Below are 57,671 nucleotides of genomic sequence, written 5' to 3'. Positions count from 1 at the left end.
AACAGCTCAAGCACACCGACCGAAGTGATGGTGACCGACGGGGTCATTACGGATATTTCGGTGATGGCCGGAATACCTACGGCAGTTCCGGAAGGAAGCTACATTCTTCGTACGCATGGCGCCGCAGCCGAGTTCGTGAAGAACAACCTGGCCGTAGGCCAGAGGTTAGAAGCGGATTATGCGCTCGTATCGAAAAAGACCGGTCAAAAGCTGGATCCTACGAATCTGCAGATGATGATTGGCGGACATACGATACTGGTGGATAACGGCAAAGCGACGTCTTTTTCAAGAAACGTGAATGATCTTGGAGGCAATCGTGCGCGTACGGCGGTGGGTTACTCCAAAGACGGACGTTACGCCTACCTGATCGCCACGGAGAGCAACGATAACAGCAAAGGCATGACGCTGCAGCAGCTCCAGGATTTCATGACGAAGGTTGGCGTTTGGAAGGGAATGAACCTCGACGGCGGCGGATCGACAACGATGGTCAACCGACCGTTAGCCGAGATGAATACCCAGCTGACCTTCAACACGGAGTACGGAACGACGCAGCGAAGCATCGTTAATGCACTCGGCGTGTTCTCGACGGCACCTCAAGGCAGCTTGAAGGGCTTGAAGGTAAGCGGCAGCAACACACTGCTGATTGGGCAAATCGGCACGTATGAACTCAAGGGCTATGATACCTACTATAATCCGATTGAGGCTGGCTCGATTAAACCGACCTGGAAATCCAGCAATGGCAACCTTGCGGTTAACGGTCAGAGCATAAAAGCGACAAAGCCGGGCACATCGACCCTGACGGCGGTAAGCGGCAGCACGAAAGCGACGATGCAAGTCAAGGTACTGGGTGCGGATGATCTCGTTGCCTTGACTACAGGCGTTTCCAGTGCACCGCTGCAGGCTGGAACGAGCGTTTCCGTACCGGTAACCGCCGTAACGAGCAGCGGCCAAAGCTTGGAGGTTCCAAGCAGTGCGCTGAAATGGGAGTTTGTCGGATTCAAAGGCAGCGTCAAAGACGGCCGCCTGACCGTATCCTCCGTGAACAGCAATACGAAAGTCGGTTATGCCATCGCACGATATGACGGATTTAGCACAGTCGTTATTTTGTCGGCAGCAGGCGAGAGTACGTGGGAGAACTTCGAGAATGTGAATTACCCGGTGAAGTTCACGACCAACGTGCCTGCAGTTACCGGGACGGCAGCGATCCAAAATGGCAGCGGAACAAAGGCAACCTCCAAAGTCTTGAACCTAACCTATGATATGACAGGCGGGCTGGGACAAAAAATGTACGCTTATGCCGAGCTGAATGGCACGACAGGCAAAACGATTCCTGCACAGGCAACGTCGATGACGATTGACGTGGAGGGAGATAACAGCCTGAACTGGCTGCGTGCGGAGCTCAAGGACAATAACGGGAAAACCGTGTACGTCGATCTGGCTAAGGCGATTGATTGGAGCGGCTGGAAGACGCTGAGCATCGATTTGAGCGGATATAACATTGCGTTCCCGGCTCAGATGAAGCGGCTTTATGTCGTGAACGTGGAAGAGGGTCAGGACGAGCGTGCATTGACTGGGGCCGTGTCTTTTGACGATATTCGCTTCACGATGCCGTCCCTGTCAGGAAATGAAGGACTTCCAACCGGTAAAGCGGTCATGACCATTGGGCAAAAATCGCTCATGCTGAATGGTTCGAAAGTGGCAATCGATTCCGCGCCAATCCTGAAAAACGGAACGACCTATGTTCCGATTAAGCATGTGCTCGACGCCTTCGGCGGGCAAGCGACCTGGAACCAATCCGCGCAGCGGGTAGGCGTCCTGAGAGGCGGCATGCTCATGGAATTGACGGTAGGCAAAAAGGAATTCATCCTCAACGGTAAACGCAGTTCGGCGGCTGTGGCACCTATGGTTCAAGGCGGTAGGACTTTGGTCCCTCTTCGTCTCGTTTCCGAGCAATTAGGCCTTAAAGTAAAATGGGACAAGAACACGAAGACCGTTACGATCGAATCATGATATGGTATGATATGTATATGAAACGTTAGAAATGGAGTAGAGTGCGTGGATTATCAAGCCGATGCCATCGACCGTGTCATAAAAAATGCCATCAAAGTGATGGAGGACAGCAAATACCAAATGTTCGAAATATTGGAGGCGTCGCGGCAGGAGCTCGCGTCTCTCAATCATGAACTGCAGCGGACATTAAAAGAAACGACGGAAACCTTAGAGAAGGTGGATCAGTTGGAGCTGAACTACCGCCGTTCCCGGATCCGGCTGACCGAGGTCAGCCGGGATTTCGTCCGGTACAAGGAAGAGGACATCAAGCAGGCGTATGAGAAAGCAACGCAGCTTCAGCTTGACCTCATGATCTACCGGGAGAAGGAAATGTATCTGAAGGCTAGACGAGACGAGCTGCAGAAGCGGGTTCGCAATGTCGAGAACTCGGTGGAGCGCGCAGAATCGATCGGATCTCAGATGGGCGTGGTGTTGGAATACTTGTCCGGCGAGCTGGGCCAGGTATCCCGAATCATCGAATCTGCGAAGAACAGGCAGGTCATTGGACTCAAAATTATTCTGGCGCAGGAAGAGGAACGAAAGCGCATATCCAGAGAGATTCATGATGGACCTGCGCAATTGCTGGCGAATCTGGTTCTTAGGACGGAAATTGTAGAAAGAATGCTTGCAAAGCAGGAATTTAAGATGGTGCAGGACGAAATAGTAGATTTGAAGGGCCAGGTGCGTTCGAGCCTGGAGGAAATGCGAAAAGTCATCTTCAATCTGCGTCCAATGGCACTCGATGATCTAGGATTAATCCCCACACTGCGTAAATATGTGCATGATTATGAAGAGAAATCGAAAATCCGCACGATCTTCGAGACACGGGGGAAAGAGCATCGTCTCTCTTCTGCGATGGAGGCGGCCATCTACCGGTTGGTGCAGGAAGCACTTTCGAATGCTGCAAAACATGCTTACCCGACTTATGTGCTTGTTGAAATCACGTACCAGGCGCAATTGGTCAAAATCGTGGTACAGGACAATGGCCTGGGATTCAATGTCGATTTGCTGGAGCAGAAAAGCAAGGACCACTTTGGGTTAATTGGCATGCGGGAGAGGGTTGAGCTGCTCGAAGGGAGAATGGAGATCGATTCAGCCGAGAATCAAGGAACCAAGATCGTGATTCATATCCCGACGAACGTAGAAAAGAGAAAGGAGTAATCGGATGGAACATTTGGAGAAAGAGAACACGATTATCAAAGTATTATTAGCGGATGACCACCAGCTGTTTAGGGAGGGTCTGAAACGCATACTGAATATGGAGGACGACATTGACGTGATCGGCGAATGCGGCGACGGCATTCAAGTGCTTGAGTTCTGCAACGAAGTGAAGCCGGATATCGTGCTGATGGACATCAACATGCCGACCGAAAACGGCGTTCAAGCGACCGAGAAACTACGTGAAATGTTTCCTGAGATCAAAGTTATTATTCTGTCGATTCATGACGACGAAAGTTATGTGTTTGAAACGCTCCGCAAGGGAGCGAACGGTTACCTCCTGAAGGATATGGAAGCCGAGTCACTGATTAATGCGATTCGTTCGGTACATGAGGGATATGCATTTATCCATCCGAAAGTAACGGGCAAGCTGATCCACCAGCTCCGCCGGATGACGTATGTAAACGAAGCAGGCGCGATGGCGGAGAGCGGTTCGCGTGAAGCTGGAGTCAAGTTTGTGGCAGGCGAGAACAACCCATTGACAAGGCGCGAAGCGGAAGTGCTTAGACTAATGGCCGAAGGCAAGAGCAACAAGATGATTGGGGAATACCTGTTCATTAGTGAAAAAACTGTAAAAAACCACGTCAGCAGCATCCTGCAGAAGATGGAAGTGGACGACCGTACGCAAGCGGTTATCAACTCGATCAAATATGGCTGGGTGACGTTGTAATCGCCGATCCGAATGCACGGACGCGTCTTACATAGGGAGGGAACTGCCAAGGGCGGTTCCTTTTTGTTATGATCATTAGGGATTTACAGCATGGCTGAACTCTTTCGGTAACTAGCATACATAATAAATAGCTGCTTATACCGCTGTCTTTTTTTGAATAAGTTCGAAGGCTTTCTTGATATCGCAAGAACGGCGGCCTAGCTTGTAGAGAGAATGTCGAAAAGTCTTCCTTATGGCAAATAAGCCGTTCCCGACAAGTTCCGTGTGGGCACCGGTTACATAACTGTCACCGTCCTTTCCTGGTCAGCATATATTGTTGATAAGAGAAGGAGGTGAGTCTCATGGTTGCCCAATTGCTGTGGATACTCGCGGTGTACGGGATCGCTGTTGCTCTGGTTCATATCGTGCATGCCCGTCATCTCCGAAGAGCTAGTGAAGGCACGGGGCGGCGCAGGCATTATGTGCTGATCACGTCCAACCATGAGCGGCAGGTGGAATGGTATTTGAGAGCCCTTTCCTGGTATGCCCTGCTGAGCGGGACGCGCGTGCGCGTCACCGTCCTTGATGACCAGTCGTATGATGATACGTTAAAGATTGTCAAGAGATTGACTCATTTGTCCGGAATTGAACTGGTATACGGGACTTGGAGATCCGGTGATCCGGCATCACAAGAAACGGATGTCGATCCGAATGAAGACGAAGTCATACGGGTCGATCTGAGAAACCCGATGGAGGCTGTTCAGATTCCATATGTACAGGGATAAACATCGGCAAGTTGTTTTGGTTCCCGGGATGATACTCATATTGTTGAAGGCGTGAAGCACACTCCGAGCGTATAGCGAGGGGTGTGCTTTTTGCGTTTATTGGCGTATTGGGGTGGAAGATGTAGAGATCAGATGCTAATAAATCATAGTTATGACAGTATTCGACAAAAGGCGTTGTGAAACGAAGCTGTTTTAAGTTGGGTGAGCTGAGCGTTGAGGAGAGAAACAAATACGAAATGGAAGTCACTGCAGTTAGATCAGAACGCTCGTGCATTTATATAGATTTGGAACTAACTCAAACTCTGGCTTGAGATTCTATCTTCTATTAGCAGGGCTGGCTAAAGGGTTGAAGTTGTGGAAGATGATGAAGATAGGTATTTGATATAGAAACCTAATTAAATAGTTATTCACGGAGCTCTAGCGAATCTTTCATCCAATGCTTCCCCGACTGGTATTAGATCCACCAGTTTTTTTATGAAAGGAGGATCTGAAAAGCAACTGAAGCATGTTGCAAACTACCAAGTTCCAGTACCCATAAATGATCTTTTGAGCTGTTTATACGTCTCAATATTGGAGTTGATGTCATGCAGATTGCCATTTATGCCATTCGAGAAGCAGAGAAATGGAATTGCTATCTCTCGCTGGATATGAGGGTGGATATTCAATGGTGGTGTGGAAGAATGAGTCAGGCGGATGAAAGGGCCGGTACACCGTTATTGGTGCTGCTGTCCTCTCGAGTACCACTGGGATGGGCCGTTGAAATCCAAGCGAGATTTCAGCCGATTCCAGACATGGATCGATGGGAGAGGCCAGATTGGCAGAGATATATGTATCAGGCATTAAGCTCGTTTTTACTGCAAGAGCCGGAGAGCAGTAGGTCGAAATGGAGCGCCTTGTTGCAGGAAATCCAATTGTTGGATGGGACTTATCTAAGTTCCCTGATCGAAAAGGGAGCCGTGCTAGTGGGCTGGGATGCCCTGGTGCAGCAGACGGAGCTGCTGATCGAGTGCATGGCAGGACGAGCCTTGCTTGCTGGCGAGGTCGAAGCATTGTTGGGGGAGGTTGCCGTGGGCACCGGCGACTGGCGCGCCGCGGCCCAGCTCGGCGTCCTGCTGGGCCGCCTGCGCTTGGAAGCGGGGCTGGCACAGCCCGCCCCGCGCAGAGGGCCCGGCTGGCTCCGCCGCCGGGCCATGGCCCCCCGCTGCCGGCGTTGCGGCAGCGAGGCCAAGAGCCGCACGGCATGCGCCGCGTGCGGCTCGGCGGCTTGCGCCTATTGCGAGGCTTGCCTCGCGATGGGGCGCAGCCGCGCTTGTGCCCTGCTGCTGCATGGCACAGCAGGGTCGGCCGTGCGGGGCACGGCCGGGGGTTCCCCCACCGCGGCCTTGGGCCGGTGGGGGCTTAGCGCAGCGCAGAGCGCCGCCGCTGGCGCTGCGCTGCGGTTTTTGGCGGAGCCGCCCGCAGGGGGCTCCGCGGTGGCCGCCGCCCGGTTTCTCATCTGGGCGGTGACCGGTGCCGGAAAGACCGAAATGATCTTTCCGCTGCTGCAGTCCATTTTGGATGCGGGCGGGTGCGTCTTGGTCGCCGCGCCAAGGCGGGATGTGGTGCTGGAGTTGGCACCTCGGTTATCGAAGGCTTATCCCGAGGAGACGGTGGTCACGTTATATGGCGGAAGTCCGGAGCGTTGGAAGCGGGGGAGCATCACGCTGGCAACGACGCATCAGCTGCTGCGATTCAGGGGAGCTTTTGATCTGGTCGTGATCGACGAGATTGATGCCTTTCCCTATCATAACGATCCGATGCTGGATTACGCGGCCAAGGGTGCTTGCAAACCAGGGGGGAAATATATCTATCTGTCAGCTACCCCGCCAACGCCTCTACAGCGCGAAGCAGCTGCTGGTCGGTTGCCACATGCGAAAGTTCCCGCACGCTTCCATGGTCATCCGTTACCCGTTCCTCAGAAACTGAAAATGTTTGCGGTGAGCCGCTGTCTTCAAGAAAAAAAGCTTTCCCCACTCCTGGTTCGCAGCCTGAGTGCCTCTCTGAGACGCGGAGCTCAAGTGTTCCTGTTCGTTTCCCGGATCAAGCATATTGATCCTATTCTGGAACTGCTCCGCAAGGCGATTGCCCATATGCCGATTGAAGGGACTTCATCCATCGACCCGGAGCGGGCGGGCAAAGTGATGTCCTTCCGAAACCGCGAGATTCGCTTGCTGGTGACAACAACCATTCTTGAACGCGGGGTAACGGTTCCCAAGAGCGATGTTTTTATTTTGGATGCAGATAGCGAGCTATTTGATGAAGCGGCCTTGATACAGATGGCCGGTCGTGCGGGCCGATCCAAGGATGATCCGGCAGGACGGGTAGTGTTTGCTGCGCCGCAATGGACCAGGTGCCAAAGCTCGGCAGTTCGGCAAATCAAGGCTATGAATCGAATCGCTGGTAAGGGTGGGTATTTACGACAAGTTCAAGAGGTGACGGGTAAATAGGGGGGGTGACTGGGAGCAAGCGTGTGGGCGATAATTATAGTTCTCGTACTTCTGATGTAATCTAGTCTATCCGCAGAGCCGCATTCTTTTTTCAATCTAACCAAGAAAGGAAGGTTTGTATTTGATATCCAACGTCTTAAGCCAACTCCTCGGGCACATGCATCGTTTGCTAAAACCGATGGACGAGATCTGCCTCACTTGCGGAAAAATAGGCTCATGTAACCAGGAACTTCCGGGGATATGCCATGCCTGTTATCGGCAGATCCCATGGATTTTCAAACCCCGATGCTTGCGATGCGGGCGGGGAATCGGTTGTCCCGACTGTACTCGATTAGGCGTGAACGATCGGAGCTTTGTTTCGAATCGGAGTGCGGTAACCTATGACGCGCAGATGAGGGAGTGGCTGGCCCAATATAAATATAGGGGGAATGAGCGGTACGCGCCTCTTTTGGTCGAGATGATGCTGAGAGCCTTTACGATGTTTCATCGAGAAGCGAACGTCCGTCTGGGTGATCATCGTTTGCGGAACGCGCATAGTGTACCCTGGAGCATACATGCGGTTACTTCGGTTCCGGTCAGCCAGGAAAGGCTGCGGGAGAGGGGCTTCAATCAAGCGGAAGTGCTGGCAAAGGGGCTTGCGGCTAGCATAAAAACTTCTTATGTTCCGCTGCTGGAACGTGACCGTCACACGAATAAACAGAGTTTTAAGAGCCGGATGGACCGGCTAAAGGATATGGAGGGTGTTTTTGGCGCGTTACAGCAAGCACCCGAAGTGTTGTGGTCTATAAGTAAGAGGGGCGCAGCGAATACCGGTTCTCCAGAGGAGATATTACCGATCATGGGGCCACTTCGTATATTACTCGTCGATGATATTTATACCACCGGGAGTACGATTAACGCTTGCGCCCAGGTTTTGCGAGGATACGAATCCTTTTTGGAAATGCCCATCGAGATTTATAGTTTAACCTGGGCGCGCTCATAAACAACCGAAATAGGAAAAATATGTGGATTCTCCTTTCGAATGATAGACGTAAGCCCTCAGATAATGTAATCTAGGGGTATCAAAGGTTCTATGTGGCATGGAGGTTGTTGAGCATGAATTTGGGGAATTGCCCTCGGTGCGGCAAGTTATATACGGTGAATATTCGGGAAATGTGTCCTGAATGCATGAAAGTGATTGAGAAGGAATATGAGAAATGCGCAACCTTCCTGCGTGAGCAAAAAGGCGCAACCATCCATGAGGTATCTGAGGCTACGGAAGTATCCGTGCGGCAGATTACGAAGTTTATCAAGGAAGGCCGGATCTCGATTGCGAACGCGCCGAACCTGGCGTATCCTTGCGAAGTGTGCGGAACGTTGATTCGCGAGAGCAATATGTGCGAGTCCTGCCGGACCCGATTAACGAGGGAGCTAAGGCAGGCGGCTGCCGGCGACCAGGAACATCAGCCTGGGTCCCGCAAAGACAGAGAGACTTATAGTGCAGTCGATAAACTGCGCAAATACTAACTTTTGAACTATTAACAATGTTTCATATCCGGCCGATAAACTTAGTAAAGCTTATCGGTCTTTTATTTTAAGTGAGGTGAATAGGGCGTGAAGATTAACGAATCGGGACGTGTGAACGGCATCAATTCGTATCAACGGAATATTGAATCTCGGGAGATGCAGCATATCGATAAGAAGAAACGCCGCAAGGATGAAGTATCAATCTCCCCGGAGGCGATGGAACTGAGTGCACAGAGTAAAGTACAGGATCCGGAACGCGCGGAGAAGATCCAGCGTTTAAAGGAAGCTGTAACCAACGGCACATATGAAGTGCCGGTTGATCGTTTGGCAGACAAATTACTCCCGTATTTTCAATCCTACAATAAATCAGGTGAGTCCAAGTGAGTGTACAGAATGTCATTTTAGCAATGACGAAGTTAAATGATGTCCATCTTGAAATGATAGACGTCGGTAAAGAGAAACAACAGGCAATCATTGATAATGATTCGTCGAACTTGACTCGGCTGATGACGATTGAAAATCGGTTGTTAAGACAGATGAACGAACTGGAACAGCAGCGCGTGGAGCAAGTGGATTTTTTCCTGCAGGAAAAGGGAATACGTTCCCAATTGAGTCTAAGCGTAACCGAGCTATCGCGGCTTGTATTCGATCCGAACGAAAAGCAAGAGCTTATGCAAATCCGTGATAGCTTGCTGAGTAACGCCATGATATTAAAAAGGCAGAATGAATTAACGACCCAGTTGCTTGAGCAGTCTCTGCATTTTATTGACTTCTCTTTAAATATAATCGTTGGTGTGGATGAGGAAATGATTTATAAGAAGCCTACGGACACTCCACCGGCTCTTTCGAATAAAAACAATTTTTTTGATGCCAAAGCGTAACGTGGCACGTATTAAGGAGAGAACACATGGTATCTACATTTCACGGGATTGAAACCGCGAAGCGCAGCCTCTTTGCTCAGATGGCAGGCATGAACACGACCGGTCATAACATAGCAAATGCCAGCACTCCGGGGTACTCACGGCAAGTTGTAGGCTTGATCGCTTCACGTCCTCTGGCTATGCCAGGGATGTATAATCAGATATCTCCTGGCCAGCTGGGCACAGGTGTCGAAGTTAATTATATCAAACGTGTAAGAGATCAGTTTTTGGATCAACAATACTGGAACGCCAATCGCTCTCTTGGTGATTGGGAAGTACAAGCAGGAACGCTCTCTAAACTGGAAACGATTTTTAACGAACCCTCTGAGTCTGGGTTGACAACGGTTATCGATAACTTTTGGAAGGCTTGGTCTGAATTCAGCAAAGACCCTGAGAACGTAACTTCAAGAAAGATCGTCAGGGAAAATGCCTTAGCGATGGCAGAGGCCTTTAACGAAACCAGCAAGAAAATAACCGACATGCAGGCGGATTTGACTCAGGGCATTAACGTAAATGCAGATCATATCAATACACTGACAACTCAAGTGGCGCAGCTGAATTATGAGATTAACCGCATTGAAGGCTTTCGTGATAATGCCAATGATCTTAGGGATCAACGCGACCTCATCATTGATGAATTATCCCGTATGGCTAATGTAACTGTGGTGGAAGAAGAAACAGGATACCGGGTTACTGTGGGCGGGCTTGAATTAGTCGCCGGAGACGCTGCTGTCCCTGTTACTCCAGCTCAACTTGAGACGGCCTATGCAAGCAACGGGCTAAATAGCGGGGAACTATTCGGCATCATTAAATCCAGGGATGGTATCGTAAAAGATTACTTGGACCAATTGAACGAGCTGGCCAATACGATAGCTAACGGGGATGTGAGCATTACGATTCCAGCAGGCTCGGTACTTCCTGAAGGAACGGTATTAAATGGTGTAACCTATAGCGGCACTACAAGAACATTAACCGCGGATACGACGGTAACTGTCAAAGGCTTGAATGGACTTCATAAACTTGGGTATCTATTTACTTCACCTGCTCAGGCTGCCGGAGACTTCTTTAGCTCGAAGGATGGTGGGCCTATCACGGCTGCCTCATTTAGCGTTAATAATGCCATTGTCCAGGATCCTAATAAAATTGCTTCCTCACTGCGAGTTGTAGCTGGCCCTAATGGGGATGAAGTAGTGAAAGGTAATAATACGCTTGCTTTATTGATGTCTCAGCTTAGAGAACGGCCGTTTACATTTAACTCCATAGCAAGTAACAATGGTATAACGACAGGTACCGTAGACGATTACTACCGGGCTGTTATGGGGCAATTAGGCGTACAGAGCCGGGAGGCCTTAAGACAACAAGATAATAACCAGCTGCTAGTAGATCAGGTTGATTCCAGAAGACAATCGGTAAGCGGAGTTTCTTTAGATGAAGAGATGTCGAATTTGATCAAGTTGCAGCACTCTTATGGAGCTGCTTCCCGTTTTATGACCACTGTGGATCAAAACCTGGATAAGATCATTAACAGCATGGGCGTTGTAGGTAGATAGAGGAGGCGATAGTTCATGGCTTTACGCGTTACACCAGGTATGATGAACCTGCAAATGATCCGAAATATTAATACGAATTTAGTGAGAATGGACGGCAATATGAATGTGCTTTCCACAGGTATGAAGCTAAATAAGCCGTCTGATGATCCTGTCGGGATTACATATTCATTAAGATATCGAAGCGAACTGTCGTTTAATGAGCAGTTTCAGAAAAATGCGGACACGGCACTTTCATGGCTGGAATATACAGACACGGTGATAGGTCAAGTCAATGAAATTTCTCAGCGTGCCAACGAATTGATTGTTCAAGCAGTCAATGGTACTAATCCGCAAGAGGCATTAAATGCTGTGAATACGGAATTGAACCAGATTTACGAACAACTCGTATCTTTGGGTAACAGCAAATTTAATGACAAACATATCTTTAACGGACAGTTAACCGATCAGGCGCCTTATGATGAAGCACTCGCTCCTACACAAGTGACGGATACACACGGGATTACTTATAAATTTACCGAGGGGGCTTCGCTTACCATTAACGTTACAGGCCAAGACGTTTTTGGCGAGCCTACGGATCCGGATAATTTATTTGCAGTTCTGAAGAGAGTCCAGACTGCACTGAATACAAATGATAAAGCTGCTGCCCAAGCAGAGCTGGGCAATTTCTCCAGCAGAATTGCTAAGCTGAATGAAGCAAGGTCCGAGATTGGAGCCAAAACCAACCGGGTGGAACTTATAAGCCAGCGTCTGGGTGATCTTGAAATGAACCTTACCTCCATGCAAGCTAAAGTCGAGGATGCGGACTATGCTGAGACTATTATGAAGTTAAAACAAGATGAGAGCGTGTATCAAGCCTCGTTGGCCACAAGCGCTAAGATTATGCAGATCAGTCTCCTGGATTACCTCAGATAGTTAAGGAGGGACAGATGAATCTACTGCGATTATCTATCCGGCAAACCTATGCTAATATAGGAATGGAATCTAGGCAGGGGCAGTTCCAAATGAAGTCCCCGCAGGGAGAGTTAAATGTTGAGACAACCCCTGCCGCGATGGAAGTACAAAGAGCACCTGCTGAATTGACTATTGATAGCTCAAAAGCATGGATGGCATTAGGCAAAGGAAATCATTTGGAGTGGTTGCAGATGGTTTACTCCCAAATGGATCAACAATTTCTGACGAATGTCTCTAGAATCGTGGACGAAGGTAACAGATTGGCTCAGTTTACTAAACCGGGAAATTCGATTGCAGATATAATGGCACAGAGAGTTCAGGAGAAACCGATCATAGAATACAATGGTACGGCTTCTAATGATAATGTTAGAGTTCAATATACACCTGTTGATCTACAAATGAGTTGGTCCTTGCATCAAACAAATGTAAATTATTCACCGCAACGTCCCGAGGTTGCTTATACCCCTGGTGGAGTAGACGTTTATATAAGAAATCAGAATAGCCTGAAAATTTGGGTTAGCGATTATGATCTATATGGTTGATAATGAGACTATAGCTTCTGAAGCTGTAGTCTTTTTTAGGAGGTTATTAGAATGTTGGAGAAGTTCCATAACATGCAAATTTCATTTCAAGGAAATATTCTAGGTTTTAATCATTTAAATAGTTTTCGACTAGAGTCGATCGAGGGCACCCCGTTTGCTTACTTAAAGAGTGAAGAGGACGAGGATATTTCCTTTTTGACGGTAACTCCATTTCAGTGGTATCCGAATTATTCCATACAGTTAAATGAATCTATGAGGAGCACATTGCATTTGGATCAGGCAGAAGACGCTCTAATTCTGTGCATTGTAACAATGAAGGGAACATTGGAGGAGTCTACATTAAATCTTGTGGCACCACTAATTGTAAATGTTTTAAATGGTAAAGGAACTCAGTATGTTGTTCAGGAGAACAATGGTTATCGAACGAATGCTCCTTTGATTACGGATAAGTCAGATAGAATGGAGTTGAAATGATGCTTGTACTGACAAGGAAGCGAGGGCAATCCATTCTCATTCAGAATGACATTGAGATTTATATCTCTTCTATAGAAGGAGATAGTGTGAAGATCGGTATTCGAGCGCCAGAAGATATTGTCATCTTAAGAAAGGAATTAGTGGAAGAAGTAAAAGCGAATAATATGGAAGCTACCAATGCCAAACTCGATCCTAGTCTTATAAAAAAAATAAAAAAATAAAAAATGCGAAATATAATATAAACTATTCTGATTTGATTCCGATATAGATAATGTAGGACGAAGAGCCTACTTCACAAGGATGTGAATTAAAAACTCAAGGAGGAATAATCAATGATTATCAACCACAATCTTAACGCGATGAACTCTCACCGCAACCTGTCTTTCAACAACATTCAACAAGGTAAATCTTCGGAGAAGCTATCTTCCGGTTACCGTGTAAACCGTGCTGCTGACGATGCTGCGGGCCTCTCGATTTCCGAGAAAATGCGTTCCCAAATCAAATCGATGAACCAGGGTATGCGTAACGCTCAAGACGGAGTTTCCCTTGTGCAAACTGCTGAGGGCGCTATGAACGAAATTTCTGACATGCTGACTCGCATGAAAGAACTGGCGACTCAAGGTTCTTCCAGCACGTACAATGCAAGTGACTTGGCAGCAATGGATGCCGAATATCAGGAACTGGCAACAGCAATCGGGGAAATCTCCACGAACGCTGAGTTCAACGGAATCAAGTTGCTAAGCAATACTGATACTCTAAACATCCAATTGGGTGGTACTGAAGCCGAGAAAGTTGAAATTGACATGAGTAAAGCAGACATCAGCGGACTTAATTTTGGTGGCCTGACTGATCAACCTACTGCTGTAGCTCAGCTTGCAGTAATTGATACAGCAATCGGAACTGTTAACGAAGCACGTTCCGCATTGGGTGCGTTCCAAAACCGTCTTGAGCACATGTACAACAACGTGGGTACAACTGCAGAGAATCTGCAAGCTGCGGAATCCCGTATCCGTGATACTGACATGGCTAAAGAAATGATGAACTACACGAAATTCAATATCTTGCAACAAGCTTCTACTGCTATGTTGGCTCAAGCTAACCAAGCCCCTCAAGGTGTACTGCAATTGTTGCGTTAATTGGATTAGCTTCAAGTCCAGTAGGAGTCCACTGATTCAGTGGACTCCTTTCTTATAGGAGAGAACCATGAGAATATCGATATGCATGATCGTCAAAAATGAAGAACAATACATCGGTTCTTGTCTGCAGAGTCTTCCAGGCGACATTGAAATTGTTATCGTGGATACAGGTTCCACAGATCGAACAACCGGAATTGCCGAATCATATAGTAACGTTCGTTTATACCACTATACATGGGAAGAAGACTTTGCAAAGGCAAGAAATTACTGTCTCTCTAAGGCAACTGGCTCTCATATATTTGTGTTGGATGCGGATGAACGTTTTCAAAGGGGATCATACGAACAAATATTGAATTATGTGAAACAAAACTCACAAAAACCGGCTGCTATTATGATTCGGAATATCGACGACTCTCACGAGTTTACCCGAGTTCATCGTATGGTTCGGTTATTTCCTAATCATGAGAAATATAGATTCCATGGTCCTGTTCATGAAGTGTTATATAATGGTCAGTCGATGGCTTCATTTGAAATGGCCGAAATTATGATTGATCATTACGGTTACAATCGGTCAAACTATAAAGAGAAAAAATATGAATTGTATCTTTCGTTGTACCAAACGCAACTTCGGAAGAATTCAACAAACGGCTACATGTGGTACCAGCTGGGTAAGTTGCATGCTTCTGTCGACGAACTTGAAGGAGCATGTGAGGCATTTATTCAAGCCGTTAACTTCATGACTGCTCCAACTTTATCCCATGCTGCTATGGTTGTTGAATTCGCTAAAGTACTGCGTAAAGCCCAATTAATTGAGGATGCCATCCAACTGTTAGAAATCAACCAAAATCATTATTCCGATTACGCGGAATTATGGTTTCAGCTTGGTTTGCTATATATGGACGTTGGCCGAATGGAACTTATCCCGATTGCCTTTAAGCAGGCGATTCAAATTGGGGAGACTGGGAAATATGCGACAATCGAAGGTGCAGGTTCATTTCTTGCAGCCTATAACTTGGGCGTGTTTTACGAAGTAACCGGGAAAACAGAGGAAGCCTTAGTGTACTACAATATAGCTAAACCTTATGAGCCTGCGGTTCTTCGAGCTGATATTGTCAGTAGAGGAGTGATCGAATGACTATTCGTATATCTGGGATGTCTTCCGGCATGGATATCGACCAATTAGTAGCCGATTTAATGAAAGCGGAAAGAATCCCGCTGACAAAAAAGACCCAAAAGAAGACTACCACTCAGTATAAAATGGATCTCTATAGGGATGTAAATGCTAAATTAATGGCCCTTCGGGATAATCTTAATAAAATGCGTTTTAGCGCCGACTTTTCCGGAGTCAAGGCAACTTCATCTAACGAAAATGCCGTGAAGGTAAGCGGAAGCAATCCGGGGAAAGTGACAACGACGATTGAAGTCAAAAATTTGGCGACTCAGGCGACTAAGAAGAGCACAGAAAAAATCACAAACGGCAGCGCTCTTGATTTAAGCAAATCTTTGGAGAATAATGCTGGGAATTTTCAAACTACCCCGACTCTGGACCCTTCATCTGGTGCTTCAAGCTTAGCGATGTCGATAAATGGTGTAGAAATCACATACAGCAAGGATGATACGCTTCAGAGCATCATTAATAAAATCAACCAATCGAGTGCCGGAGTTGCTTTGAGTTACGATTCTGCTGCAGACCAATTTGTTTTCCTATCCAGGGAAACCGGCAAGGCAGCTAAGATTGACGCACAGGATACGGAAGGGAATTTTCTGGCGGCCATCAAGATGGACAACAATGTCAGCGAAGGAAAGGATGCTAAGGTCGTAATCAACGGAATAGAATCTGACCGTTCAAGTAATTCGTTCACCCAAGATGGAGTTACTTATACCCTTTTACAGCAGACGTCATCAGCAGTTACAATTACGAATAATAGCGATACAGACGCAATAATCAACAAGATTAAGGAATTTGTCGGTATCTACAACGAGGCAATGACGTTAATCCAAAAATTAACCGATGAAAAAATCGCAAGGGGTTACGATCCATTAACAAGTGACCAGAAGAAGGAAATGAGCGAAGATGACATCAAGAATTGGGAGGTTATGGCTAAGCGAGGGCTGCTTAGAAATGACTCCCTACTGGAACCATTTGCTCGGACAATGCGTTCTTTTTTGTCCCAGGCTATTCCTGTCGACGGAACGACCAAAATTTCTCCAATGGATATCGGATTAGGAACAACAGCTTATGCAGGGAATGCAAAGGATTTTGCAGCTTCAGGTGGGAAAATCGTGTTGGATGAGGCTAAGTTAAGAAAAGCGATTGAAGCAAACCCTAACCAAGTAGAGACGATGTTCACACTGGCTTCCCCAACTGGTGGTGAAGAAGGATTATTCCAAAAAATGTATAAGCAGTTAAATGCGACGATTGGTGAAATCACCAAAAAGTCCGGCAGCATTGGTGGTTCTTATAACGATATCAGTTCAGAATTGGGTAAGCAATCCAGTAAAATGGAGCTGGAAATCAAAAGACTTGAAGATAAGCTTCTTAAGAAGGAAGACAATTATTACAAACAATTTGCAGCTATGGAAAAAGCAATGGCATACAGCAATAGCCAATTAAATTTCCTGATGCAAAATATGGGATAATAAAGTCGAGGAGGGTCTCAGATGCAGGTTCCTAACTTACCATCAACTTCCTTGTCTCACAGCAATGCACAGGTTAAAGAACCATCATTTACCCCTAGCTATGTAGGGACTAGTTATCAGGATCTTCAGACGAAGAACAAGGTACAACCGTTGTCAGTTAGTGAGAAGGCAGTGCTGGATGCGATTAACAAAGTAAACAGAACTCTTGAAGGCACGCCACAACGGTATGAGTTTAAATTGCATGCATCAACTGGAGATCTGATTATCAAAATTTATAACAAAGAAACCAATGAAATCATCCGCGAGCTTCCTCCGGAGAAAATGATTGAATTGGTAGAGAAACTTCAGCAAATAGTAGTAGGCGCAATAATTGACGAAAAGAGGTAATCGGCCATGCAGCAAGCAGTGAACCGATATTATGAGACACAAATAAAAACTGCTACACCCGAAGAACTGACGTTGATGCTTTATAACAGCTGTATTCGGTTTTTAAAGCAAGCGTATAATAGCGTGGAGAATAGAGACTATCAGAGTAAAAATTCATACGTCACAAAGGCAATTAACATTATTGATGAGCTGCATGCGACACTTAATATGAACTATGACATCTCTAAAAGTCTCGCTTCGTTGTACGAATATTTTAAGCAACGTTTAGTCCATGCAAGTATGCGGTTGGACTTGGAAGTTTTCCAGGAAATTATTGACTTGGTTACAGATCTCCGTGATACATGGCATGAGGCAATTAAGACGGTGAAGCAAAAATGATGGACTCTCATAATTTGGTGGATACTGCCCAAGCATTGGTAGACTTCACAAAACAATATCTGATAGAGATTCAGTCTAATGAAGATTGGTCGTCTAAGTCAGACGAATTTATCTCCATACAGTCAAAGCTGGTCAAAGATTTTCATGATGCAGATTTCAATAGCCTGCCCGTACAAGAAAAAAAACAGGTTCAGGAATTATTCCGTGTCTGTTACCAGTTAGAATTGCAAATAAACCATGAGATTGCTAGGCAACATGGGATTGTCTCAAATCAGATCAGTCAATTGCGCAAAGGGAATAATTTCAAAAGTAAATATGAGGTATCTTCTCTCGGTTCAGGTATCATGTTTGATACTTACAAATAATAAGGAGGATTTGCATGCGTATTAAACAAAGGATCGCTGCAATATTAGTGATTATATTAACCATTTGCGGTCTTGGTGGCTTTGCTGCTCCAGCGGCAGCAGCTGATTACATTCAGGTTTCTCGACAAGTTACACCGGCAGAAATCACCACTGAAGAAGAGGCAACGGTTGAACTTACGATTCAAGGGACCCCACCTGTATCCGTTGTAAGACCGAATGATGTTATTCTGATTATCGATAAATCAGGCAGTATGGCAGGCGATAAGATTGTTGCCGCTAGAGACTCTGCTAAGGGTTTTATTGATCTGATGGATTTAAATGTCCATCGTGTAGGCATTGTGGATTATAGTTCGCAAAATAATGTGAAGACGTTTCCGCTGACAACGGATGCTAACACAGCCAAAACGTACGTTGATACGATTCAGGCGAGTGGCGGAACCGGAACAGGGTATGCCATTGATGCTGCTATTAATGAGTTAACAAAGGCACCGCGAGAAGGAGCACAGCCAGTTATTGTATTAATGACGGATGGAGATGCGACCGAACCAAGCGGTAATGCCTACCAATATGCTCTGGATAGAGCGACAGCCGCCAAAGACCAGGGGATCGTATTCTATACGATTGCATTATTAAATACGAATGATAATCCTGATACAAGCGGTCCCAATCAGCTTCTGACCAAAATGGCAACCACTTCATCTCATCATCACTTCGTGTTAGGTTCTGTCGGTCTAAGCGACATTTATGCGGCTATTGTAAAAGAAATCGGAATAGCAAGTGCTTATAATGTAAAAGTAACCGACTATGTGAACGACCAATTTGAAATTGTCCCTGACTCTTATCTACATAATATCCCGCAACCGACAGTATCAGGGAACGAGATCAGCTGGAGTTTCCTGGAACTCAAAAACAATACTTTGAAATTCACTTACAAAATTCGCCCGAAAGTACAACAGACTGGTAGCTTCTATGTATCAACCAATGCAGCCAACATAACCTACCAAGATTATGCCGGTGCCAACCGGAATAAGCTTATTCCGAATAAGTTGCTCAAAGTTAAGCTTCCTGCTCCAGTGATTACTTCCATTGTTGAACCGTCGGGTCATCCAACAGGTGGAAATGAAATTCAAATCAATGGAGATAAATTTGTAAGCGGCGCTAGAGTATTTTTTAATAGCACTGAGATAAAAGATGTAACATTTGTGGATACACAAAGTCTCAAGTTAATCGTTCCGGCAGGTAAGCAAGGAGAAGTAACCGTTAAAGTAATGAATCCGGATAGTCAATTTGCAACAAGCAGTTATCGGTATATTGCGAACCCTGAAGTAAAGAGTTATAGCCCTGTGGAAGGACCTGTCGAGGGAGGCACCAACGTTGTATTTAGCGGGAACTATTTCCTTTCCGGCGTTGTTGTTAATTTCGGGGATCAACCTGGTGTTGTCTCAACACAACGGACTGACTATTTAGTTGCTAAGACTCCGTCTGCAACGCAGGCTGGAGCCGTTGATATTACAATTACTAATCCGGATGGAACCACCCTGACAATTCCTTCTGGTTTTACTTACAAAGAAGCGGAGAAGCCAAAACTTCAAATTACAGCCGTTACTCCAAATACAGGTCTTCCAGCTGGTGGAGAAGCCATTTATATTAATGGTAAATTGATAGACCCATCTGTAAAGGTGTATTTTGGAGCAAATGAGGCAGTCGTAAAATCTTTCATTTCTGCGGACCGGATTCAGGTTGAGGCGCCTGCAGGGCAAGAAGGAACGGTAGATGTAAAAATCGTGAATCCGGATGGCCAGGAGGCTGTATTATCTCAGGCGTATACCTATGCCAAGCCTCAATACCCGGCTCCCGTTGTGAGTGGAATTACACCTAGTTCCGGTGAAACAACGGGTGGTAATACTGCTTACATTTCGGGTAGCGGATTCGTAAAAGGTGTACGAGTTTTGGTGAATAATGTTGAGGCAGTGGTTACTTCTACTACGGCCATTCGCTTGGCTGTTACAATTCCGGCTTCTTCTATAGAAGGTGCAGTTGATGTTAAGGTAGTAAATCCGGACGATAAAGAGGCGATCTTGCCATTAAGCTATACTTATATCTTACCTCCACCTCCTCCGGCACCGGTGTTAAATACAATTACACCAAACAGCGGTCCTTTAACAGGGAATACGACAGTGGTACTAAATGGTGAAAACTTTGTTAAGGATGCAGTGGTACTCTTTGATGACATTGAAATCCCGAGTACCTTTGTAAGCAATAAGCAATTGAAGATAGTTACCCCGACCTGGGCTCAAGCTGCCACTGTTCAAGTAAAAGTGAAGAATCCTAGTGGTCAGTTAACGAATGAAGATGTTACTTATTCTTATATTGAGCCTCAGCCTGAGCCTGTTGAAATCACAGTAGTAAATCCTAACTCAGGTCTAACAACAGGTGGTAATGTAGTATATCTGACAGGAACGAACTTTAAAAGAGGAATTGAGGTATTTTTTGGAGATTCTCCAGCTCAGGTCTATTCTTTTACAAGTGCAACCCGAATAAGCGTTTATGCGCCTGCGGCTTCATCGGTAGGGCAAGTGGATATAAAAGTCATAAACCCGGATAAAGGTACGTTTACTCTACCAGGAGCATACACATACACATTGGTTCAACCTACGATCACAAGCTTGACACCTGCAAACGGGCCAAAAGCAGGGGGAACTCATCTATACATTAATGGTGCCAATTTTGAGCCTTCAATGACTGTCACCATTGATGGAGCTGTAGTGCCGATTGATACGTATGTGAGCAACTCAAGAGTTAAGGTAATTACTCCGCCAAGTCCAACAGCAGGCACAGTACCACTTGTTGTTACATTAACTAATGGCGAAAGTGCTTCATCTACATTCACTTATGAAGAGCCGCCATTGGCTCCTGCACCAATTATTAAATCTTTGAACATTACCAGCGGTTCAGCTGCAGGAGGAAATACGGTTTATTTAAGTGGATCGAATTTCGTAAAAGGTGCCAAGGTTTACTTTAATGGAGTTGAATCAACTAAAGTAACCTTTACCTCTGCAATTCGTATGTCCGCTGTAGTTCCGGCAGGTACAGGGGTAGTCCAAGTTAAAGTAGTAAACCCTGATGGACAGGAAAGCAACACGCTCGATTACACATATAATTAATAGGTTAGTTATCATAACCATGACGGCTGTCTCTAAAGTCAAGCAATTGGCTTTTAAGAGGCAGCTTTTTTTCTAGAAGGCTCCAATTGTTCAGATTACGGACGTCTCTAACATTTAAAGGATTTATACCGATGAATTATATATAGCTAGAGAAGTCGTACTAGTTCAATATTAAATCAGCAGATTACAGTGTTCTCTAGGAGGAGCCATGTTAACAAGTATAGTCATATTGACCTATAATCAAATGGAATACACAAAGGAATGTATAGAAAGCATTCGGTCATACACAAATCCTGACAGCTATGAAATTATCATTGTCGATAATGCATCTGAAGATTCTACAAGAGAGTGGCTTCAAGGACAAAAAGATATTAGAACGATCTTAAATGAAGAGAATTTGGGATTTCCCAGGGGATGTAATCAGGGGATAGAAGCAGCAAGTGGGGACAACATCCTTTTACTAAATAATGATGTGGTAGTTACAAAAAACTGGTTGGAGAATATGCTCTCTGCTCTGTATAGTGAGGAGACTATCGGAGCTGTAAGTTGTGTAACAAATAGGTGTTCATACAATCAGACCGTACCGACAAATTACAGTACAATTAATGAAATGCAAAAATACGCAAGGAACTTCAACTCTCTGAATCCGGTGAAATGGGAAGAAAGATTAAAGTTGGTCGGTTTTTGCCTTTTAATACGGAGCAGTGTAATTCAAAAAGTGGGGCTTCTTGATGAACTCTTTACTCCAGGGAATTACGAAGATGACGATTACTCCATTAGAATTCGCCAAGCAGGATATAAGTTGTTGTTATGCAAAGATACATTTATTCACCATTATGGCAGTGTTTCATTTAAAGGCCGTGGTCAAGATCTAAGATATCAACAACTTCTAAATAAGAATAAGCAAAAGTTTCAAAAAAAGTGGGGGTTTGACGCCACCTATTCTCAGCATGTCAGAACTGAATTGTTAGATATGATTAAGGATCCAGTTGACACTTCTCTTCGCGTTTTAGAAGTAGGCTGCGCATGTGGAGGGACATTGTTAGGTATAAAGAATGTATATAAAAACAGCAGATTATATGGAATAGAGCTAAATAAATATAGTGCCGAAATAGCATCTTTAATTGCGGAAATGGTTGAGGCCGATGTGGAAAAGGATAGCTTGCCGTATCCTGAAGAATATTTCGATTACGTTATTTTTGCGGACGTCTTGGAGCATATGAGCGATCCCTGGGCAGCGTTAAAGAACATAAGAAGGCACTTGAAACCAGAAGGGAGAATTCTAATGAGTCTCCCTAATATCATGCACTATAGTGTAATCAGTAAGTTGATTATGGGGACTTGGGAGTATGAGGAATCCGGAATTTTAGATAAAACGCATTTAAGATTTTTTACAATGAAAGAAATTTACAAAATGGCTATCATGACAGGTTACGAGATTAGAAATATGAGTGGATCAACTCTGACAGAAACAAAGGAATCAGAAATCATCGTTAATCAATTTGCCGCAATGGGAAGCGAGGAAAGAAGAGAGCAATTCAAAACCTATCAATATATTGCTATATTGGAAAAGGACCCCATGCATGATGTATTAGAAAAATTGCTTGATCACCAGAATGAGCCACAAGTTATATTTGAGAAAGTTAAATGTTTTACATCAGAGAAACTGATCGAGAAAATCTCATTCATTTCAGATATTGCCCTTAAAGTTGAATTGTTGAATACTCTTGGTGTGGTTCAATTTCAAATGGGAAATTATGAAGAAGTACTTCCGTTTCTAGATAAAGCATATCAGATTGATTTAGCGAATATAGAAGTTGTATATAACATTGCTTACTTCCTTGAATATATCGGTGAAAAAGAGGAGGCTGTTCCTTTTAAAGAGATTTTGAAGAAATTAGCCCCAAGATCTACACTGACATGATAGACGCTATGGATAATTGATGGATTAATAAGCTACGTTACATGATGAGGGGACATTATGAAAAAGAGTATTGTCACATTGAAGCCACAATATATGAATGAGTTTCAATGTATTGGTAATGCATGTTCGGATACCTGTTGTTCAGGATGGAAAGTGAATATTGATAAGCAAACATACAAAAAATATAAAAAAATAAAAGATAGAGAAGTTGCCACTAAGATTGCAAATTATATTAAGAAAGAGAATACACTATCGACTGACAATGTTGCCTGTATCCAAACTAATGCAGGGGCTTGCGTCTTTCTTCATGATGGATTGTGTGAGATTCAACTTAAATATGGAGAGGAGTACTTATCAAAAACCTGCTTAACATATCCGAGGGTATTTAATATTGTGGATCAACAGGTAGAGCTTTCCGCGAATATGTCATGTCCCGAAACAGCAAGACTGGCATTATTAAACCAAGAGTTAATGCAGTTCGATGTAGTAGAAGAAATGCTGGATGTAAGGCATATAATTAAGCAAAGAATTGAAACCAAACAAAGTGTTTGGAACAGTTGCTTCTGGGAAATTAGAACATTTACTATCGAAATACTGCAAAATCGAAGCTACAGTGTTTCAGATCGTTTGATCTTTTTGGGACTTTTTTGTGAAAAGCTGGCTTCTGTTTCATCTAGTGAGAATCGTTCACAAATTGTTAATGTAGTGACTGAGTTCAGAATGCGATTAAATTCTTCTGACACAGTGAAAGAAATAAGTAAGCTTCCTCATGCGTATCATGTCCAGTTAAGTATTTTTAAAGAAATATTACAAACCCAAACCAACATTCAACACAACAGACTTCGGAATTATAATAATGAAGCATTACGAGCATTCGATTTTGAATCATCTGATAAGGATGCAATACTATCTAAATATACCAAAGGTTGTAACGAGTACTATGTGCCATTTGTAAATGAACATTCCTATATTCTCGAAAACTATCTGGTTAATCAAGTTTTCCATCGTTTATTCTTATTCAAGGAGGGTTCGAACATCCTTGAAGAATATCTTCGACTGGCGATATTGTTTAGTACAGTGAGATTCTATCTTCAAGGAGTAGCTGTATTTGAGAAAAAAATGACACCGGAGAAGGCAGTCGATATTATTCAGGCGTTTAGCAAATCAATTGAACATAGTTCGAGTTATTTAAATCTTCTTTCGAGTAAGATAATGAATACTAAAGTTGATAAATGGGCGTTTTTAATTACGCTATTAAAGCAATAATTGTTTAGGTTTTTGGTATCTGTAGGAAATTTTCGAAATGGGTCATCCTCCTGTTTCACCCCCTCCCTCCCTGGTTAAATAACCATAAACCTATTTTGTCCGCAAACTATTTTCGCTCGCCAACTCAGTCGTGAAGCCAAGTCGACATTTTTCCCGGTTTTCTGCAAAAGAAAACCTTTTCCTTGGTAATTGACACTGGATAAGTCGGGTGCTATAGTCGGAAATGTGGACAATTAGTGTCACACTTTATTTGACAATGAAGGGAATGTTAGTGCATGCAAGGTAAAGTGAAATGGTTCAACGCAGAGAAAGGTTATGGCTTCATCGAGACTGAGGACGGCGGCGACGTATTCGTACATTTCTCCGCGATCCAATCCGAGGGCTTCAAGACTCTGGAAGAAGGACAATCCGTAGAATTCGAGATCGTTGAAGGCGCTCGTGGCCCGCAAGCAGCTAACGTAATCAAATTATAATCATCCCGGCATAGCCGACCTACATAAACGGTAATCGATGGTTAACAATTGGAGATTCGCTAGCCCAAGACTCCGGAACTTCCGGGGTCTTTTTTTGTATCCGACCTCAGAAAAATATTGTGCTAAAATTCACAATTCTGTCTTTTTACATAGCCATAACAAAATGGTATAATGAGGGTGCAAAGGAGGAGTGCCCAATGCAATTCACTATCCGAGGTCAACAAATTGAAGTGACCGATGCTTTGAAGGACTATGTTGACAAGAAACTCAGCAGGCTAGATAAGTATTTTGATGCACCCCCCACCTCTGAAGGATACGTCACCCTGAGTGTCATTCGAGGATTGCACACGGTGGAAGTGACCATTCCGCTTACCGGTGTGGTACTTCGTGCGGAAGACCGAAGCGATGATATGTACGCTTCCATTGACGCCGTTGTGGACAAGTTGGAACGTCAGATTCGCAAGCACAAAACCAAGCTGAACCGCAAGATCAAGCAAGAGGGCGGACTGAAGACGCTCATTGCGGAGAACGGGGCAGCAGCCACCAGTCAGGTGGATGCCGAGCAAGTGGAGTATGACGAGGACGAATACGAAGTCGTCCGTACGAAACGTTTTACCATGAAGCCGATGGACGTGGAAGAAGCGATCCTGCAGATGAACATGGTAGGCCATAATTTCTTTGTATTTTCCAACATTGACACACAAGAAGTAAATGTCGTCTACAAGCGTGATGACGGCAAGTACGGATTGATCGAGCGGGACTAAATTTTAAGCGGAAGTATTCCCAAGGGAATGTGGAGGCAGCTGGCCCGGTTCGAATTTTAAAATGAAATCGAAATGTAAGATGAGCCTTCATCCGTGCAAGCGGGTGGGGCTCTTTATTTGGATATACGGCTTCGAGACGCGTAAGGATCGTAAAAAGGGTGGGATTTGATGGTAAGCCCATCGGAGTATGCCGAATAGTGCAACCTTTTTATCGATGGAATGGGTTCATAAGGAACTTCATCGGTCCTTCTTACAACAGCTTCAGATGACACAAAGCCAGGACTTCCTATATAGCCGGATCGAGGCCCATCTAGCCGCTTATTTAACGCTAGCTTCAGACGGTGGCTCCAGGCTTCATCCTCAGCTTATTCCCTACAATGGACATCGTTGCTTCTGTCCTCATTAGATGTAGAATTCACTTCGAGGATGAAGATAATTCCATTGCTGCGCGCTGGGGAAATGCTCCACGCAACTTTTTTGGGCCTCTCCGCGTCTCATAGAGTAAGGCTTCGCGCAACAGACACCTCTTGTAATAGCACATATTGTTGCGGCATCCCTTACAAACTGTTACAATTTATGCAAACCCTCATTTTATGGGACGGGCTTTTTAGCCTGCATGAAATGGGACCATCATAAGGAATCAATGAATCGATTTCATCATTTAACCCTTTGGCATTTAATGAAGTTGATTCTATCACTTGTTTTGCACGAAAGGGGTTAACCATGCTAGGACTTGTCAAAAAGATTTTCGGCGACACCAACGAGCGTGATGTCAAACGTCTCATGAAGACGGTCGATGTAATCAACAAAATGGAACCGGATTTTGAGAAGCTCTCCGATGAGCAGCTGCAAGCCAAAACCGAGGAGTTCCGTGCGCGGATCGAGAAAGGTGAGACGCTGGAGGAATTGCTTCCCGAAGCGTTCGCGACAGTTCGTGAAGCTTCTAGACGGACACTCGGCAAGCGTCACTATGACGTGCAGCTGATCGGGGGAATGGCCCTCCACGAAGGCAGAATTGCAGAGATGAAGACCGGTGAAGGTAAAACCCTTGTAGGTACGCTGCCGGTTTACTTAAATGCCCTGCTTGGCAAAGGGGTTCACGTTGTAACGGTCAATGATTATCTGGCACAGCGTGACAGCCAAGAGATGGCGCAGATATATAACTTCCTGGGAATGACGGTCGGGGTTAACCTGAGCGGTATGGAGCACCCGGATAAACAGCAGGCCTATGCTTGCGATATTACGTATGGAACGAACAATGAGTTCGGCTTTGACTATCTGCGGGACAACATGGTCCTCTACAAAGAGCAGATGGTTCAGCGTCCGCTTTATTTCTGTATCATTGATGAAGTGGATTCGATTCTGGTTGACGAAGCGCGTACGCCGCTCATCATCTCGGGACAAGCTCAGAAATCGACCGAGCTGTATTTTGCAGCCGACCGGTTCGTGAAGCGTCTGACGGCCGAAGAGGATTATACGGTAGACATTAAGGTCAAATCCGTAGCCTTGACGGAGAAAGGCGTGGCGCTGGCGGAGCGTTCCTTCGGGATCGAAAACCTGTATGACCACAATCACGTAACATTAAACCACCACATTGTACAAGCGCTGAAAGCGAACGTGATCATGCGCCGCGATGTGGATTATGTTGTTACCGACGACGAAGTGGTCATCGTTGACGAATTTACGGGCCGTCTGATGGCTGGACGCCGCTACAGCGACGGTCTCCACCAGGCGATCGAAGCGAAGGAAGGCATTGAGGTTCAGAACGAGAGCATGACTCTCGCGACGATTACCTTCCAGAACTACTTCCGGATGTATCGCAAGCTGGCGGGCATGACCGGTACGGCGAAGACGGAGGAAGAAGAATTCAAGAAGATCTATGGTCTTGAAGTGCTTCAAATTCCTACGAACAAACCGAATCAGCGTGTCGACATGCCGGATGTGGTTTACAAGAGCGAAGATGGCAAGTTTAAGGCAGTAGTAGCCGAGATCGTGGAACGCCATAAGAAGAACCAGCCGATTCTGGTGGGTACGGTTTCCATCGAGAACTCCGAGCGTTTGTCTGAAATGCTGAAACGCAAAGGCGTCCAGCATAAAGTACTGAATGCGAAATACCATGCGGAGGAAGCGGAAATCATCTCGCGCGCCGGTCAGCCGGGATCGGTAACGATCGCGACGAACATGGCGGGACGCGGTACGGATATTTTGCTTGGCGAAGGCGTACAGGATATTGGCGGACTTCACATTATCGGTACCGAACGTCACGAATCGCGCCGGATCGATAACCAGCTGCGCGGCCGTGCCGGTCGTCAGGGTGACCCGGGGTCTACCCAGTTCTACCTGTCCCTCGGCGATGAGCTGATGAAGCGTTTTGGTACGGACAACGTGCTGAACATGATGGAGCGCCTTGGCTTCGAAGAAGATCAGCCGATCGAGAGCAAAATGATTACCCGTGCGGTTGAATCCGCGCAGAAGCGGGTAGAAGGCAACAACTTCGACATGCGTAAAGTCGTTCTCCAATACGATGACGTCATGAACCAGCAGCGCGAAATCATCTACAAGCAGCGCCGCGAGATCTTGGAATCCCAAGACATCAAGCAAATCGTGGTAGAGATGATCAAGCCGGTCATTGACCGCGTCGTGCAGGCGCATTGCAGCGATGACATTCCGGAGAACTGGGAACTACAGGAAGTGGCAGACTACGTGAACAGCAAGCTGCTGGACGAGGGTGCCGTTACCCGCGAGGATCTGTGGGGCAAAGAAGCCGAAGAGCTTACCGAGTATCTCTTCGATCGCGTGATGAAGAAATACGAAGAACGCGAGCAAGCCATCGGCGAAGAAATGGTACGCGAGTTCGAGAAGGTTATCGTGCTGCGCGCGGTAGACAGCAAGTGGATGGATCACATCGATGCGATGGACCAGCTGCGTCAAGGTATCCACCTCCGTGCATACGGCGGTACCGATCCGCTTCGCGAATACCAATTCGAAGGCTTCGAAATGTTTAATGCGATGATCGCTACGATCCAAGAAGAAGTGGCGACCTACATCATGAAGGCCCAAATCGCAACGAACCAGGAACGTCAAGCGGTTGTGGACGAGAACAAAGTCTCCACAAACAGCAGCAGCGAACCTGCCGAGAAGCGACCGGTCCAAGTGGCTGAACAGATCGGCCGGAACGATCCATGCCCTTGCGGCAGCGGCAAGAAGTACAAGCATTGCCATGGACAGAACGCGTAAGCGATCACTCCCAAAGGCGATGAATCGAATAGAATAGCCCGTCCAGGTGATGGGCGCGGATTTTTCTGGCTCCCTTAAGAGCGGCAGATGAACCGGGTGATGGTGGTCTTTTCCACGGTGATCCGAATACCCCTGCTGCGCTTAAGGGAGTTTATCTGAATAAACAGCGAAATTCCTGGTACAGCAACGTAAAATTCTCTTGAAATGGAACGTTTTCCATGGAGGAGAGGGTATACTGAAATTATTACGTGTAGATAAGAAAGGACGAGGACTCATGATCGATCCAAGTGTGAAGCAGGACCTGCGTGAAATCAGCAAGAAACTAACCAATCTTAGGGGGTCTCTTTGACTTAGATCTCAAACAGGAAATGATTGAGAATTTTGAAGAGAAGATGGCGGCTCCGGATTTCTGGGACGATAATGAGAAGGCTCAGGCGCTAATCGCCGAGATGAATGCCGTGAAGTCATCCGTGGATCAATATCAGAAGCTGCAGGCGGATTACGATGATGCCGTCGTGATGATCGAGCTGGCGGATGAAGAGGGCGATGACTCCCTTGCGGGAGAGATCGGTGAGACGATTAAGGACCTGGTTGGGCGTGTGGAGGAATTTGAGCTTCAGCTGCTGCTGAACCAGCCTTACGATAAAATGAATGCGATTCTTGAGCTGCATCCCGGCGCAGGTGGCACCGAGTCTCAAGACTGGGGACAAATGCTGCACCGCATGTACACGCGATGGGCCGAGAAGCGCGGCTTCAAGGTGGAGACGCTGGATTATCTTCCTGGCGATGAAGCGGGAATCAAAAGCGTAACCCTGTTGATCAAAGGCTTTAATGCTTACGGATATTTGAAGGCTGAAAAAGGGGTCCATCGACTGGTTCGGATCTCTCCGTTCGATTCTTCGGGCAGACGGCATACGTCCTTCGTGTCCTGTGACGTCGTTCCTGAGATTAACGATGAGGTTGAACTGGACATCCGCACGGAGGACCTGAAGATTGATACTTACCGTGCGAGCGGTGCCGGTGGTCAGCATATCAATACGACGGACTCGGCCGTACGGATCACTCACCTTCCAACGGGTGTGGTCGTAACCTGTCAGAATGAACGGTCCCAGATTAAGAACCGCGAGCGTGCAATGACCATGCTTCGTTCCAAGCTCTACGAGCGAAAGATCGAAGAACAGCAGAAGGAATTGGCGGAAATCCGCGGCGAGCAGTCCGACATCGCATGGGGCAGCCAGATTCGTTCGTATGTTTTCCATCCGTACAGCATGGTTAAAGACCATCGTACACAGGTGGAGACCGGTAATATTGGAGCCGTCATGGACGGGGATCTGGATGGATTTATCGACGGGTACTTGCGCAGCCAGATCAAGCAAGAAGTCGAGTAAGGACGTTGAGGAGAGATTTATAGAACTATGGCGCAATCCGCTGGCAATCCATCGATCAACAAACGAAAAAGAGAACCCTTGATTCCGATCAACGGTCCGCTTCGGCAGACGGTGGACGCAATCTTTATTATCGTCGGCTCCTTTATTATGGCGCTGTCGTTTAATCTGTTTTTCCTGCCCAATCACATCGCCTCGGGCGGCGTGTCGGGTTTGTCCGTTCTTGCGCAAGCGTGGCTCGGCATTGAACCGGCCTTTACGCAGTGGGCGCTGAACATTCCGTTGTTCGTGCTTGGCTTTTGGCTGCTTGGACGCGACTACGGCATCCGCTCCCTGCTGGGAAGCGTGATTTTGCCGCTGTTCGTCTTTTTGACCAAGGACTGGCCGATTCCAACCTCTAACCCGCTTCTGGCATCGATTTATGGCGGTATCGGCGTCGGTATCGGCATGGGGCTGGTCTATCGCGGCAGGGGGTCAACCGGCGGATTGACCATCGTGGCGCAGCTCCTGCAAAAATACAGCGGCCTGAGCTTTTCCGTCTGCGTCGTACTGCTGGATGCGATCGTAATCTCGTCGGCAGCCCTCGTATTGTCGCTGGAGCAGGCGTTATACGCACTGATTGGATTATACGTAACAGGCAAAGTGATTGATGCCATTGAGCTGGGCCTTAGCTTTACCAAGGTGGCCTACATTATATCCGATCATACGGAGCCGATTACCAAGGCCATTCTCGAGGACCTTGACCGCGGATTAACCAAGCTGACCGCAGAGGGAGGCTACACGGGCGAACACCGGACGGTCCTGATGGTTGTTGTCGGACAGAGCGAAATTCCCCGTCTCAAAACGGTGGTCCAATCGGTGGATCCGAATGCCTTCGTCATCATTAGCAATGCCCATGAGGTATTGGGCGAAGGATTCCGCAATATTAAGGCGTAGCCTCGCGGCTCGTCAGCATACTCTCTATAAAAAAAGAAGTAACCATTTGTCAGACGGCGTAGTCTGAACATGGGTTACTTCTTTTTTTATGTAATGGGATCGTTACCGACTGATCTGAACCAGCGTAATCTTTGCCTTGGCGGTGTCCGCCATGAAGGAGATGCGGGTCTTGCCGAAAGTGTAGACCATCTCGTACGCCTCTTCCATGTCGTTATAATACATTTCGTAGGCGCTGCCTAAATGCTTTTTGACGTCTGCAAAGGTTTGGTTCGGCAAGCCTTCTTTACCTATTAACAAACACCACATGCCGTTAGAGCCTGTATAAGGGTTTTCGAAATTAAATCCGGCATACGAAATATTTTTGAATTTCCAAAACTCGCCGCCGTAGTGGTAGAATGAACTCACAGGTTTTCCCAATTTGGAGGCGATCTGATTTTGGGTCATGCCGAATTGGACGCCGCCAAAGCCTGGAATGACTCCCTTTTTCAAATAAGCCGCCGTGTTTTTGTTGAGGATTAACATTGGCGCAGGTTTGGTTTTGGCTTGGGTGGTTGAAGCGGCAGCGAAACTGGGATGAGGAGCCTGCCACGTTAGGCACATCAGCAAGAGAAGACATAATAGGCCCGTCGTTCTTTTGAATATCATGGTTTTACCTCCAGGAATCTAAGTTGTAGGAACATATTTCCTAAAGAGGATTATATCAAAGCATAGTTTAGGTCGATAGCCATATTTATTAGGTTAAAAGTAATAGGGAGCGTGAAGTCTTAGTTTATAGAACAAGTAAGGGGGACTTACGAATGGAAATCGAACAGATCTACGGCAGTTTGCCGGTGCTGGAAACCGACCGCTTGCGCCTTCGCAGAGTATCGATGCAGGATGCCGATCACATGTATGCCTATGCCTCAGACGACGAGGTGGCGAAATACGTCACTTGGGAGACCCATCGCTCGATCGATGACAGCAAGCGGTTTATTCAATTCATACTGGCTCAGTATGCCAAGCATGATATTGCCCCGTGGGGGATCGAGCTGAAGGAGAGCGGGAGACTGGTCGGGACGGTTGATTTTGTATGGTGGAAGCCCGAGCAGCAGGCCGCGGAGATCGGTTATGTGCTGGCGCGGGATTGTTGGGGGCAAGGCATCATGACCGAAGCGGCCTCTGCGCTGCTCAAGCTTGGTTTCGGCCGTATGGAGCTTGTACGCGTGCAGGCTCGATGTTTGGTGGAGAATATCGGCTCTCAGCGCGTAATGGAGAAGATCGGCATGTCCTATGAGGGGACGGTGAGGAAGGGGATCAAGGTTAAGGGGCAGCATTGGGACCTCAAGCTCTATTCCATTCTGAAAGAAGAGTTCGATCCATCTCGATAGACATTGCCTCGGAGCTCGTTAGCAGTTTGGACCAAATTTGAATAATCCATTGTATTTATATGAATACGGTCGTATAATAATACATATTTATGAGACGGATAAAGTCAATGAATACCTTGGAAGCACATATCGCTTTTGACGCAGGATACGGAACGCTTCCGAAGAAGTTCATGACCAGCCTGACTGCTTTTGAAGCAAAAAGGATACCAAGAATCATCAGCGGACACGCGTGGTTTTTGATATCCCAACATAGGATGAAGAGGGAATTTAGGCGGCGGCATGGATCGATCGGAAGAAGGAAACGGATGAGCATGGCGTAGAGATGAAGGATGGATGAATGGGACCTTGCATAAGGTCCTTCAGCTGTTCCTTGGGGAGAGGGATGAGGATATGACGGACACAAACACAGTAAGAGTTGCTATTGTTGGATCTACCGGCTACGGTGGCGTGGAACTGATCCGCTTGCTGCAAGCGCACCCGCGCGTTGAGATTACATCGGTAATCTCTTCATCGACGGCAGGCGTACCGATATCGGACGGATTTCCGCATTTGACCAATATCATCACACGCAACCTGGATGGCGTTAACCCGGCTGAAATCGCCGAGGTGGCCGACTTGGTGTTTGCGGCTACGCCTTCGGGCGTCAGTGCCAAGCTGGTACCGGAGCTGCTGGATGCAGGCTTGAAGGTCATTGATCTCTCGGGCGATTTTCGCTTGAAAGATGGAGCCGTATATGAACAGTGGTATAAACACACGGCTCCGAGCGCGGAGCTGTTGGAAAAGGCCGTATACGGCCTGTGCGAAGTGTTTGGCGAAGAGGTCCGCGATGTGGATTTCATCTCCAATCCGGGCTGTTATCCGACCGCGACGCTGCTGGGCCTGATTCCGGCCATCAGCGCGGGCTGGATCGATGCTTCATCCCTTATAATCGACGCCAAATCCGGCGTGTCCGGTGCAGGACGGGGAACGAGCCTGATGACGCATTATGCCGAAATCAACGAGAACTTCAAAGCCTACAAGGTGAATAAGCATCAGCATATTCCCGAGGTCGAGCAGGTATTGACGCAGGTAGCGGGCGAACCGATCACGGTCACCTTTACGACGCATCTGGTACCGATGACGAGGGGGATCATGAGCACCATGTATGCCACGCTGAACGGTCCTTACACGGAAGAGGATTTCATTGAACTGTACCGCCAGTATTTCAAGGATCGTAAATTTGTGAGAATCCGCGACCTGGGCGTATGGCCTGCCACAAAAGAAGTCAGCGGGTCGAACTTCTGCGATATCGGATTTGCGGTGGATGCGCGTACGAACAGAGTGACCATTATATCGGTCATTGATAATGTGGTGAAGGGTGCGGCCGGGCAGGCGATCCAGAACCTGAATTTGATGATGGGATGGGAGGAGAGCCTCGGACTTTCGTTTACGCCGATTTATCCGTAAGCGGCTGGGGGATACAGACATGGGAGAGAATACGTTTGCGATTATCGATGGGGGCAGCATCGTAACGCCGCAAGGCTTCAAGGCTGCCGGGCTCCACTGTGGACTTAAGAAGACCGACCGTAACGACCTGGGCGTCATTGTATGCGATGTGCCTGCCGTGGCGGCTGCCGTCTATACGACGAACCTGTTCCAAGCGGCACCGCTGAAGGTAACGCGTGAAAGCTTGGAGGACGGCAAGCTTCGCGCGATTGTCGTGAACAGCGGGAATGCCAATGCCTGCACGGGCAAGCAGGGCGAAGAGGATGCTTACACCATGCGCGCCGATACGGCTGCGCAATTCGGCCTGGACGTGAACGATGTGGCCGTTGCTTCGACGGGTGTCATCGGAGAGCTGCTGAAGATGGACCGAGTATCCTCTGGTATTGCAGGCTTGCCTGCACGGCTCAGCGGCGAAAGCGAAGGGGCTGAAAGCTTCAGCCAAGCGATTTTGACAACCGATCTGGTAAAAAAGGAAGCCTGCGTTACCGTACAGGTTAACGGCACGAAGGTAACCATCGCCGGCACGGCGAAGGGATCGGGGATGATTCATCCGAACATGGCGACCATGCTCGGATTCATGACGACGGATGCGGTCATTGGTCAGGAAGCGCTGCAGCTGCTGCTGCGCCAAACGACCAACCTGACCTTTAATATGATTACGGTGGACGGCGATACAAGCACCAACGATATGCTGGTTGCGATGGCAAGCGGCCTGGCGGGGCATGACGTGTTAACGCCGGAGCATCCGGATTGGGATGCATTCGCAGCCGGCTTCCACTATGTGTGCCAGCAGCTGGCGAAGGCGATCGCACGTGACGGAGAGGGAGCTTCCCGCTTGATCGAGGTTCGCGTGGACGGCGCCGAAAGCGACGATGACGCGCAAGCGATCGCCAAGACGATCATCGGCTCCAGCCTGGTCAAATCGGCGGTGTTCGGTGCGGATGCCAACTGGGGACGGATCATTGCCGCTGTGGGCCGCGCAGGCCGTCCGGTCAATCCGGAGACGGTGGATATTGCCATTGGTCCGATTTCGGTGCTGGAGCAGTCAAGGCCCGTTGCTTTTGACGAAGATGCGGCGCTGGCTTACCTTCAAGGCGACACCGTGGATATCGACGTGAAGCTGCATATCGGCAGCGGGTCGGCTACGGCTTGGGGCTGTGATTTAACCTATGACTATGTCCGCATTAATGCGGCTTATCGTACTTAGATAACTAAAAAATCAGGACGGAGGAGATGGATATGAAGAGCACGATCGATCAAGAGAATTCGCAGCCGGTTCAAACCTCAAGCGCGGATACGTTTGTGATGAAATGCGGCGGCAGTACGCTCGCTGGGCTTCCTGACAGCTTCTTCGAGGATTTAAAGAATCTGCAGCAAAAGGGGGTTAACCCCGTTATCGTGCACGGCGGCGGTCCCGCAATTTCCGGCAACCTGGAGAAACTCGGCATCGAGACCGAGTTTGTGAACGGGCTGCGCAAGACGACGGAGGATGTGCTGGACGTCGTGGAGATGGTGCTCGCGGGCACCATCAATAAACAGATTGTACGACGGATTCAAAGCGTGGGCGGCTCTGCCATCGGCTTGTCCGGTTCGGACGGCGGGCTGATCGAGGCCAAACCGGTGACGAACCATGCGGAGGTTGGCTGGGTTGGCGACGTTACGTTGGTGAAGTCATCGATCCTGAGCGGCGTGTTGGAGATGGGGTACATGCCGGTGGTTGCGCCGATCGGCGTGGATCCATCCGGGCAGCGCTATAACATCAATGCCGATACGGCGGCTGGTGCCGTGGCTTCTCATCTGGGCGTTAACCGGATGATCGTTGTCACCGACGTGCCGGGGATCATGAAGGGATCGGGCGGCGAGAAGCGGGTGCTTCCGACCGTGACGGTGCAGGAGATCGAGGATATGATCGGAACGGGCGAAATCTATGGCGGCATGATACCGAAGGTAAGAGCAGCCATCAGCTGCATTCACGGCAAAGTGAGCGAGGTCGTCATCGTGGACGGAAGCGAGCCGAACGTGCTGAGCCGGGTGCTTGGAGGCGAAGTGCTGGGTACGCGTATCGTTCGGATGTAATAAGGTACGGTTTGATATTCAAACTGGAACTATAAAAAACTTCAACGGAGAAGGCGGAATCATTCCGGAGAAGCGAAGCGGGCCCCTTTGTCCACGGAATTTATCCTTGTTTACATGATTCCATAAAAATCTGTGGGCAACAGGGATCGGAGGAATGATCCGAATTCGCAGTGCTGGTTAAGCTTAATGGATGTTCATATCGTAGGATGGTTCAAACGCGAACCACGAAGCTATGCTAAATGCAAAGGAGTGTGTGAAGGCTATGGGAAAAGAAGCAGCAGGCGGTGTTAAAGCAGCTAATGAAAGCTCGTTGTTCCAAACGTACGCCAGATACCCAATCGCCCTGGTCAAAGGGGAAGGCAGCTGGCTATGGGATGATCAAGGTAACAAGTATCTTGATTTTATGGCCGGTCTGGCGGTAACGAATCTCGGCCATGCCCCGGTAAAAGTGAAAGAAAAGCTGAAGGCCCAGCTGGATGAATTGTGGCACGTCTCGAACCTGTTCCACATTCCGGGCCAGGAAAAAGCAGCCGAGCTGCTGACAGCCAACACCTGCGCGGATGCGGTCTTCTTCTGCAACAGCGGGGCCGAAGCGAACGAAGCGGCCATTAAGCTGGCACGCCGCTATCATCAGAAGGTGAAGGGAACGGGACGCTACGAAGTCATTACGTTTACCCAGTCCTTCCATGGTCGGACGCTGGCTACGCTGACGGCCACCGGCCAGGATAAGGTGAAGGAAGGCTTCCTTCCGCTTCCTGCAGGCTTCAAAAGCGTTCCCCTGCATGACCTTCCGGCGCTGGAAGCAGCCATTAACGACAATACCGCAGCCATCATGATCGAGATGGTGCAGGCGGAGGGCGGCGTGCATCCGGTGGAACCGGAATTCCTTCAAGCCGTCACCGCGCTGTGCAAGAAGCACGGACTGCTGCTGATCGTGGATGAGGTGCAAACGGGCATGGGCCGGACCGGCAAGCTGTTTGCGCACGAGCATTACGGCATTGAGCCGGACATTTTCACCGTGGCCAAAGGGCTCGGCTCCGGGTTCCCGGTCGGCGCGATGCTGGGCAAAGCTTACTTGCGCGAAGCCTTCACGGCAGGAAGCCATGCCACGACGTTTGGCGGCACGCCGATTGCCAGCGCCGTCATCCAGGCCACCATCGAGACGATGCTGGAGGACAACGTGCCGCAGCGCGCGGCCGAAGCCGGAGAATATTTGATGACGAAGCTGAATGAGAGCCTGGGAAATCATCCTTTTGTGAAGGCGATCCGGGGGAAAGGCCTGCTGATCGGCATCGAATGTGTCGAACCGGTTGGCGAGCTGGTGCTGAAAGGACAGAGCCGCGGGCTGCTCTTCGTAACGGCAGGACCAAACGTGATCCGGCTGCTTCCGAATCTGTACGTCACTAAAGAAGAGATCGACCAGGCAGTATCGATCGTTACGGAACTTATACATGAGCATACGGCGGTTAGCCAAGCATAAAAGAATCGTGCAGCAGCATTATGGACAATAACAGCATGGTTAAGGAGGACTGAAGAATATGGCCGCTAGCGGACAATTGAAGGAATTAAGCCTGAAAGGGCGGGATATGATCGAGCTGGACGAATACTCGACGGAAGAGATTCAGTTCTTGCTCGATTCGGCAATCGAGATCAAGCGCAAGCAGAAGAACGGGGAAGTCTATCAGCCGCTGAAAGGCAAGACGATCGGCTTGATTTTTGAGAAGTCGTCCACGCGGACGCGGGTTTCGTTCGAGGCTGGGATGTTCCAGCTGGGCGGACATGCACTCTTTTTGAGCAAAAACGATATTCAGCTCGGACGCGGCGAGCCGATCAGCGATACGGCGCAGGTGATGTCTCGTTATCTGGACGGCCTGATGATTCGTACCTTCGGGCACGACAACGTGGTCAACCTGGCAAAATATGCTTCGATTCCGGTCATCAACGGCCTGAGCGACATGGCGCATCCATGTCAGGTGCTGGCTGATTTGCAGACGGTGCTGGAGCACAAGGGTAAGCTGAAAGGCCTCAAAATGGCCTTTATCGGCGATGGCAACAACATGGCGCATTCGCTCCTGATCGGCGGTGCCAAGATGGGCATGCATGTGGCCGTAGCCAGTCCGAAGGGCTATGAGGCGGATGCCAGCATTGTGAAGCTGAGCGAGAAAATCGCGGCGCAAACGGGCGGCAAAATCACGATCACCCAAGACCCGCTCGAAGCCGCGAAGGATGCGGACGTGATCTACACGGATGTATGGGCAAGCATGGGCTTTGAAGAGGAGCAGGCACAGCGGGAAGCCGCGTTTGCGGACTACCAGGTAAACGAAGAGCTGGTGAAAGCGGCAAAGCCGGATTACTTGTTCCTGCATTGCCTCCCGGCCCACCGCGGGGAAGAGGTCAGCGAAGGCGTGATCGACGGTGCCAATTCCGTCATTTTCGATCAGGCCGAGAACCGTCTCCATGCCCAGAAGGCTTTAATGGTTGCTTTGATGGCATAGAGCCGCCGATGACCAGCGAACATTCTCTATGAAAATGCGTCAATGGACGTTTTCTTTAGTATAATGAAGGACAGTGTTGTTAGTAACAAAGAGAGGGAGTTTAACCATGGCAAAACAAAAAATCGTACTGGCGTATTCCGGCGGTTTGGATACGTCTGTCATTCTGAAGTGGCTGAAAGAAACCTACGATGCGGAGATCATTGCCTTCACGGCCGATATCGGCCAGAAGGAAGAGCTGGACGGACTTGAGGAAAAAGCGCTGGCGACCGGCGCCTCCAAAGTATACATCGACGATCTGCGCGACGAATTTGCGAATGATTTCATCTTCCCGATGTTCCAGGCGGGTGCCATGTACGAAGGGCAGTACCTGCTCGGCACCAGCATCGCGCGTCCGTTGATCGCGAAACGCATGGTGGATATCGCACGTGCCGAAGGCGCGACGGCGATTGCGCACGGCGCTACGGGTAAAGGGAACGACCAGGTTCGTTTTGAGCTGGGCGTAGCCGGCTTGGCACCGGACATTGAAGTGATCGCGCCTTGGCGCATCGAGGAGTTCCGTAACTCCTTCCCGGGACGCGCGGAGATGATCGCTTACGCGGAAGCGCACGGCATTCCGGTAACGGCATCCGCTGCCAAATCCTACTCCATGGACCGCAACCTGCTCCATATCAGTTACGAGAGCGGCGTGCTGGAGGATCCTTGGTTTGATGCAAGCGCGGAGGACAGCAAGGATATGTACCTGCTCAGCGTATCGCCTGAGGATGCGCCGGATGAGGCGGAATACCTCGAGCTTACGTTCGAGCAAGGGAATGTCGTTGCGCTGAACGGCGAATCGATGAGCCCGCTGCAAGTGATGGAGAAGCTGAACGAGCTGGGCGGCAAGCACGGCATCGGTCGCGTGGATATGGTGGAGAACCGTTTTGTCGGCATGAAGAGCCGCGGCGTCTATGAGACACCGGGCGGCACGATCCTGTTCACCGCTCATCGCAAAATGGAGTCCATTACGATGGACCGTGAAGTGATGAACCTGCGCGACAGCCTGATTACCCGCTACAGCACCTTGGTTTATAACGGCTTCTGGTTTGCGCCGGAGCGTCTGGCATTGCAGGCGCTGGTGACCGAGAGCCAGAAGAACGTTACGGGTACGGTGCGCGTGAAGCTGTACAAAGGCAATGTGATCGGCGCAGGCGTGAAGAGTCCGGTAAGCCTGTACAACCCGGACATCGCCACGATGGAAGCCGATCCAACGCAAGCTTACGATCAAGGCGACGCTACCGGCTTTATCCGCTTGAACGCATTGCGTTTGAAAGTGGCATCCGGCGTGAATCAGAATCAATAAGTTAACAATAATGAACAGGCTGAAGGCCGTTTTCATGCTGGAGAGCTCCGTCGATTCTCGTTGAACGGGACGAACGGAACCTCTTAAGCGGGAAGCGGCCCTCTGCCTTAAATCAGAGAGGGGCAAGTGTTGTGAGCAAGTTATGGGGCGGACGCTTTACGAAGCAGACCAACGCATTGGTAGAGGAATATACGGCATCCATCGGTTTTGACAAGCAGCTGGCCGAGGAGGACATCCAGGGAAGCCTTGCGCATGTGTCCATGCTGGGCAAATGCGGCATCGTGCCGGCGGAGGACGTGGAGACGATCAAAGCCGGCTTGAACAAGGTGCTGGAGCGCATCCGTGAGGGCAGCATCGAGTTCTCCGTATCGGATGAGGATATCCATATGAACATCGAGAAGAATCTGATCGAGGAAATCGGACCTGTCGGCGGCAAGCTCCACACGGGCCGCAGCCGTAACGACCAGGTGGCAACGGACATGCACTTGTATTTGCGCAACCGCGTCGTGGCTTTGACCGGCATGCTGCACGAGCTGCAGACCGCGTTGATTGGGCAAGCCAAGGATAACCTGGATACGATTATTCCAGGGTATACGCATCTGCAGCGTGCGCAGCCGATTCTGTTCGCGCATCATCTGATGGCTTACGTGTCCATGTTCCAGCGGGATATCGACCGTCTGATCGACAGCTATAAGCGCATTAACGTGCTGCCGCTCGGGGCAGGCGCGCTTGCGGGCACAACGTTCCCGATCGACCGCCATTTCGTGGCCGAGCAGCTCGGTTTCGACGGCGTTTACGAGAACAGCCTGGATGCGGTCAGCGACCGCGACTTTATCCTGGAATTCCTCTCGGATGCTTCCATCATCATGATGCACTTGTCCCGCCTGAGCGAGGAGCTGGTGCTTTGGAGCAGCACCGAGTTCAACTTCGTCGAGCTGGATGATGCGTTCTGCACGGGCAGCAGCATTATGCCGCAGAAGAAGAACCCGGACGTGCCCGAGCTTGTCCGCGGCAAAACCGGGCGGGTATACGGCAACCTGATGGGTCTGCTCACCGTGCTGAAGTCGCTGCCGCTTGCTTATAACAAGGACATGCAGGAAGACAAAGAGGGCATGTTCGACACGGTGGCTACGCTGGAAGGCGCATTGCAGCTGTTCGCTCCGATGATTGCCACGATGAAGGTCAACAAAGGCCGCATGCGCGAAGCGGTGAACACCGACTTCTCGAATGCAACGGACATTGCGGACTTCCTGGTCGGCAAAGGTCTTCCGTTCCGCCAGGCGCACGAAGTGATCGGCAAGACCGTATTGTACTGCATCCAGAACAACAAATACCTGCTGGACCTGACGCTGGATGAATTCAAACAGTTCTCCGAGCTGTTCGACGACTCCATCTATGGCGTGCTTCAACCCGAGACGGTGGTCAATGCGCGTAACGTTTACGGCGGCACGGCAACCGAGCAGGTGAAAGCGGCGATCGACCGCAGCGTGCAGACCCTCCAGGTCACGGAAGAATGGCTGGGTCTCCGCCAGGGGAATGTAGAGTAAGGATACAGAAAACCTGACGTAGCAAAAATAAAGGTGGACCGGCAAATGTTACATTTGCTGATCCACCTTTTGTTGTGTAACGATGAGATCCGTTGAATGAGGGATTGCCTAAAATCCTCTCACGATGAGAAGTACACCCAGTACATCCCATGGAACCGGGAATGTGCCGCCGGCACGTTCATGGCGTGCATATTATGGGTTCATCAGGCTTTCAACGGAAGCCATTTCAGAACATCCTGGATGTGGGTATCCCAATATCCCCAATCATGACCGCCCGGCCCTTCCTGATACGTGAGATCCAGGGAGGTTGCTTCGCAGGCTTTGCGGAACGCTTGATTGTCTTGGTGGAGGAAGTCTTCCGTTCCGCAGCATTGATACAGCAGCGGTTTCGGTCCCTCCGAGCGGTCCACTTCCTGAAGCAGCCACAACAGGTCATTGTCGGTGCCGGTAATGTCCCGATCTCCGTAGACTAAACGATGCTCAAACAAAGCCTCGTTCCTATTAATATGACCCGCCATGTCGAGCGCGCCCGACAGGCTGGCAGCAGCGGCGAAGGATTCGGGACAGCGAAGGGCAAGCTTGAACGCCCCGTAGCCGCCCATGGACAACCCGGCGACGAAGTTATCTTCCCTCGCGTGGGATAACGGGAAGAAGGAACGGGCGATGGCCGGCAGCTCCTGGCTGATAAAGGTCCAGTATTTGCCGCCGTATTCCATGTCGGTATAGAAGCTGCGATGCACTTGCGGCATAACGACGGCAATGCCCATCTCGGCCACGTAGCGTTCGATGGAGGTTCTGCGCAGCCAGATGGAATCGTCGTCGGACAGGCCGTGCAGAAGGAAGAGCGTCGGATGCAGACCGCTTTTGGCATGATTCGTCATGCCGATTTGTGAAGAGGTTTGCTGAGGGAGAATGACGGTCATGGACGTGCTGAGACCGAGCACCTCCGAGTAAAAGTGACATTGCATAAGAGCCATGGATTATGTATCCCCTTTCATTTTTGGAAATGAGAGATCAAAATGACGAGCCTATTAGGATCATATCACAATCGATCTCCCTTGCTCCAAGTAAATCTAAGTCATCGTCTGCGGCGGGCGAGAATGGATTTAAAGTCTGCTGCGTTCGGAAGCTTCGCCATTCTCCAGGAGCATAAAGGCGGTCAGCGACCGAATTGAATCGGATGGAATGAATCGTGCATAAAACGCCTCGGTCTTCAGACCGAGGCGAGGTTCAGCCATCGGGCTGTTCTATGATGCGCTGCGTTGTGTTATCTTAGAGGGAGATTATGGCTCCATCTGGTGGAGGATTCAATAGCATGGATTTAGAAGTTCAGCGAATGTCCAGTTAAGATATAGCATGATGATCCTATTAGTGAATCTGGAGGAGTATGCTCATGATACCACATGACGATAAACTGTCCGATCTGAAGATTACGGGAACCGGCAGCTCAAGCGGCGGCCAATACGGCAAGGTGCGAATCGATGGTGCCGGTCAGGTGAATGGAGATCTGGACTGCCGGGAATTAACAGGCAACGGAACGATGAGTTTGAACGGCGACGTCGCTGCCGACAAGATTCGCGTGAACGGTTCGGGAACCGTTAAGGGGACGGTGGACGCGGAGGAGCTGCATGTAGCCGGCAGCCTGAGCGTGAAGAGAGGCGTGCGCAGCCGGTCCATTTTTATCGGGGGGCATTGCAGCATTCACGGTGATTCCGAATCGAAGAGGCTTGATGTAACCGGAAACCTGAGAAGCCATGGTGACGTGCGGAGTGAAACGGCCACGTTTCATGGGGGCTTCAAGATCGATGGCCGCCTGCATGTAGGAACAGCGGATATTCGGCTGTTGGGCCGCTGCCTTGCGCAGGAAATCGTCGGAGACCGGATCACGATCCGCAAAAAAGGAAAGCGTCTCTGGGAGATGCTGTCCCTGCCATTACGGGGAACGCGGCTGGAGGCACGCATTATTGAGGGCGATGTCCTGGATCTAGAGTATGTCGAAGCCGATATCGTTCGCGGCAACCGGGTGATTCTCGGCCCAGGTTGCGAGATTCGGCAAGTGGAATACCGGGATGAATTGACGCAGCACCCGGAAGCCCAGGTTAGAGCATCCCGGCGGTTTTAAGGGCGACATCGGGTCAAGCATCCGGGCATAGGCCGAATAGATGCAAGGAGGCAGCGATATGGTGCATAACGGAACAGTCGTAGAAAGACCCGGTGTTTCCATAACGGGTGACGGTGTCGTTGGCGGCGGTATTATCGGCAAGCTTCGGATAAACGGTGAAGGCGTCATTCATGGCGACACGGATTGCCATCTGCTACGCTGCAACGGGAGCGCGGTCATAAACGGAAGCCTGCTCGGAAGGCAGGCTAGAGTGAACGGCCATGTGAAGGTGTCTCATCATGTCCAGATGGAGCACGTCCGGGTGAATGGAAGCTTGGATGCCGGCGGAAGCGTTAGGATCAGCCGCATCGGAATCAATGGCGGCTTGAGCACGGGAGCCGATCTGTTCGCGGTCAAAGGCGTCGTGAACGGTACCTTGGATGTTGGCGGCAACCTGGAAGCCGAAGAGATGACGGTCCGCGGCATACTACGCGTGAGCGGGTCCGTGATAGCTCGGGAATTGACGCTGAGGCTCGTTACGCAAGCCTCGCGCGTCAACGAACTCCGAAGCCGCTCGGTCTTCGTAGCACCAACGTTGCTGGCCAAATGGTTCCGTTCCTCCCGGATCGGATATCTGAACGCCGAGCTGATTGAAGGCGAGGATATCACGCTGGAGAATACGAGAGCGGCCATGGTCAGGGGCAGGAAAGTCCATATCGGAAAGGGCTGCTCGATCGGCAGGGTGGAATATACAGAGACGTTCAGCGCAGATGCCCAGGCAGAAATCGGAAGCTATTATAAAATCGATGCACGGCATTAAAATAACGGCAAGGAAAACAGCCCGTATTCGCGATTCGATTCGCGAATACGGGCTGTTTCGTGTCAGCTTCGATTTACGGAGCGCTGATACCGTCCTCGACGACTTCCTCTTTGGGCATTTCATTCGCATCCGGCAGCGGGACCTCGTTGGTCGGATTGATGGCAACGATGCTGTTCTGGGGACGGTAGGTATCCTTGGATATTTTCACGTTCTCCACGACCTTCCCGTTCACTTTCTTGGTTCGATAGGTTTCTACCACATAACCTGGTTTTCCGTTCTGAACCACCTGCTTCAATCCCGGCGGCAGCGAGTTGTTGTGGATGACCTTTTCCGGGGACGGCAAGGTTTCGATCGTAGTGGATACCAGCTCGTATTCCGTATTCTCCGGGAAGGTGCCGAACATCTTCAGCGTTAAATTGCCGTGCGATACCTCGGACAGGATAAGCAGATGCTTGCCCGTATTGTTTCGGAAGCGAAAGTTGATCGCCCCTTCGGCAAAGGTGGCGTCCTGCCCCTTGGGCAAATAGCTGACCGGAAGGGAATGATTCCGCCTTTCGGTGATCTCGAGCCCCATCAGCAGGGCGGCATGATACACCGTGCTGGATACCTGGCAGATCCCGCCCCCGATACCAGGCACCAGCTTGCCGTTCACGATGACGGGAGCCTCTTTGAAACCGTACTCCTTCTTCGCAACATCTATGATATGAGCATAATTGAACTCATCGCCGGGCTTCAGAATCATGCCGTCCACGGCTTTGGCGGCAGCGGTCACGTTATGTACGCGTCCGGGCCCGCTGGATCCGAGACCGGTGGAGAATTCAATGATTTTTCGCTCAATGCCCTCGTCCTGCAGCGACTTTACGGTAACGGGAGGCTTTTGGCGGATAAGAGGCAGCTGCACCGCAATAGCTTCTTCAGGATTCGGTTCCATGAAGTGGGACTCGTTCGGAAGCGCGGCGCTGAACCCTTCATAGAACGCAGCCCAATCGATGCGGTAAGCGGTTTTCTCCGGGGTATACCGGACCACATCGTCATCGGAAATGCTTCGTACCGCATTGACAGGCTCTCCAAAGCGTTCTTTTTGCCAGTCTTCGTTTAACCGCTCTTTCAATACGTCGCGATCCCACTCCGTGGATATATGCCATTCCAGCTGAAACTGCCGCCGGTAAAGAACCTGTTCCCATAGCGATCCTTCGGACAGCTTGGCGATGGCTTCCTTGAATTCGGCTGCGCTGAACCGAACGCCGGCTTCTTGGAGACTGAAGCTTTCCGTGTGCCCTTTCAGGGCCTCCGACTCCAGCGTCACCTTGATGCTTGTGATGGCTTGAAGCCGCTGTTCCAGCTCGGACAAAACCTCGTCGGCGGGCTGCCCCCCTACCTGCCAGCCGGAGAGAACCATTCCCTTCGGCAGCTCCTTTTGGTTCGCGTACATCGTCAATAAACCGAAACCGACGGAGAGGAGAAGAGCGAAACTGATGACAATGATGAGACCGAGATGAATTTTTTTCATTCGAAACCACCTTCTTAACTTCGTATTGGCCGCAGTTCATGCACTTGTTCATGTATATGTCACGGTGGGCTTAAACTTTCGGGTACTCAAAAGGTAACAAATTTGTTACAATAGACGATGTCGTGAGGATTTTTCTTGGATTTTAAAGGAATTCGATGGAAACTGTCGAAAGTATAATGGCTAATTATGGATTGGGAAGTGATGAAGTGATCGAAATGCAGGACGTATGGAAGACTTATCCGAGCGGCGCCCATGCGCTTCAAGGAGTTTCCGTTACCATTAACCGCAATGAATTCGTGTATGTTGTCGGACCGTCGGGTGCCGGCAAATCGACATTCATGAAACTTATCTATAGAGAAGAAGTGCCGACCAAAGGCCAAATTTCTGTTAACGGATTTAATATCGGGAAGCTGAAGCAGCGCAAAATCCCCTATGTTCGCCGAAATATCGGGGTTATTTTTCAGGACTATCGCCTGCTTCCCAAGCTGACTGCTTACGAAAATGTAGCTTTTGCCATGGAGGTTATCGAAGCGCCGCAGCGTCTCATCAAGAGACGGGTTATGGAGGTGCTGGATCTGGTTGGTCTGAAAGCCAAGGCGAACCGCGAGCCATCCCAGCTCTCCGGCGGGGAGCAGCAGCGGATCGCCATCGCCAGGGCGATCGTGAACAACCCGTCCGTCATTATTGCGGACGAGCCTACGGGCAACCTGGACCCCGAAACCTCATGGGGCATCATGCAGCTGCTGGACGAAATCAATTTCAGGGGAACCACCATCGTGATGGCTACCCACAACAGGGATATCGTGAACACGATGCGTAAGCGCGTACTTGCGATTGAGCACGGACAGATCGTCCGCGACCAGCAGAGAGGAGAGTACGGGTATGAATTTTAGAACCTTCTTGCGGCACTTGCGGGAAGGGGCGAAGAGCGTTTTCCGGAATGGATGGATGTCGGTCGCATCGATTACGTCCATCGTGGTGTCATTATTTATACTGGGCGTTTTCATGCTGTTAGTCATGAATGTGAACGCATTAGCCGATAAAGCAGATAGCAATGTGCAAATCAATACGTACTTGAATCTCAATGTGGACGAGAAGCTGCGCGAAACCGTCAAAGGCGAGATCGAGGCCATGCCGGAAGTCAGCGCCATCAAATTCGTGTCCAAGGAAGAGGGCATGAAGGAGCTTGAAGAAAGCCTCGGCTCCGAATGGGTGGAAGGCTTCAGCGAAGCGGACCAGAATCCGCTACCGGACGCATTCGAGGTTTCCGTCATCGAACCGACCACGGTCGGCTTTGTTGCCGACAAGATTACCGCGCTGAACGAGAAGTATGCGGAAGAGCCGATCCTGCGCGTCAAGTACGGGGAGGGCACGGTAGAAACCTTGTTCAAGATTACGAAAACGGTGCGGAATATCGGCTTTATTTTCGTTGCGGGACTCGGCTTGATGTCCATGTTTCTGATTTCGAACACCATTCGGGTAACGATTTTGGCCCGTCGCCGCGAGATCGGCATCATGAAGCTTGTCGGCGCGACCAACAACTTCATTCGCTGGCCGTTCTTCGTGGAAGGAGCCATGATCGGCCTCCTGGGCTCGATCATTACGGTTACGCTGCTGTTTATAGGCTACAATCGCCTGTACGCCGCGTCGCAAACGGATTTGACGCTGGCGCAGAGCCTGATTCCATTGGGAGATCTGTGGCTGCTGCTCGGGACCATCATCGTGGCCCTTGGCATTGTCATTGGCATTTGGGGCAGCACCATGTCGATACGTAAATTTTTGAAAGTATAAAACAAGGTAAAGGATGGGGAGCGAAACTTGAAGAAAATCGCCGCAGGAGTAGCAGCCTTATTACTGGCCACTGTTATGATCCAACCGACCGTCGGACAAGCCGAGAAGAAGACCGCAGCCGATGTAGACAAAGAGCTGAGGGTGCTTCAGGAGCAGGTCAAGAAAGCGCGTGCGCAGAAGAGCAAGGCAGCGGATGATAAACAAGAAGCCCAGCATTATAAGAATAAAACGACGAAGAACCTGAAACTTGTGATGGAGCAAATCAGTATCGTCAGCAATGAATTGACCAAGATTTCCGTCAAGATCGAGGAGACGGAGGATTTGCTGAGAACAACGACCAAGGAGCTTGAAGCAGCGGAGGAGCGCATCGCATCCCGAGAGAAGCTGTTGGAATCCCGGATTCGCCTCATCTATATGGATGGGCAAGTATCGTATCTGGATGTGCTGCTCTCCGCAACCAGCTTCAGCGATTTTATTGAGCGTGCCGATTCCTTGAAGACCATCGTCGACCAGGACCAGGATTTGCTGGTGCAGCATAAGCAGGACAAGCTGCTGGTTATCGACAAGAAGAAAGAGCTTGAGGGGCAATATGCGACCGCCAAGGACCTGTACGGCCAGATGGAGGACCGCAAGAGCATCCTCAACGAGAAGGAACAGGAGAAGCGCGTTCTGCTGGCCCAGTACGATCAAGATATCGAGGATGCGGACATCCTGACCGAAGAGCAGGATAAAATGCTGGTTGCCCTGGCAAGCAAGCGTTCGGACCTGCAGAAGGAAAAGAATAAGCTTGCTGCCGAAGAAGCGGCCCGTAAAGCGGCGGCTGCCAAAGCGGCTGCGGCGAAGAGAGCGAAGGCGACAACCCTCGGCGGCAGCAAAGGCGGCGGCGGGTATACCGGCAACGGCGGACCGTTTGCGATACCGGTCTCCGGGGCCAGACTCTCCTCCGGTTACGGACCGCGCGTCCATCCGGTAACGGGCGAGGTTGGCAAGATGCACACGGGTCAGGATTTCGCCGTTCCGCAAGGGACAGAGATCCGGGCAGCCGAGAGCGGCACGGTCATCTTGGCCGAGTGGTGGAGCGGTTACGGAAACTGTGTTATTGTTGATCATGGGGGCGGCGTATGGACCTTGTATGGGCATATCCGCAACGGCGGCATTAAAGTCAGCGAAGGCGACAAGGTGTCCAGAGGGCAGAAGATTGCCGAAGTAGGCTCCACGGGTCAGAGCACGGGACCGCATCTCCATTTTGAGGTTCGGGTCAACGGATCGCCAGTGAATCCATCGCCTTATCTGTAACAGAAATGATGACGCAAGCCATATAACCTTCAATACCGCTGTATAAATATTCCCGGCAAGCCAATCATATACTAGGTGGACGGGATTCCCCTGTGTGTAGCAGTTGAAACGTACAAAGGCGGTGAAGTACTTGCTGAAAAAACGAACGGCTGTCTTTCTGGTCATCGCTGCCATGCTGTGCGGCGGACTGTTAACGATGGCTTTGACCCAGCTGCCTGCTCCTAGTCAGACCGGAGACGGCGGCGAGGGATTGCTGGCCAGCATCGCGAACAGGAATGGACTGGAGCAGTCTGAAGCGAAGAAACTGGGGACAGCGATTGACCTCATCGAAAGCAATTATTACAAGGATATCGATCGGTCGAAGCTGATCGACGGCGCTATCAACGGGATGATGGAAGCGCTGGAAGATCCGTATTCCAACTATATGGGCAAAGAAACGGCGGCCCAGTTTGAAGAAAGCATTGAGGGCTCCTTCACGGGGATTGGCGCGGAAGTGTCCTCCGTTGACGGCAGCGTCGTCGTTGTATCCCCGATCAAGGGATCGCCTGCGGATAAAGCCGGCATTCGGGCCAAGGATACCATCCTTTCCGTCAATGGCGAATCCTTGCAGGGCCTTGAGCTGAATGCGGCCGTTAACAAGATTCGCGGTCCGAAGGGCTCCAAGGCCGTTCTTCAGATCAAGCGGGCAGGGTCCGAGCAGCCGATCGAGTATGTAATCGTTCGGGATGACGTCGATCTGGAAACCGTGTCGGCACGGATGGAGAAGGGCGGAATCGGCGTTATCGAGATTTCCCAATTCTCGCTGAATACGGGCGAACGCTTTAAGGAAGAGCTCAAGAAGCTGGAAAGCCAAGGCATGAAGGGACTGCTGATCGACGTCCGGAACAATCCCGGCGGCGTGCTGTCCGTTGTCATCGACATTGCAGAGCAGTTCGTGCCTAAAGGCGAGCTGATCGTTCAGGTCGAAGACAAGGATAAGAAGCGGGAGAAGCATCCTTCGGGTGGCGTGGCCAAATCGTACCCGATTACGGTGCTGATGAACAAGGGCAGCGCCAGCGCTTCCGAGATTTTGGCAGGCGCATTGCAGCAGTCCGCCGGAGCTACCCTGATGGGCGAGCACTCCTTCGGAAAAGGGACCGTGCAAACGAGCTTTGACAAGCAGTTTGGCGACGGAAGCCTGCTCAAGGTGACCATTGCGAAATGGCTGACGCCAAACGGCACCTGGATCCATGAGAAGGGAATCGAGCCGGATATTAAGGTGTCGCAGCCTGAATACTTTACCGTTGCGCCGATCGATAAGAAGAAAACCTATGCGTACGACACGAACAGCACGGATGTGAAGAACGCGCAGATTATGCTTGAAGCGGTTGGTTACGCGGCAGGACGCACGGATGGTTACTTCGACCGGAATACGGAGAAGGCGGTCAAGAGCTTCCAGAGCAAGCACAAGCTGAAAGCGGACGGCATCATTAACAGCGCTACAGCCGAGGCATTGGAAGCGGCATTGATCGAGAAGATTCAGGATCCGAAAGAGGATAACCAAATGAATCGCGGAATTGCCGAGGTTCGGAAGGAAATCGCCGCTAAGGCGTCGAACAAGTAAGAAGGCTGAACGGTAGCCTTCTTTTTTCTTTGGAGATATCAGAAAGCGTGAACTTCGAAGCATCTTGGAACCGAAAGGAGCGTGGCAAGCCGTTGGAGACATTGAAACAACTGCTGATGTATGGGATAGATGCAGGCATACAACTGCTGACGCAGCCCTTTTATTATATTTCGATTTTGTTTGTCATGCTGTTTTACCGAAGGCAGGTGTTGGTGGAGCGCAAGCTGTTCCATGTGAAGCTGCATTCCTGGGGATTGCAGACCTGGCGTACGTTTCTGGGGGGACTGGCGGCAGGCATCGGCGTGTCCATCGTGGTGGCCTTCTTGGGGATATCATTAAGCTTGGAAGCCATTATATGCATATGGGTGACTTCGCTGATCCTGATGCTGTTTCATATCCGGTACTTATGCTTTGCCTATTCCATCGGTCTGCTCGGGATCATTCAGTTTGTGTTGGGCTGGTTTCCGAATTGGCAGCCGGAAGGCTGGATTCATCAGGTAACGGCAACCATCCTTGGTTTGGACATTCCGGCCTTGCTGGCGTTGTCCGCCGTTCTGCATTTTGCTGAAGCTTTGCTGGTAAGGGTACAAGGGTCGGGATTTGCCACACCGCTGTTCCTGGAGGGCAAGCGCGGCAAGCTTGTCGGCGGCTATCATATGCAGAGCTTCTGGCCGCTGCCGTTGTTCCTGCTCGTTCCGGCGGTTGGCGGGGGCAGCGTGCTTCCGTGGACGCCGTTTTTCGGCGGCGATGCCTGGAGTGCGGGCTTTACTATGATGGCACTCCCGGTCGTGATCGGCTTCGGTGAGATGACGCAGAGCATGCTCCCGCAGGAGAAGGCAGGGATTACGTCGAAGCGTCTCATATTCTATGGGGCGATTGTGCTGGCATTGAGCCTGCTGGCCGAGTGGTGGTCGCCGCTTACCATTGCGGCCGCATTAGCGGCGCTGCTGCTGCATGAGGGCTTGGTATGGTACAGCAGATACGAGGAACAGCAGCGCAGCCCGATGTTTGTGCATCCGGTACGCGGATTACGCGTTCTCGCCGTGCTGCCGGACAGTCCGGCAAGCGAGCTCGGCATTTTGGCAGGGGAGACGATCCTCAAGGTGAACGGTAAGCTGATTCACAGCAAGGAGCAGTTGCACAGCGCCTTGCGCCAGAATCCGGCCTTCTGCAAGCTGGAGGTTCAGAACCATCAAGGGGAGAGCAAATTTCTGCAGCGCGCGATTTACGCAGGGGATCATCATCAGCTGGGTGCTATCGTGGCGCCCGACCCTAGGGATGGCATCGCGGTGGGGTTGAAGCCGGTAAGCTTGATCACGCTGCTGGCGAATAAACTTCATATTCGCAGCAAGCGGGGGGCTACCAGCAGCAAGACGTCCGGCGGTTCCGAAGAAGCCGGATTCCCTTCATCGTGATACGGCAAACGGGCCTTTGTCCAATATGGACAAGGGCCCGTTTTTTAGCTTCATTCCGTTATGTAAAGGATAAGCGGGGACTAGCCCTGTACCTTTTTTAAATAAAAGATAGCGATTTGCGTCCGGTCCCGAAGATTCAGCTTGCCCAGAATATCGGTGACGTAGTTTTTGACGGTGCCTTCGCTTAGGTAAAGCTGCGCGGCAATTTCCTTATTGGACAGGCCCTCCGCGATAAGGGCGACGACCTTTTTCTCGGCAGGGGTGAGCCCGAACTGTTCCAACTCAGCGGATCTCGGGACTGGCTGCGGGGTTGGACGAAGCATGCCGGTCAGCTTGCGGGCGATATCGGGATGTATCAGCATGTTACCGTCATGCACCGTTTTGATCCCCTGGATGATGCGATCGGGCGGAATGTTCTTCAGCAGATAACCGCTGGCCCCGTTCCGCAGCGCCTCCACGATATAATCATCGTCATCGAAGGTAGTCAGCATCAACACCCGTACATCAGGGTATCGCTCGCGAATACGCCGGGTTCCTTCCACGCCGTCGCATACCGGCATCCGGATGTCCATGAGCACGACGTCGGCATGAAGTCCGTCCATCAATAACGATAGAGCCTCCTCCCCGTGTTCCGCGACAGCCGATACTTCGATATCCGGATCCATCCCCACCAACAGTTTCAAGCTTTCCCGAATGAACGGGTCATCATCTGCAATCAATACGGATATCATGGATAGCCACGATCCTTTCTATAAATTAGGGTGCTGCCGTCATGTCAGTTACATAATCTCGCGCTTCCGGTAGACAGGCAGCCGGGTGATGACGGTAAAAGGCACGGATTTTCTTACCTCCAGCGTTCCTCCTACCACTTTGGTTCGCTCGAGCATGCCGCTTATCCCGATGCCATGGCGGTCTGCCGCAGCGATCGGGTTCGCCTCCTCTTGGACCGTTCCATCGTTGGAGACCTCCATTCGAACTTCCTCGTCTCCGTACTGGAGAGAAATTTGGACCTGCTTGGCCTCGCCGTGGCGTATGGCGTTGGTGATGGCTTCGCGGGCATTTTTGTATAATACCACCTGTTGGCTTGGATAAAGCGGATAAGGAACCCCCTGCAGCACAAGCTCGGTCTCGATTCCGGTCTCCCTGCCGGTCTCCTCCAGCAGCCGATCCAGGGAATAATCGTCCGTGATCCGCCTTGACGGATTCATCTGTTTCACGGCGGTCCGCATCTGCTCCATGCTCTCCCCCAGCTGGTCGCGGATTTGGTGAAGCATATCCATGCCCCGGACGGCATCCTGCGGCACGATATGAAGAGCGGCTTCCATCATCATTTTGACGCGAATCAGCCGATGGCCGATATCGTCATGCAGCTGGCGGGAGATGCGGTTACGCTCCTCGGCCTGGGCCGCGCTTTCCACCTGATGGGCGAACTGCAGCAGCTGCCTGCCTGCCTCGTCCTGCTGGAAATGCAGTCTTTTCAGGTCGTCGTATAAATGAATGTGATCCAATTCCTTCTGGTTCATTTCATGGATGCGGTGGAACGTCACAGCCAAGAACAGAAACAGCAGATTGGCTGTCGTATGCAGCAGCGCATCGTAACCGGTAATCGCGATGTTGAGCAGTGCAAGGTGACCGAATGACAGCCACAGCCTGCCAGGTCGCTCGAACAAGGGCAAATAGACGCATAGGGAGGATATGGACAGGAATACCATCATGAAGCCGTATTGGTGGCATAGCCATAGGGACAACGGGATTTCCAGCAGTATGGCTGCTTTCCGGTAAGCAGGCGAAGGCAGGAAGCGGCTCAGCACCGCAATCGCCAGAAATAGCAGGATGTACACCATATACTCCCCGTAATCGTCGAGCCGCTGCAAAAAGATGTCCGCTGCGGCGGGCAGGAGAATGAGGCCGTACCTGAGATAGGCAAGTGGAGATGTCACGTGCGATCCAACCCTTTTCCATTGTGAAGTCAAACCGTTCAAACGATTGGCTTCATTATAGCACATGGATGTTTTCGGCAAGGAGATGACTTTCGTCACCCTATAAGGTGACTTCCTCTACCTTAAAAATCCGGCGATTCCAGATAGAATGTAATCAACAGATGGATACGAGGGAAATGGAGATGATGATGATGACGGTCTTTCTGGAGATGAAGGATGTCGTAAAACGATATGGTAGCAAGCTGTCGGTGGATCATATGAATCTGGAAGTGCACGAAGGCGAGATTTTTGGATTATTGGGACCGAACGGAGCTGGCAAGAGCACGTCCATCAATATGATCTGCGGCCTTCTGGCGAAGGATCAGGGCATCATCAAAGTAGACGGTATCTCCATCGAGGAGCAGCCGCTGGAAGTGAAACGGAGAATTGGGCTGGTGCCCCAGGATCTGGCGCTGTACGAAGAGATGCCGGCCTGGGACAATGTCGCTTTTTTCGCGAAATTGTACGGGCTGCGCGGCCAGCTGCTGAAGGAGCGGGTGGAGGAGGCGCTGGCGTTTGTCGGCCTGCAGGATCGGGCGAAAGAAAGGCCGTCCACCTTCTCCGGGGGGATGAAACGAAGACTGAATATTGCATGCTCGATTACGCATCGTCCGAAGCTGATTATTATGGATGAGCCGACGGTGGGGATTGATCCGCAGTCCCGGAATCATATCCTGGAATCGGTGAAGACGTTGAACCGCATGGGTTCTACCGTTATTTATACAAGTCATTACATGGAGGAAGTTGCCGCGATTAGCGACCGGGTGGCCATCATGGATCAAGGTCATGTTATCGCCTGCGGGACGCAGCAGGAGCTTCGGGCACGCGTGGCGCATGAGGAAAAAATCATTCTTACTGCTGATGGGATCACACCGGATCTGGTGGAGGAACTGACCATTCACCCGCGCGTTAGGCGCGTCGCGCAGAATGATAACGAGGTCGAGGTCTATGTACCGTCAGCTCAGGATGAGCTGCAGGATATTTTATTCATTTGCAGTAAACACCATACAACGCTTCGCTCTCTGCAGTGCGAGGAGCCGGGGCTTGAAACGCTGTTTCTCAGCCTGACCGGACGAACGCTTCGCGATTGATCATAACGGACACGAGCAGAGGAATCCATGAAGGAGGAATACCGAAGATGAATACGATGATTATCGCCTGGTTCGAGCTGAAGCGGATGGCCACCAGCCGATCGGTGCTGATCAACCAATTTTTGCTGCCGCTGATCCTTATTTTCATATTGGGAAACGCGCTGTCGGGCTGGTTTGGTAATGATCAGGAATTTAAACAGCCATCGGTCCGCGTGGGGTTGGTGTTAGATGCCGAGGCTGGAGGACAGCTGCCGGGGAGCATGCAGGCACTGACCGGCTTGCCGGAAATTCAGGACCTATTGGAACCTGAGGTGGTATCCAGCCGCGAAGAAGCCGAAGAAAAGCTGCGCCGGGGCGAGGTCGATTACGCGGTGGTGGTTCCTGCTTCCTTTGATGAACGAATGAGCCAGGGAGCGGACGTGAAGCTTGAGCTGCTGCCTGGAAGAGACCGTGAACTAAACCTCGTGGCAGACACTGTCTTCAAGACCTTTATCGCCAATGCCAATCACAAACAGGCGGAGGTAGCCGTTATGGGCGGAGACCAAGTTCTTGCGGCCCAAGCGGCAGCGCCTGTCGATGCGTCGGACGGACCCAACGTTACGATCGGTCAGCTGAGCGAGAAAGGAGCGACGTACTCCGCAGCCCAATATTACGCAGCCTCCATGCTGATCATGTTCCTGTTGTATTCCGGCCTGATGGCCAGCAGCAGCCTGCTGGGCGAGCGGGAAAGCCGGACCCTGTATCGCTTGCAAAGCGCGCCCGTTAACCCCGGAACCGTGTTTGCCGGGAAAATTATCGGGTGCAGCCTGATCACGCTGGCACAGGCCGCCGCTATCGTCCTTGGATCCATGTGGCTGTACGGCGTCAAATGGGGGCCGCACCCCTTGCTGCTCATCATGGTCTGCGTATTGATCACGTTATCGTCCATGACCATAGCCACGTTCATTACCCTGGTCTCCTCAACGGCGGCAGGAGCCAGAGGGCTGATGCAGGCGATCATTATCGCCATGACGTTTGTCAGCGGAGGGTTCATGCCGCTGCCCGTGGAGTTCTTCCAGAAGCTCGGCGCCTTCACCGTTAACCATTGGGCAATGCAGAGCATGCTGCGGATGATGCTGGACAGCGACGTGCATTTGATTGTCACTTGCGTGGGCACGCTGGCGGCCATTACCGCGGCCCTGTCGGCTGCAGCCATGATTACGTACAGGAAGGTGGGATACCATGCATAGCTTAACCATTGCCTGGCATATGGTGAGACGCACGCTGGGACGAAAAAGAGGCTGGATCGTCTATCTGTTGGTTCCTTGCGTGGTCGTTACCTTGACGGTGTTCCTTCTGGGGCAGACCACGGCCGCGAGCATTCTGGTCTCTTACGTGAACGAGGATGATGGACCTGCAGGGCGGTACTTGATGAATGAACTGGAGCGAAGCGGCCAATACGTGCTCAAGGAGTCCGGGTCCGAGAATATGCTGAGGGAAGACCTGGTGGAGAATAAAAGCACGGTTGGCGTTTATATTCCGCAGGGGTTCAGCGACGGATTAATAGAAGGCCAACGGCCGGCGGTTAAAATATACGAAGTCTCCACCTCGGAGGCCTCGGTGATGATCCGAATGACGGCGGACTCCGCGGTTACGCGCCTAAGCGGTACGGCTGCCTTGATCCGGGAGACCTCGGAGCCGGACGCGGATCGTATGCCGGCGCTGCAAGAGGTGCTCAAGCAATCCGCGCTGAATCGGGTGGACACCGAAGTCACGGATTTGAATCTGTATGCGAAGCCGGGACTCTCGAACGTAACGGGATTTACCCTGATGTTCATGATGACCCTTATCTCCAGCGTGGTGTCGATGATGATTGATGACCGCAGGCAGCGAACGCTGTCCCGCATGTATACGGCGCCGGTGCGCGCCTATCAGATCGCTTTAGGTAATTTTCTGGGCAGCCTGGTGGTCGGCTCGCTGCAGGTGATCATCGTGCTCGTGCTCAGCCGGTATGTCCTTCGCTACGATTACGGAGTTCCGTTCATGCTGCATTTCCTTATTCTGATGGCCTTCATGCTCGTATCGTTAGGCGTGGCAAGCACGGTCGCCGGGCTGATCCGGAATGGGCAAAATGCGGCCATGATCAATTCCATGATCGTCACGCCGACCTGCATGCTGGGCGGGTGCTTCTGGCCGCTTGCCATCATGCCGGAGTTCATGCAGAAGATCGCTAATTTCATCCCGCAAAAATGGGCCATTGAGGCGGTGGAGACCGCGGCTACCGGAGGCACGTTATCCGATATCGCACTGCCGCTGGCCGTGCTGGGCCTGATGGCGGTCATTCTGCTGGCCGTCGGTTCCGCTGTGCTGCGGCCGAGCGAGAGCGGGGTTGGGCACGGCGCTTAAAATATTCGCTCCAGGATTCCTCCGTAAAAAGCTCTTGAAGCTTCGATCGGAAGTTGGATATCGAATTTGCCGTAAACCTTGCGACGCTCAGGAATGCCGTCAGTGATCGAACCAGTGTTTATATATGCAAAAGCGCCCGCCAGATCTGAATCCATGCCGATTCAGTCTGCCGGGCGCTTACTCGTT

General features: G+C 50.1%; 53 protein-coding genes (1 of these 53 cut by a window edge). 46 read left to right on the top strand and 7 right to left on the bottom strand.

What is annotated here, in order from left to right:
- The 28 genes from M1D70_RS29135 to M1D70_RS29000 form a co-directional block, all read left to right on the top strand.
- Positions 1 to 2,010, top strand: the 3' portion of a protein-coding gene (locus M1D70_RS29135; protein WP_456290512.1) for a phosphodiester glycosidase family protein. Its footprint begins 693 nt before the window's first position; the window shows 2,010 of its 2,703 coding nt (coding positions 694-2,703); the start codon falls outside the window, past its left edge; the stop codon is at positions 2,008 to 2,010.
- 45 nt (positions 2,011 to 2,055) lie between these two features.
- Positions 2,056 to 3,210, top strand: coding sequence for a sensor histidine kinase (locus tag M1D70_RS29130; RefSeq protein ID WP_009594214.1), 1,155 nt, complete (start codon positions 2,056 to 2,058; stop codon positions 3,208 to 3,210).
- Between the two features lie 4 nt (positions 3,211 to 3,214).
- A complete protein-coding gene (locus tag M1D70_RS29125; RefSeq protein ID WP_009594205.1) occupies positions 3,215 to 3,937 on the top strand; it encodes a response regulator in 723 nt (240 codons plus the stop codon).
- A gap of 341 nt (positions 3,938 to 4,278) precedes the next feature.
- Complete coding sequence (locus tag M1D70_RS29120) at positions 4,279 to 4,701, top strand: hypothetical protein (protein WP_015737728.1); 423 nt, start codon at positions 4,279 to 4,281, stop codon at positions 4,699 to 4,701.
- 584 nt (positions 4,702 to 5,285) lie between these two features.
- Positions 5,286 to 7,187 (top strand): helicase-related protein, encoded by a 1,902-nt coding sequence (locus M1D70_RS29115; protein ID WP_456288597.1) that lies wholly within the window; start codon positions 5,286 to 5,288, stop codon positions 7,185 to 7,187.
- 337 nt (positions 7,188 to 7,524) lie between these two features.
- Positions 7,525 to 8,169 (top strand): ComF family protein, encoded by a 645-nt coding sequence (locus tag M1D70_RS29110; protein ID WP_456288596.1) that lies wholly within the window; start codon positions 7,525 to 7,527, stop codon positions 8,167 to 8,169.
- A gap of 113 nt (positions 8,170 to 8,282) precedes the next feature.
- Entirely contained in the window at positions 8,283 to 8,693 is a 411-nt protein-coding gene (locus M1D70_RS29105) for a TIGR03826 family flagellar region protein (RefSeq protein WP_009594229.1), read from the top strand.
- 87 nt (positions 8,694 to 8,780) lie between these two features.
- Positions 8,781 to 9,077 carry a flagellar biosynthesis anti-sigma factor FlgM gene (gene flgM / locus M1D70_RS29100; protein ID WP_015737724.1) on the top strand — a complete coding sequence of 99 codons (297 nt, stop codon included), beginning with the start codon at positions 8,781 to 8,783 and terminating at the stop codon, positions 9,075 to 9,077.
- Positions 9,074 to 9,574, top strand: coding sequence for a flagellar protein FlgN (locus M1D70_RS29095; RefSeq protein WP_456288595.1), 501 nt, complete (start codon positions 9,074 to 9,076; stop codon positions 9,572 to 9,574). Before flgM ends, M1D70_RS29095 begins: the two co-directional genes overlap by 4 nt.
- Before the next feature lie 26 nt (positions 9,575 to 9,600).
- Entirely contained in the window at positions 9,601 to 11,163 is a 1,563-nt protein-coding gene (flgK, locus tag M1D70_RS29090) for a flagellar hook-associated protein FlgK (RefSeq protein WP_456288594.1), read from the top strand.
- A 15-nt stretch (positions 11,164 to 11,178) separates the two neighbouring features.
- Positions 11,179 to 12,075, top strand: coding sequence for a flagellar hook-associated protein FlgL (gene flgL, locus M1D70_RS29085; protein WP_213580652.1), 897 nt, complete (start codon positions 11,179 to 11,181; stop codon positions 12,073 to 12,075).
- A gap of 14 nt (positions 12,076 to 12,089) precedes the next feature.
- Positions 12,090 to 12,656, top strand: a complete 567-nt coding sequence (locus M1D70_RS29080; RefSeq protein ID WP_456288593.1) for a DUF6470 family protein — start codon at positions 12,090 to 12,092, stop codon at positions 12,654 to 12,656.
- 51 nt (positions 12,657 to 12,707) lie between these two features.
- Positions 12,708 to 13,130, top strand: coding sequence for a flagellar assembly protein FliW (locus M1D70_RS29075; RefSeq protein ID WP_456288592.1), 423 nt, complete (start codon positions 12,708 to 12,710; stop codon positions 13,128 to 13,130).
- Positions 13,130 to 13,351, top strand: coding sequence for a carbon storage regulator CsrA (gene csrA, locus M1D70_RS29070; protein WP_326114713.1), 222 nt, complete (start codon positions 13,130 to 13,132; stop codon positions 13,349 to 13,351). Before M1D70_RS29075 ends, csrA begins: the two co-directional genes overlap by 1 nt.
- A 111-nt stretch (positions 13,352 to 13,462) precedes the next feature.
- Complete coding sequence (locus M1D70_RS29065) at positions 13,463 to 14,266, top strand: flagellin N-terminal helical domain-containing protein (RefSeq protein WP_326114714.1); 804 nt, start codon at positions 13,463 to 13,465, stop codon at positions 14,264 to 14,266.
- Positions 14,267 to 14,351: 85 nt separating this feature from the next.
- On the top strand, positions 14,352 to 15,401 hold the full coding sequence (locus M1D70_RS29060) for a glycosyltransferase (RefSeq protein WP_456288591.1): 1,050 nt from the start codon (positions 14,352 to 14,354) through the stop codon (positions 15,399 to 15,401).
- A complete protein-coding gene (gene fliD, locus M1D70_RS29055; RefSeq protein ID WP_456288590.1) occupies positions 15,398 to 16,906 on the top strand; it encodes a flagellar filament capping protein FliD in 1,509 nt (502 codons plus the stop codon). The genes M1D70_RS29060 and fliD overlap by 4 nt, the downstream gene beginning before the upstream one ends.
- A 21-nt stretch (positions 16,907 to 16,927) precedes the next feature.
- Positions 16,928 to 17,293, top strand: coding sequence for a flagellar protein FlaG (locus tag M1D70_RS29050; RefSeq protein WP_456288589.1), 366 nt, complete (start codon positions 16,928 to 16,930; stop codon positions 17,291 to 17,293).
- Positions 17,294 to 17,299: 6 nt separating this feature from the next.
- The gene (gene fliS / locus M1D70_RS29045; RefSeq protein WP_326114720.1) at positions 17,300 to 17,671 is read left to right on the top strand and encodes a flagellar export chaperone FliS; all 372 of its coding nucleotides are present in this window, start codon (positions 17,300 to 17,302) and stop codon (positions 17,669 to 17,671) included.
- Positions 17,672 to 17,688: 17 nt separating this feature from the next.
- Positions 17,689 to 18,036, top strand: coding sequence for a hypothetical protein (locus M1D70_RS29040; protein WP_456288588.1), 348 nt, complete (start codon positions 17,689 to 17,691; stop codon positions 18,034 to 18,036).
- A 14-nt stretch (positions 18,037 to 18,050) separates the two neighbouring features.
- Entirely contained in the window at positions 18,051 to 21,200 is a 3,150-nt protein-coding gene (locus tag M1D70_RS29035) for an IPT/TIG domain-containing protein (protein WP_456288587.1), read from the top strand.
- 208 nt (positions 21,201 to 21,408) lie between these two features.
- Entirely contained in the window at positions 21,409 to 23,124 is a 1,716-nt protein-coding gene (locus M1D70_RS29030) for a glycosyltransferase (protein ID WP_456288586.1), read from the top strand.
- Positions 23,125 to 23,181: 57 nt separating this feature from the next.
- On the top strand, positions 23,182 to 24,390 hold the full coding sequence (gene fliB / locus M1D70_RS29025) for a flagellin lysine-N-methylase (RefSeq protein WP_456288585.1): 1,209 nt from the start codon (positions 23,182 to 23,184) through the stop codon (positions 24,388 to 24,390).
- Between the two features lie 275 nt (positions 24,391 to 24,665).
- The gene (locus M1D70_RS29020; protein WP_009594275.1) at positions 24,666 to 24,863 is read left to right on the top strand and encodes a cold shock domain-containing protein; all 198 of its coding nucleotides are present in this window, start codon (positions 24,666 to 24,668) and stop codon (positions 24,861 to 24,863) included.
- 197 nt (positions 24,864 to 25,060) lie between these two features.
- A complete protein-coding gene (hpf, locus tag M1D70_RS29015) occupies positions 25,061 to 25,627 on the top strand; it encodes a ribosome hibernation-promoting factor, HPF/YfiA family (RefSeq protein ID WP_009594286.1) in 567 nt (188 codons plus the stop codon).
- Positions 25,628 to 26,350: 723 nt separating this feature from the next.
- Complete coding sequence (gene secA, locus M1D70_RS29010) at positions 26,351 to 28,864, top strand: preprotein translocase subunit SecA (protein ID WP_009594271.1); 2,514 nt, start codon at positions 26,351 to 26,353, stop codon at positions 28,862 to 28,864.
- Between the two features lie 274 nt (positions 28,865 to 29,138).
- Positions 29,139 to 30,252 (top strand): peptide chain release factor 2 gene (gene prfB, locus M1D70_RS29005; RefSeq protein ID WP_139212449.1). Its coding sequence is split into 2 segments (ribosomal slippage): positions 29,139 to 29,210 and positions 29,212 to 30,252, totalling 1,113 coding nucleotides; the frame shifts between segments, so codons are not numbered across the junction.
- Positions 30,253 to 30,279: 27 nt separating this feature from the next.
- Positions 30,280 to 31,185 (top strand): YitT family protein, encoded by a 906-nt coding sequence (locus M1D70_RS29000; protein WP_456288584.1) that lies wholly within the window; start codon positions 30,280 to 30,282, stop codon positions 31,183 to 31,185.
- A gap of 102 nt (positions 31,186 to 31,287) precedes the next feature.
- Here the strand turns inward: M1D70_RS29000 and M1D70_RS28995 are convergent, their stop codons facing one another.
- On the bottom strand, positions 31,288 to 31,830 hold the full coding sequence (locus M1D70_RS28995; protein ID WP_009594218.1) for a hypothetical protein: 543 nt from the start codon (positions 31,828 to 31,830) through the stop codon (positions 31,288 to 31,290).
- 152 nt (positions 31,831 to 31,982) lie between these two features.
- Here M1D70_RS28995 and M1D70_RS28990 point away from each other — a divergent pair, with 152 nt between their 5' ends.
- From M1D70_RS28990 to argH, 8 genes are all read left to right on the top strand, one after another.
- Positions 31,983 to 32,552 (top strand): GNAT family N-acetyltransferase, encoded by a 570-nt coding sequence (locus M1D70_RS28990; protein WP_456288583.1) that lies wholly within the window; start codon positions 31,983 to 31,985, stop codon positions 32,550 to 32,552.
- Positions 32,553 to 32,942: 390 nt separating this feature from the next.
- Complete coding sequence (gene argC, locus M1D70_RS28985) at positions 32,943 to 33,998, top strand: N-acetyl-gamma-glutamyl-phosphate reductase (RefSeq protein WP_036673269.1); 1,056 nt, start codon at positions 32,943 to 32,945, stop codon at positions 33,996 to 33,998.
- A 19-nt stretch (positions 33,999 to 34,017) separates the two neighbouring features.
- The gene (gene argJ, locus M1D70_RS28980) at positions 34,018 to 35,244 is read left to right on the top strand and encodes a bifunctional glutamate N-acetyltransferase/amino-acid acetyltransferase ArgJ (RefSeq protein WP_009594216.1); all 1,227 of its coding nucleotides are present in this window, start codon (positions 34,018 to 34,020) and stop codon (positions 35,242 to 35,244) included.
- 32 nt (positions 35,245 to 35,276) lie between these two features.
- Entirely contained in the window at positions 35,277 to 36,113 is an 837-nt protein-coding gene (argB, locus tag M1D70_RS28975; protein ID WP_456288582.1) for an acetylglutamate kinase, read from the top strand.
- 262 nt (positions 36,114 to 36,375) lie between these two features.
- Positions 36,376 to 37,593, top strand: coding sequence for an acetylornithine transaminase (locus M1D70_RS28970; RefSeq protein WP_456288581.1), 1,218 nt, complete (start codon positions 36,376 to 36,378; stop codon positions 37,591 to 37,593).
- A gap of 58 nt (positions 37,594 to 37,651) precedes the next feature.
- Positions 37,652 to 38,608, top strand: coding sequence for an ornithine carbamoyltransferase (gene argF, locus M1D70_RS28965; RefSeq protein ID WP_456288580.1), 957 nt, complete (start codon positions 37,652 to 37,654; stop codon positions 38,606 to 38,608).
- A gap of 106 nt (positions 38,609 to 38,714) precedes the next feature.
- Positions 38,715 to 39,947, top strand: a complete 1,233-nt coding sequence (locus M1D70_RS28960; protein WP_456288579.1) for an argininosuccinate synthase — start codon at positions 38,715 to 38,717, stop codon at positions 39,945 to 39,947.
- Positions 39,948 to 40,078: 131 nt separating this feature from the next.
- On the top strand, positions 40,079 to 41,494 hold the full coding sequence (gene argH / locus M1D70_RS28955) for an argininosuccinate lyase (RefSeq protein ID WP_009594251.1): 1,416 nt from the start codon (positions 40,079 to 40,081) through the stop codon (positions 41,492 to 41,494).
- A 203-nt stretch (positions 41,495 to 41,697) separates the two neighbouring features.
- On the opposite strand, the gene M1D70_RS28950 is transcribed toward argH, so the two are convergent.
- Positions 41,698 to 42,471 carry an alpha/beta hydrolase gene (locus M1D70_RS28950; RefSeq protein ID WP_456288578.1) on the bottom strand — a complete coding sequence of 258 codons (774 nt, stop codon included), beginning with the start codon at positions 42,469 to 42,471 and terminating at the stop codon, positions 41,698 to 41,700.
- A 129-nt stretch (positions 42,472 to 42,600) separates the two neighbouring features.
- Entirely contained in the window at positions 42,601 to 42,732 is a 132-nt protein-coding gene (locus M1D70_RS28945) for a hypothetical protein (RefSeq protein ID WP_456288577.1), read from the bottom strand.
- Positions 42,733 to 42,887: 155 nt separating this feature from the next.
- On the opposite strand from M1D70_RS28945, the gene M1D70_RS28940 reads away from it, so the two are divergent.
- On the top strand, positions 42,888 to 43,616 hold the full coding sequence (locus tag M1D70_RS28940) for a polymer-forming cytoskeletal protein (protein ID WP_375121452.1): 729 nt from the start codon (positions 42,888 to 42,890) through the stop codon (positions 43,614 to 43,616).
- Between the two features lie 58 nt (positions 43,617 to 43,674).
- Complete coding sequence (locus M1D70_RS28935; RefSeq protein WP_456288576.1) at positions 43,675 to 44,415, top strand: hypothetical protein; 741 nt, start codon at positions 43,675 to 43,677, stop codon at positions 44,413 to 44,415.
- Positions 44,416 to 44,488: 73 nt separating this feature from the next.
- Here M1D70_RS28935 and M1D70_RS28930 read toward each other — a convergent pair whose 3' ends face one another.
- On the bottom strand, positions 44,489 to 45,925 hold the full coding sequence (locus tag M1D70_RS28930) for a VanW family protein (RefSeq protein WP_009594227.1): 1,437 nt from the start codon (positions 45,923 to 45,925) through the stop codon (positions 44,489 to 44,491).
- 206 nt (positions 45,926 to 46,131) lie between these two features.
- Here M1D70_RS28930 and ftsE point away from each other — a divergent pair, with 206 nt between their 5' ends.
- The 5 genes from ftsE (at position 46,132) to M1D70_RS28905 (ending at position 52,030) form a co-directional block, all read left to right on the top strand.
- Entirely contained in the window at positions 46,132 to 46,818 is a 687-nt protein-coding gene (gene ftsE, locus M1D70_RS28925) for a cell division ATP-binding protein FtsE (RefSeq protein ID WP_015737694.1), read from the top strand.
- Positions 46,808 to 47,716, top strand: coding sequence for a permease-like cell division protein FtsX (ftsX, locus tag M1D70_RS28920; protein ID WP_119846194.1), 909 nt, complete (start codon positions 46,808 to 46,810; stop codon positions 47,714 to 47,716). Before ftsE ends, ftsX begins: the two co-directional genes overlap by 11 nt.
- Positions 47,717 to 47,743: 27 nt before the next feature.
- Positions 47,744 to 49,012 (top strand): peptidoglycan DD-metalloendopeptidase family protein, encoded by a 1,269-nt coding sequence (locus M1D70_RS28915; RefSeq protein WP_433941595.1) that lies wholly within the window; start codon positions 47,744 to 47,746, stop codon positions 49,010 to 49,012.
- Between the two features lie 130 nt (positions 49,013 to 49,142).
- Entirely contained in the window at positions 49,143 to 50,615 is a 1,473-nt protein-coding gene (locus tag M1D70_RS28910) for a S41 family peptidase (protein WP_009594249.1), read from the top strand.
- 92 nt (positions 50,616 to 50,707) lie between these two features.
- Positions 50,708 to 52,030, top strand: a complete 1,323-nt coding sequence (locus tag M1D70_RS28905; protein ID WP_456288575.1) for a PDZ domain-containing protein — start codon at positions 50,708 to 50,710, stop codon at positions 52,028 to 52,030.
- Between the two features lie 80 nt (positions 52,031 to 52,110).
- Here M1D70_RS28905 and M1D70_RS28900 read toward each other — a convergent pair whose 3' ends face one another.
- Both M1D70_RS28900 and M1D70_RS28895 read right to left on the bottom strand, forming a co-directional pair.
- Positions 52,111 to 52,761, bottom strand: coding sequence for a response regulator (locus M1D70_RS28900; RefSeq protein ID WP_192570434.1), 651 nt, complete (start codon positions 52,759 to 52,761; stop codon positions 52,111 to 52,113).
- 48 nt (positions 52,762 to 52,809) lie between these two features.
- Positions 52,810 to 53,970, bottom strand: coding sequence for a sensor histidine kinase (locus M1D70_RS28895; protein ID WP_456288574.1), 1,161 nt, complete (start codon positions 53,968 to 53,970; stop codon positions 52,810 to 52,812).
- Between the two features lie 161 nt (positions 53,971 to 54,131).
- On the opposite strand from M1D70_RS28895, the gene M1D70_RS28890 reads away from it, so the two are divergent.
- Genes M1D70_RS28890 through M1D70_RS28880 form a run of 3 tightly spaced genes read left to right on the top strand, consistent with a single transcriptional unit; the run spans position 54,132 to position 57,485 of the window.
- Positions 54,132 to 55,100: an ABC transporter ATP-binding protein gene (locus tag M1D70_RS28890; RefSeq protein WP_456288573.1), complete on the top strand. Its 969-nt coding sequence runs from the start codon at positions 54,132 to 54,134 to the stop codon at positions 55,098 to 55,100.
- Positions 55,101 to 55,147: 47 nt separating this feature from the next.
- Positions 55,148 to 56,329 (top strand): ABC transporter permease, encoded by a 1,182-nt coding sequence (locus tag M1D70_RS28885; RefSeq protein ID WP_456288572.1) that lies wholly within the window; start codon positions 55,148 to 55,150, stop codon positions 56,327 to 56,329.
- Positions 56,322 to 57,485: an ABC transporter permease gene (locus tag M1D70_RS28880; protein WP_456288571.1), complete on the top strand. Its 1,164-nt coding sequence runs from the start codon at positions 56,322 to 56,324 to the stop codon at positions 57,483 to 57,485. The genes M1D70_RS28885 and M1D70_RS28880 overlap by 8 nt, the downstream gene beginning before the upstream one ends.
- Here the strand turns inward: M1D70_RS28880 and M1D70_RS28875 are convergent.
- A complete protein-coding gene (locus M1D70_RS28875) occupies positions 57,482 to 57,640 on the bottom strand; it encodes a hypothetical protein (protein WP_456288570.1) in 159 nt (52 codons plus the stop codon). The two genes, M1D70_RS28880 and M1D70_RS28875, sit on opposite strands and share 4 nt — an antisense overlap.
- Positions 57,641 to 57,671 lie beyond the last annotated feature (31 nt).

This window comes from Paenibacillus sp. AK002, from assembly GCF_053903045.1.
This window is presented reverse-complemented; position numbering and strand designations above follow the sequence as displayed.

Coding starts and splice junctions, on each gene's coding strand:
- M1D70_RS28900 (WP_192570434.1), bottom strand. CDS start 52,761: ATGATATCCGTATTGATTGCAGATGATGACCCGTTCATTCGGGAAAGC.
- M1D70_RS28890 (WP_456288573.1), top strand. CDS start 54,132: ATGGATACGAGGGAAATGGAGATGATGATGATGACGGTCTTTCTGGAG.
- csrA (WP_326114713.1), top strand. CDS start 13,130: ATGCTTGTACTGACAAGGAAGCGAGGGCAATCCATTCTCATTCAGAAT.
- M1D70_RS28995 (WP_009594218.1), bottom strand. CDS start 31,830: ATGATATTCAAAAGAACGACGGGCCTATTATGTCTTCTCTTGCTGATG.
- argF (WP_456288580.1), top strand. CDS start 37,652: ATGGCCGCTAGCGGACAATTGAAGGAATTAAGCCTGAAAGGGCGGGAT.
- M1D70_RS29000 (WP_456288584.1), top strand. CDS start 30,280: ATGGCGCAATCCGCTGGCAATCCATCGATCAACAAACGAAAAAGAGAA.
- argC (WP_036673269.1), top strand. CDS start 32,943: ATGACGGACACAAACACAGTAAGAGTTGCTATTGTTGGATCTACCGGC.
- fliB (WP_456288585.1), top strand. CDS start 23,182: ATGAAAAAGAGTATTGTCACATTGAAGCCACAATATATGAATGAGTTT.
- M1D70_RS29065 (WP_326114714.1), top strand. CDS start 13,463: ATGATTATCAACCACAATCTTAACGCGATGAACTCTCACCGCAACCTG.
- M1D70_RS28945 (WP_456288577.1), bottom strand. CDS start 42,732: ATGGCTGAACCTCGCCTCGGTCTGAAGACCGAGGCGTTTTATGCACGA.
- M1D70_RS29120 (WP_015737728.1), top strand. CDS start 4,279: ATGGTTGCCCAATTGCTGTGGATACTCGCGGTGTACGGGATCGCTGTT.
- flgL (WP_213580652.1), top strand. CDS start 11,179: ATGGCTTTACGCGTTACACCAGGTATGATGAACCTGCAAATGATCCGA.
- M1D70_RS28935 (WP_456288576.1), top strand. CDS start 43,675: ATGGTGCATAACGGAACAGTCGTAGAAAGACCCGGTGTTTCCATAACG.
- flgK (WP_456288594.1), top strand. CDS start 9,601: ATGGTATCTACATTTCACGGGATTGAAACCGCGAAGCGCAGCCTCTTT.
- ftsX (WP_119846194.1), top strand. CDS start 46,808: ATGAATTTTAGAACCTTCTTGCGGCACTTGCGGGAAGGGGCGAAGAGC.
- M1D70_RS29115 (WP_456288597.1), top strand. CDS start 5,286: ATGCAGATTGCCATTTATGCCATTCGAGAAGCAGAGAAATGGAATTGC.
- M1D70_RS29080 (WP_456288593.1), top strand. CDS start 12,090: ATGAATCTACTGCGATTATCTATCCGGCAAACCTATGCTAATATAGGA.
- M1D70_RS29075 (WP_456288592.1), top strand. CDS start 12,708: ATGTTGGAGAAGTTCCATAACATGCAAATTTCATTTCAAGGAAATATT.
- M1D70_RS28930 (WP_009594227.1), bottom strand. CDS start 45,925: ATGAAAAAAATTCATCTCGGTCTCATCATTGTCATCAGTTTCGCTCTT.
- fliD (WP_456288590.1), top strand. CDS start 15,398: ATGACTATTCGTATATCTGGGATGTCTTCCGGCATGGATATCGACCAA.
- M1D70_RS29125 (WP_009594205.1), top strand. CDS start 3,215: ATGGAACATTTGGAGAAAGAGAACACGATTATCAAAGTATTATTAGCG.
- M1D70_RS28875 (WP_456288570.1), bottom strand. CDS start 57,640: ATGGATTCAGATCTGGCGGGCGCTTTTGCATATATAAACACTGGTTCG.
- M1D70_RS29030 (WP_456288586.1), top strand. CDS start 21,409: ATGTTAACAAGTATAGTCATATTGACCTATAATCAAATGGAATACACA.
- M1D70_RS29060 (WP_456288591.1), top strand. CDS start 14,352: ATGATCGTCAAAAATGAAGAACAATACATCGGTTCTTGTCTGCAGAGT.
- M1D70_RS28960 (WP_456288579.1), top strand. CDS start 38,715: ATGGCAAAACAAAAAATCGTACTGGCGTATTCCGGCGGTTTGGATACG.
- M1D70_RS28880 (WP_456288571.1), top strand. CDS start 56,322: ATGCATAGCTTAACCATTGCCTGGCATATGGTGAGACGCACGCTGGGA.
- M1D70_RS28990 (WP_456288583.1), top strand. CDS start 31,983: ATGGAAATCGAACAGATCTACGGCAGTTTGCCGGTGCTGGAAACCGAC.
- M1D70_RS29035 (WP_456288587.1), top strand. CDS start 18,051: ATGCGTATTAAACAAAGGATCGCTGCAATATTAGTGATTATATTAACC.
- M1D70_RS28950 (WP_456288578.1), bottom strand. CDS start 42,471: ATGGCTCTTATGCAATGTCACTTTTACTCGGAGGTGCTCGGTCTCAGC.
- M1D70_RS28940 (WP_375121452.1), top strand. CDS start 42,888: ATGATACCACATGACGATAAACTGTCCGATCTGAAGATTACGGGAACC.
- argJ (WP_009594216.1), top strand. CDS start 34,018: ATGGGAGAGAATACGTTTGCGATTATCGATGGGGGCAGCATCGTAACG.
- M1D70_RS29020 (WP_009594275.1), top strand. CDS start 24,666: ATGCAAGGTAAAGTGAAATGGTTCAACGCAGAGAAAGGTTATGGCTTC.
- M1D70_RS28970 (WP_456288581.1), top strand. CDS start 36,376: ATGGGAAAAGAAGCAGCAGGCGGTGTTAAAGCAGCTAATGAAAGCTCG.
- M1D70_RS29105 (WP_009594229.1), top strand. CDS start 8,283: ATGAATTTGGGGAATTGCCCTCGGTGCGGCAAGTTATATACGGTGAAT.
- secA (WP_009594271.1), top strand. CDS start 26,351: ATGCTAGGACTTGTCAAAAAGATTTTCGGCGACACCAACGAGCGTGAT.
- argB (WP_456288582.1), top strand. CDS start 35,277: ATGAAGAGCACGATCGATCAAGAGAATTCGCAGCCGGTTCAAACCTCA.
- M1D70_RS29050 (WP_456288589.1), top strand. CDS start 16,928: ATGCAGGTTCCTAACTTACCATCAACTTCCTTGTCTCACAGCAATGCA.
- M1D70_RS28885 (WP_456288572.1), top strand. CDS start 55,148: ATGAATACGATGATTATCGCCTGGTTCGAGCTGAAGCGGATGGCCACC.
- hpf (WP_009594286.1), top strand. CDS start 25,061: ATGCAATTCACTATCCGAGGTCAACAAATTGAAGTGACCGATGCTTTG.
- fliS (WP_326114720.1), top strand. CDS start 17,300: ATGCAGCAAGCAGTGAACCGATATTATGAGACACAAATAAAAACTGCT.